Source organism: Actinomycetota bacterium, from assembly GCA_013152275.1.
Lineage (GTDB): Bacteria > Actinomycetota > Acidimicrobiia > Spongiisociales > UBA4744 > BMS3Bbin01.
Genome location: JAADGS010000081.1, coordinates 1 through 49871, shown reverse-complemented (window position 1 = coordinate 49871; position 49871 = coordinate 1). Strand labels below are relative to the sequence as shown.

The 49871-nt window shown below is 63.4% G+C and carries 43 protein-coding genes, 1 tRNA gene and 2 pseudogenes; 21 read left to right on the top strand and 25 right to left on the bottom strand.

Annotated elements, in window-relative coordinates; all coding sequences use genetic code 11:
• Window positions 1-113: 113 nt before the first annotated feature.
• Window positions 114-809 carry a hypothetical protein gene (locus GXP34_13120; protein ID NOY56906.1) on the bottom strand — a complete coding sequence of 232 codons (696 nt, stop codon included), beginning with the start codon at window positions 807-809 and terminating at the stop codon, window positions 114-116.
• Window positions 810-848: 39 nt separating this feature from the next.
• Between GXP34_13120 and GXP34_13115 the strand changes: the two genes are divergently transcribed.
• On the top strand, window positions 849-1607 hold the full coding sequence (locus GXP34_13115) for a sulfite exporter TauE/SafE family protein (protein NOY56905.1): 759 nt from the start codon (window positions 849-851) through the stop codon (window positions 1605-1607).
• A 92-nt stretch (window positions 1608-1699) separates the two neighbouring features.
• On the opposite strand, the gene GXP34_13110 is transcribed toward GXP34_13115, so the two are convergent.
• A complete protein-coding gene (locus GXP34_13110; protein NOY56904.1) occupies window positions 1700-2422 on the bottom strand; it encodes a hypothetical protein in 723 nt (240 codons plus the stop codon).
• A gap of 78 nt (window positions 2423-2500) precedes the next feature.
• On the opposite strand from GXP34_13110, the gene GXP34_13105 reads away from it, so the two are divergent.
• The 3 genes and pseudogenes from GXP34_13105 (at window position 2501) to GXP34_13095 (ending at window position 4030) form a co-directional block, all read left to right on the top strand.
• Window positions 2501-2577: transfer RNA gene (locus GXP34_13105), tRNA-Val, on the top strand.
• Window positions 2578-2702: 125 nt separating this feature from the next.
• A pseudogene (locus tag GXP34_13100) lies at window positions 2703-3605 on the top strand (sigma-70 family RNA polymerase sigma factor).
• 122 nt (window positions 3606-3727) lie between these two features.
• The gene (locus GXP34_13095; GenBank protein ID NOY56903.1) at window positions 3728-4030 is read left to right on the top strand and encodes a hypothetical protein; all 303 of its coding nucleotides are present in this window, start codon (window positions 3728-3730) and stop codon (window positions 4028-4030) included.
• Between the two features lie 226 nt (window positions 4031-4256).
• Here GXP34_13095 and GXP34_13090 read toward each other — a convergent pair whose 3' ends face one another.
• On the bottom strand, window positions 4257-4559 hold the full coding sequence (locus tag GXP34_13090) for a WhiB family transcriptional regulator (protein NOY56902.1): 303 nt from the start codon (window positions 4557-4559) through the stop codon (window positions 4257-4259).
• A gap of 259 nt (window positions 4560-4818) precedes the next feature.
• Here GXP34_13090 and GXP34_13085 point away from each other — a divergent pair, with 259 nt between their 5' ends.
• Window positions 4819-5277, top strand: a complete 459-nt coding sequence (locus GXP34_13085; GenBank protein NOY56901.1) for a YbaK/EbsC family protein — start codon at window positions 4819-4821, stop codon at window positions 5275-5277.
• 55 nt (window positions 5278-5332) lie between these two features.
• Here the strand turns inward: GXP34_13085 and zwf are convergent, their stop codons facing one another.
• From zwf to GXP34_13030, 11 genes are all read right to left on the bottom strand, one after another.
• Window positions 5333-6769 carry a glucose-6-phosphate dehydrogenase gene (gene zwf, locus GXP34_13080; GenBank protein ID NOY56900.1) on the bottom strand — a complete coding sequence of 479 codons (1437 nt, stop codon included), beginning with the start codon at window positions 6767-6769 and terminating at the stop codon, window positions 5333-5335.
• The gene (gnd, locus tag GXP34_13075) at window positions 6766-7677 is read right to left on the bottom strand and encodes a decarboxylating 6-phosphogluconate dehydrogenase (GenBank protein ID NOY56899.1); all 912 of its coding nucleotides are present in this window, start codon (window positions 7675-7677) and stop codon (window positions 6766-6768) included. Before gnd ends, zwf begins: the two co-directional genes overlap by 4 nt.
• Window positions 7678-7689: 12 nt before the next feature.
• Window positions 7690-8292, bottom strand: a complete 603-nt coding sequence (locus GXP34_13070) for an HAD-IA family hydrolase (GenBank protein NOY56898.1) — start codon at window positions 8290-8292, stop codon at window positions 7690-7692.
• A complete protein-coding gene (locus GXP34_13065; GenBank protein ID NOY56897.1) occupies window positions 8280-9893 on the bottom strand; it encodes a hypothetical protein in 1614 nt (537 codons plus the stop codon). The genes GXP34_13070 and GXP34_13065 overlap by 13 nt, the downstream gene beginning before the upstream one ends.
• A 91-nt stretch (window positions 9894-9984) precedes the next feature.
• The gene (fdhD, locus tag GXP34_13060; GenBank protein NOY56896.1) at window positions 9985-10758 is read right to left on the bottom strand and encodes a formate dehydrogenase accessory sulfurtransferase FdhD; all 774 of its coding nucleotides are present in this window, start codon (window positions 10756-10758) and stop codon (window positions 9985-9987) included.
• A 173-nt stretch (window positions 10759-10931) separates the two neighbouring features.
• Window positions 10932-11738: a 4Fe-4S dicluster domain-containing protein gene (locus GXP34_13055; GenBank protein NOY56895.1), complete on the bottom strand. Its 807-nt coding sequence runs from the start codon at window positions 11736-11738 to the stop codon at window positions 10932-10934.
• Window positions 11735-13495 (bottom strand): NADH-quinone oxidoreductase subunit E, encoded by a 1761-nt coding sequence (locus GXP34_13050; protein NOY56894.1) that lies wholly within the window; start codon window positions 13493-13495, stop codon window positions 11735-11737. The genes GXP34_13055 and GXP34_13050 overlap by 4 nt, the downstream gene beginning before the upstream one ends.
• Window positions 13492-15387: a formate dehydrogenase subunit alpha gene (gene fdhF, locus GXP34_13045; GenBank protein ID NOY56893.1), complete on the bottom strand. Its 1896-nt coding sequence runs from the start codon at window positions 15385-15387 to the stop codon at window positions 13492-13494. Before fdhF ends, GXP34_13050 begins: the two co-directional genes overlap by 4 nt.
• Before the next feature lie 71 nt (window positions 15388-15458).
• On the bottom strand, window positions 15459-16649 hold the full coding sequence (locus GXP34_13040) for an aminotransferase class V-fold PLP-dependent enzyme (GenBank protein ID NOY56892.1): 1191 nt from the start codon (window positions 16647-16649) through the stop codon (window positions 15459-15461).
• A 107-nt stretch (window positions 16650-16756) separates the two neighbouring features.
• Complete coding sequence (locus GXP34_13035; GenBank protein ID NOY56891.1) at window positions 16757-17701, bottom strand: threonine/serine dehydratase; 945 nt, start codon at window positions 17699-17701, stop codon at window positions 16757-16759.
• A 23-nt stretch (window positions 17702-17724) separates the two neighbouring features.
• Window positions 17725-19065, bottom strand: a complete 1341-nt coding sequence (locus GXP34_13030; protein NOY56890.1) for an FAD-dependent oxidoreductase — start codon at window positions 19063-19065, stop codon at window positions 17725-17727.
• Between the two features lie 99 nt (window positions 19066-19164).
• On the opposite strand from GXP34_13030, the gene aceE reads away from it, so the two are divergent.
• Both aceE and GXP34_13020 read left to right on the top strand, forming a co-directional pair.
• Window positions 19165-21882: a pyruvate dehydrogenase (acetyl-transferring), homodimeric type gene (gene aceE / locus GXP34_13025; protein ID NOY56889.1), complete on the top strand. Its 2718-nt coding sequence runs from the start codon at window positions 19165-19167 to the stop codon at window positions 21880-21882.
• A gap of 135 nt (window positions 21883-22017) precedes the next feature.
• A complete protein-coding gene (locus tag GXP34_13020; protein ID NOY56888.1) occupies window positions 22018-22644 on the top strand; it encodes a pyridoxamine 5'-phosphate oxidase family protein in 627 nt (208 codons plus the stop codon).
• On the opposite strand, the gene GXP34_13015 is transcribed toward GXP34_13020, so the two are convergent.
• Window positions 22597-23592: a hypothetical protein gene (locus tag GXP34_13015; protein ID NOY56887.1), complete on the bottom strand. Its 996-nt coding sequence runs from the start codon at window positions 23590-23592 to the stop codon at window positions 22597-22599. The genes GXP34_13020 and GXP34_13015 overlap by 48 nt on opposite strands.
• A gap of 91 nt (window positions 23593-23683) precedes the next feature.
• On the opposite strand from GXP34_13015, the gene GXP34_13010 reads away from it, so the two are divergent.
• From GXP34_13010 to GXP34_13000, 3 genes are all read left to right on the top strand, one after another.
• Window positions 23684-24085, top strand: coding sequence for a cytochrome c-type biogenesis protein CcmH (locus tag GXP34_13010; GenBank protein ID NOY56886.1), 402 nt, complete (start codon window positions 23684-23686; stop codon window positions 24083-24085).
• Window positions 24082-24882, top strand: a complete 801-nt coding sequence (locus tag GXP34_13005; protein NOY56885.1) for a tetratricopeptide repeat protein — start codon at window positions 24082-24084, stop codon at window positions 24880-24882. Before GXP34_13010 ends, GXP34_13005 begins: the two co-directional genes overlap by 4 nt.
• A gap of 90 nt (window positions 24883-24972) precedes the next feature.
• A complete protein-coding gene (locus tag GXP34_13000) occupies window positions 24973-26592 on the top strand; it encodes a long-chain fatty acid--CoA ligase (GenBank protein NOY56884.1) in 1620 nt (539 codons plus the stop codon).
• Window positions 26593-26633: 41 nt separating this feature from the next.
• On the opposite strand, the gene GXP34_12995 is transcribed toward GXP34_13000, so the two are convergent.
• The 6 genes from GXP34_12995 to GXP34_12970 form a co-directional block, all read right to left on the bottom strand.
• Window positions 26634-28313 (bottom strand): GMC family oxidoreductase, encoded by a 1680-nt coding sequence (locus tag GXP34_12995; GenBank protein ID NOY56883.1) that lies wholly within the window; start codon window positions 28311-28313, stop codon window positions 26634-26636.
• Between the two features lie 260 nt (window positions 28314-28573).
• Window positions 28574-29146, bottom strand: coding sequence for a septum formation inhibitor Maf (locus tag GXP34_12990; protein ID NOY56882.1), 573 nt, complete (start codon window positions 29144-29146; stop codon window positions 28574-28576).
• Window positions 29139-30203, bottom strand: a complete 1065-nt coding sequence (locus GXP34_12985) for a glycosyltransferase family 4 protein (protein NOY56881.1) — start codon at window positions 30201-30203, stop codon at window positions 29139-29141. Before GXP34_12985 ends, GXP34_12990 begins: the two co-directional genes overlap by 8 nt.
• A 103-nt stretch (window positions 30204-30306) precedes the next feature.
• Window positions 30307-32043: an aldehyde dehydrogenase gene (locus tag GXP34_12980; GenBank protein NOY56880.1), complete on the bottom strand. Its 1737-nt coding sequence runs from the start codon at window positions 32041-32043 to the stop codon at window positions 30307-30309.
• Between the two features lie 113 nt (window positions 32044-32156).
• Entirely contained in the window at window positions 32157-32516 is a 360-nt protein-coding gene (locus tag GXP34_12975) for a hypothetical protein (GenBank protein NOY56879.1), read from the bottom strand.
• Between the two features lie 34 nt (window positions 32517-32550).
• Window positions 32551-33033, bottom strand: coding sequence for a hypothetical protein (locus tag GXP34_12970; GenBank protein ID NOY56878.1), 483 nt, complete (start codon window positions 33031-33033; stop codon window positions 32551-32553).
• A gap of 442 nt (window positions 33034-33475) precedes the next feature.
• On the opposite strand from GXP34_12970, the gene GXP34_12965 reads away from it, so the two are divergent.
• The 11 genes from GXP34_12965 to GXP34_12915 all read left to right on the top strand — a co-directional run bounded on the left by GXP34_12965 (window position 33476) and on the right by GXP34_12915 (window position 44912).
• Window positions 33476-35806, top strand: coding sequence for a hypothetical protein (locus GXP34_12965; protein NOY56877.1), 2331 nt, complete (start codon window positions 33476-33478; stop codon window positions 35804-35806).
• A 275-nt stretch (window positions 35807-36081) separates the two neighbouring features.
• A complete protein-coding gene (locus tag GXP34_12960) occupies window positions 36082-36483 on the top strand; it encodes an Rrf2 family transcriptional regulator (GenBank protein NOY56876.1) in 402 nt (133 codons plus the stop codon).
• Window positions 36484-36489: 6 nt separating this feature from the next.
• Window positions 36490-37302 (top strand): hypothetical protein, encoded by an 813-nt coding sequence (locus GXP34_12955; GenBank protein ID NOY56875.1) that lies wholly within the window; start codon window positions 36490-36492, stop codon window positions 37300-37302.
• Window positions 37303-37308: 6 nt separating this feature from the next.
• A complete protein-coding gene (locus GXP34_12950) occupies window positions 37309-38112 on the top strand; it encodes a hypothetical protein (GenBank protein NOY56874.1) in 804 nt (267 codons plus the stop codon).
• Window positions 38109-38960, top strand: a complete 852-nt coding sequence (locus GXP34_12945) for a hypothetical protein (GenBank protein NOY56873.1) — start codon at window positions 38109-38111, stop codon at window positions 38958-38960. The genes GXP34_12950 and GXP34_12945 overlap by 4 nt, the downstream gene beginning before the upstream one ends.
• Complete coding sequence (locus GXP34_12940) at window positions 38957-39604, top strand: hypothetical protein (GenBank protein NOY56872.1); 648 nt, start codon at window positions 38957-38959, stop codon at window positions 39602-39604. Before GXP34_12945 ends, GXP34_12940 begins: the two co-directional genes overlap by 4 nt.
• Window positions 39604-40263: a tetratricopeptide repeat protein gene (locus GXP34_12935; protein NOY56871.1), complete on the top strand. Its 660-nt coding sequence runs from the start codon at window positions 39604-39606 to the stop codon at window positions 40261-40263. The genes GXP34_12940 and GXP34_12935 overlap by 1 nt, the downstream gene beginning before the upstream one ends.
• Window positions 40260-41414 (top strand): hypothetical protein, encoded by a 1155-nt coding sequence (locus GXP34_12930; GenBank protein NOY56870.1) that lies wholly within the window; start codon window positions 40260-40262, stop codon window positions 41412-41414. The genes GXP34_12935 and GXP34_12930 overlap by 4 nt, the downstream gene beginning before the upstream one ends.
• A 275-nt stretch (window positions 41415-41689) precedes the next feature.
• Entirely contained in the window at window positions 41690-42166 is a 477-nt protein-coding gene (locus GXP34_12925) for a Rieske 2Fe-2S domain-containing protein (protein ID NOY56869.1), read from the top strand.
• Window positions 42163-42822: a DUF4405 domain-containing protein gene (locus tag GXP34_12920; protein NOY56868.1), complete on the top strand. Its 660-nt coding sequence runs from the start codon at window positions 42163-42165 to the stop codon at window positions 42820-42822. Before GXP34_12925 ends, GXP34_12920 begins: the two co-directional genes overlap by 4 nt.
• Entirely contained in the window at window positions 42819-44912 is a 2094-nt protein-coding gene (locus GXP34_12915) for a c-type cytochrome (GenBank protein ID NOY56867.1), read from the top strand. The genes GXP34_12920 and GXP34_12915 overlap by 4 nt, the downstream gene beginning before the upstream one ends.
• 417 nt (window positions 44913-45329) lie before the next feature.
• Here GXP34_12915 and GXP34_12910 read toward each other — a convergent pair whose 3' ends face one another.
• The 4 genes and pseudogenes from GXP34_12910 to GXP34_12895 form a co-directional block, all read right to left on the bottom strand.
• A complete protein-coding gene (locus GXP34_12910; protein NOY56866.1) occupies window positions 45330-45875 on the bottom strand; it encodes a methyltransferase domain-containing protein in 546 nt (181 codons plus the stop codon).
• 164 nt (window positions 45876-46039) lie between these two features.
• Window positions 46040-46813, bottom strand: a complete 774-nt coding sequence (locus GXP34_12905) for a hypothetical protein (GenBank protein ID NOY56865.1) — start codon at window positions 46811-46813, stop codon at window positions 46040-46042.
• Entirely contained in the window at window positions 46810-47709 is a 900-nt protein-coding gene (locus GXP34_12900) for an ABC transporter ATP-binding protein (GenBank protein NOY56864.1), read from the bottom strand. Before GXP34_12900 ends, GXP34_12905 begins: the two co-directional genes overlap by 4 nt.
• Before the next feature lie 388 nt (window positions 47710-48097).
• A pseudogene (locus GXP34_12895) lies at window positions 48098-49528 on the bottom strand (IS1182 family transposase).
• Window positions 49529-49871: the final 343 nt, after the last annotated feature.

Genomic DNA, 49871 nt, shown 5'->3' with positions numbered 1-49871 from the left:
GAGTATCTCGCGTAGCCCGCCCGGATCGCTCACGGCGCCTTCACGCCTCGCCTCCTTTGAACCCAGGGCTCAGGGGGGTCGTGGCGACCCCCCTGAGCCCTGGGTTCAAAGTTTCAAGGGGTCGCTGCCCCCACATCACCCAGTAGCCCCCTGATCTGCTCGGCCACGCCCGGGGAGATCGGTCCGAGAGGTTGCTGCTGGAGCGCGGCAAGAAGGCTTGGCCTTTGAGCCGCGATCGCGCCCCTCACGACGCGAATGTCTGGATCATCAGGCTGCCTCGTAAGCCACAGACGCATGGGTAGAGCCACGGTCGGACCGAACGTGGCAAAGAGATCTATTCTCCACCGACCGTTCTCGTCCCGGTAGGCGATCCAGCGAGCCAGCCCGCTGTCCTTTCGCAGAGCCACTTCCACATTGGCGAACTCCACGCCATCTATGGTCACCCTCGGCCCCGCAGCCACCAACATGTCACCGAGTCCTTCCCGAACGTTCCGTCCGTACGTGTCCTGGAACGATGTCCAGAAAGCGGCCAGGGATGCTTCCGGAATCCCGTCCTCGATCATGCCCGTCGCCTCGGACAACGTGGCTCCGTCCAAGGCGATGAGAAGAGCTACCTGCTCATCGTCCGTCAGCTCACTCGCCCTGGCGAGATCGCCGTCGCCGATGGCGGACAAGAGATCGCGTAGCGCACCGTCGGGCGTCTCGGCACCGAGCACCGTGGTAGTGGTCGTTGTCGTCGACTCCCCGGACGGCGCCGAACAGCCAACCACGAGTGTTGCCACGACGACAAGGGCAAGGAGACGCGACATCAGGGTGACGATAGCGCGGGCTTCTACACTCAATGAACCATGTCGCAAACCCTCACGGCAGCCCTCATCGGAATCATGGCAGGAGTTGCCAGCGGGCTGTTCGGCATCGGCGGAGGTCTCATCTTTGTCCCTGGCCTCGTCCTCGTCCTTGGCTTCGAGCAACACCGCGCCCACGCGACATCGTCCGCTGCGGTCGTCGTGACGGCCGGCACGGGAGCGATTCTCTTCTTCGATGGAGGAGCGGCGGATCTGCGTTCAGGTGGGCTCCTTGCCGCCGGAGCGATTCTCGGAGCGTTCGCCGGCGCAACGGTCATGGGCAAGGTGCCGTCGAAATGGCTCAAGGCACTGTTCGTGCTGGTCGCCGTCATCGCAGCGATCAGGCTCGCGCTCGGCGGACTCGGAACGGTCGCCGGCCTCGAACGTGTCGAAGACACCGTCGGAACCATGATCGCGATCGTGTTCCTCGGCATGGCAACAGGCGCCTTGATGTCGATGCTCGGCCTCGGAGGAGGACTCGTCTACGTGCCGATCCTTGCCCTCGTCTTCGGCCTCGAGCAGCACATCGCACAAGGAACGTCGCTGGTGGCCATCGTTCCGACTGCAGCATCGGCTGCCATCGTCCATTACCGAGCCCACCGAGTGGACATCCCGATCGCTCTCGTCCTCGGTGCCGGCAGCATTGTCGGCGTGTTGCTCGGTGCGCTCCTGGCGTTCAGTCTCGCCGGCCCGACGCTCCAGTTGCTCTTCTCGGGACTCCTCGTCGTCGCCGCAGGCATGCAGTTGTTCAGGAAGAGCTGAGAGGCCGCCCCGCCCGCCCCGCAGTCTTGCGTCGATGCTGCGCCCCGATACGAAGTGCGAAATACGTAGCTACGGCGAGGAAAACGATCTGCCTACGGCACGAGGATACGACGGCAATGGATGCAGCGCGGCGGGTCCTCGGCAAGCGCTTGCCGCCGCTCGGCCGCCGAGAGCTTGAGATGACACCCACCACACACTCCGGTCTCATCGAGGCGTCCCACGGCCACGCCCTCCTTTCGCCCACGTAGCTGCTCATAGAGTTCCAACAGGTCCGGGGGGATCAAGGTGATCGCGGCCACTTTTCTTTCTTCTCGCACCGCCAGTGCTGCGTCTATGCCCTTCCAAGCTTCCTTGATGATCCCGCTCAGGTGCTGCTCCTCTGCCTCTGCTGCAGCGAGCTCATCGCGGATGACCGCAACTTCCTTCTCGAGCGTCTCTTTGAGTTCGAGGAGTTCGAGAACCCTGTCCTCGGTCTCGCGTACCCGGTTTCGCAGACTCTCCACATCGAGTCGCATGTTCTCGGTCTCTTTTGCGCTCATGCCTCCGGCGTACAGGCGCCGTTCCTGCTGACCCACCTTCGTCTCCGCCATCTCGAGCTCGCCGTAGGTTCGGTCGAGATCGAGGCTGAGCTCACGAAAGACGGTTTCCTTCTCGGACAGCTCCGTTCGGATCTCTTCCGTCTCGAGATGTGCGCTCCTGTAGCGCTCCAGTTCAGGCAAAGACGCACGCTGCTCCAGAAGACGATCGATTTCAGAATCGACCCGCTGAAGCTCCAACAGATCGGCCAGACTCTGGAATTCGCTCATGGCTCCCATGAGTGGAGATGGTAACAAGCCTGGCAGCGCCCGAAGGCGCCTCGCCATCGTCGATCTTGCACTAGTCTCCGTCAACCCGGGCGCTTAGCTCAGTCTGGCAGAGCACCTCGTTTACACCGAGGGGGTCGGCGGTTCAAACCCGTCAGCGCCCACCAATTCAAGCTCGGGCCTCTCGCGGCCGACGATCTATAAAGTACGCCAGAGCACAAACACTCAGGTGCCGGCACGTCGCACCGAGGAGGCACACGTGGCAGGCAGCAACCGCCTCGCCAACCGGGATGGTCACGAAGACACGATCCGTCGATACCTCGACGAGATCGGCACCTACCCTCTGCTCACCGCACAAGAAGAGGTCGATCTCGCCATGACGATGGAGTCGGGCAGAGAGGCCGCGAAAACCCTCGAAAACGGCCTCTCCGACCACGACCGCGAGAAGACCACCGCACTCGTTCAGCAAGGAGAACAGGCGCGCAAGCGGTTCATCAGCTCCAATCTTCGATTGGTCGTCTCCATAGCGAAGCGCTACACGAACACGGCCCTGGGGCTTCTCGACCTCATCCAGGAAGGCAACCTCGGGTTGATCCATGCTGTCGAGAAATTCGACTATCGCAAAGGATTCAAGTTCTCGACGTATGCGACCTGGTGGATACGACAGGCGATCACCAGGGCCATCGCCGACAAGGGCCGCACGATCCGGGTGCCCGTCCACATGATGGACACCATCTCCCAGGTCCGCCATGCGGAGAACCACCTCACGAAACGCCTGGGACAGGCTCCTACCCCCGATGAGATCGCGAACCACTCCGGACTCGAAGTCCGTAAGGTGATCGAGGCGATGAGGGTTGCCCCCGAGCCCGTCTCCATCTTCGAACCCGTCGGAGAGGACGAGGCCATTCTCGGAGATTTCATCGAAGACACCAACGCCACGGCACCGTTCGAACTCGTTGCCCTCGAGATGCGCAGACAGGACCTTGCCGTGGTCCTCGGCAGACTCCAAGAACGCGAGCGGATCATCTTGTCGATGCGGTACGGCCTGGAAGATGGTATTCCCCACACCCTCGACGAGGTCGGCAGATGTTTCGATCTGACCAGAGAGCGCATTCGTCAGATCGAAGCGAAAGCGCTGATGAAACTGCGCCACCCGGCCAATCCGACCGGGCTCCGTCGAATGCTCACCCCGTAGTCGCTGCGAGAGTCGGCCGGCAGTCGGTGCCCTGACCGAAACGGCGCTGTTCCGAGAACGGTACTAGCTTTCATTGCATGCAGTACATGCACGTAGCGGAGTTTCATATCCTCCCCGGAGCAATGGGACCATTCACCAGTGCCGTGCAGCGGTGGGAACGCGCCGCGCTCTCGGACCCGGATGGGCCCCTCGAGCATCAGGTGCTCGTGGATGCCGACAAGCCTTCGCGAGTGCTCGTGCTGACTCGCTTCGAAGACGAAGAGCACGCGCAACGGTTCGCGGTATCGAGCCTCCCGAACCGGTTGATGGCAGACGTCCTGTCGTGCTGCGACAGCACGATGTCGTCGCGCCGCTACTCCGTGTACTACGCAGCGAGCCGGGAAGGGCACACCACCGTTTTCGGCGCGGGGCCGAAGAGCGACTAGAAGTCTGCCGAGCGATACGGGTACCACGTAGTTCGTATCTCCTATCGCAACCTCAGGTCGACCAGAGACCGTGAGATGGACGTAGAGGCCGAATGCAGGCCTTCCCTCCCACGTGGTCCATCGAGAACGCGGCGGCCCTACCGCCGGGGTACGAGGGAGTGCGTGCCAAGTACCGCTCAGTCGACTCCCAGGACACGGGTCCCGGGCCCGTCGAATGCTCAACGGCTCATGCGGACGAAACGAGTTCCCACAACTCGCGGATGTCCGCCGTGAGCGGCCTGTCCTTGTCTTCTCGCCGTGGACGACCCCTGCCCCTGCGCCGGTAGTACGGATGGCCTTCCCAGAAGATCACCCCTCCCCAGACGCCCCACTCGACCTCTTCTTCGAGGGCGGATTGCAGACAGGTCAGCCGGACCGGGCAGCGGACGCAGACCGCCTGGGCGCGTTCCAGGTCGACGGGTCGCTCGGAGAAGAACAGATCATGCTTGCCGGACGCCACACACGCCCCACGCTGGTAGATATCGTTCACGGGTACTTCCTTTGCCTTCCGGAAACGTCCGGCGGCTCGGAAGGACTGTGAGGTCAGGGAACGAGTGGCCGCGGACGCGACGAACCAGGCCTGGACGGCCCGTATGTCGAGGTTCGCATCCGCATGACACCTCCCAGATGGCGTGGCCCAACCCTATCTGCTCGAGCGAACGTTCGTCAAGGTAATTTCGGGACCTACGGCCCTGGAAATCAGTCGATGGCTCGTGTAGTACTACAAGAAGGAGGACAGGGTGATGCCCATGACCAAAGTTGCAGCACGAGTCCGAAACTTCCTCACCAACAACGGCGTCGCATTCGATGTTGAACGGCACCGTCCCGCGTACACGGCACAGGAGATCGCTGCCATCGAGCACATCCCCGGTGACGAGTTCGCCAAGACGGTGATCGTGATGGCGGGATCGTCACCGATCATGGCCGTACTCTCGGCCAATCGGCACGTCCGATTGTCCAAGGTCGCCGCCGCGGTCGGCGCAGAAGTGCGTCTCGCCACGGAAGCCGAATTCAGCCCTCTGTGCCCGGATTGTGAACGCGGAGCAGAGCCACCGTTCGGCAACCTGTACGACATGCCCGTGTACCTGGACACGGGGTTCACGGCCGATGAGATGGTCTTCAACGCGGGAAACCACGTCGAGACGATCCGAATGGCGACCGAGGACTACATCGCGTTGGTGAAACCGATCAGAGCCGAGCTGTCGTAGGCGTCTGCTGCATATCGACGATTGCAGTGCTCGGCCAGATTCAACGCGGCCGTTCTCAGCGCACCACCCAGGCATTTCCGTCAAGAGCGAGGAGCCGTTCCGATGCTGCGGGACCCCACGAGCCTGCCGGATAAGGGGCCGGTTCCTCGGTTCGAGCAAGAAGAGGAGTGAACAGACGCCAGGATTCCTCGACTTCGTCGGCCCGGACGAACAGCGTCTGATCACCCAAGAGGAGGTCCACGATCAGGGTCGTGTACGCTGCGGGCAGAGGTCCGAACGCCTCCTCGTAGAAGAAGTCCAGGGGCAGCGTCATGAGCCGGAAGCGCTCTTCGGGTGCCTTCACATCGAAGAGCAGCTCGAATCCCTCGTGAGGCTGCAGCGTGATGACGAGCGTATTCGAGTGGACTTGACAGAACCCCTCACGGTCGAACAGACACACGGGCGGTTCGTGGAACTCGATGGCGATCTGGGTGAGTTGGCGAGGCAGGCGCTTGCCGGTGCGCAGGTAGAACGGTACGCCCTGCCAGCGCCAGTTGTCGATATCGATCCTCATCGCCACGAATGTGCCCGTGGTCGAGTCGCCGGCGACGCCATCCTCCTCCAGGTAGCCCACGACAGGAGAACCGTTGGATACGCCCGGGCCGTAACGCCCCACCACGACCTGCTCCGGGTCGATGCGCCGAATCGACTGGAGGACCTTCACTTTTTCGTTACGGATGGCGTCTGCTTCCAGCGAAGCGGGCGGCTCCATGGCCACCAAGGTCATGACCTGAGCGAGATGATTCTGAACCATGTCCCGCAGCGCTCCGGCATGCTCGTAGTACCCGGCTCTGTGTTCCACACCGAGTTCCTCGGCGACGCTGATCTGAACGGACTTCACGCGGTCCCGATTCCAGGAACTCTCGAACAGCGAGTTGGCGAAACGGAGGACGAGCAGGTTCTGGACGGTCTCTTTCCCGAGATAGTGATCGATGCGGTACACCTGCGATTCGTCGAAGTACTCATGCACCAGCTCGTTGAGATCACGGGCGCTCTCGAGATCCCTTCCGAACGGTTTTTCCACCACGAGACGGGTCCAGCCGGGACTCTTGGCCAGACCTGCATCGCCCAGGCCCTCGATCGCAGTGGGGAATACGCGAGGAGGTAGCGCCAGATAGAAGACCCGGTTGCCGGGCATCCCATACTCTTGTTCCAGCGCTTCGATGCGCTCCCTGAGCGCGTCATATCCTGGGCGGATGCACTGGTAGTGCACTGCCCTGTCGGACCAGGCTTCGAACTCTTCATCGTCGTGGCCGGCAGCTCGAAGCGCATCTCTGGTGCTTTCCCGAAACGCCTCGTCTGTGAGTTCAGATGTGGCAACACCGAGAATCCGACAGCGGTCCCCGAGTCCCCGGTCGGCAACCATCGCGTAGAGGGCCGGCAGCAGTTTCCGGCTCGTCAGGTCCCCGGTGGCTCCGATGATGACGAAGAGATGCGATTCGATGTGCTTCACGACGGATCCGGCTTGATGGCATGTCCGCCGAACGCGTTGCGCATCGCCGACAACATCCGATCGGCAAATCCCTCCTCGTCTCTGGACCGGAATCTGCGGAACAGGGAGCCCGCGATGATTGGTGTTGCGACGTCCAGATCGATTGCTTCGAACACGGTCCAACGGCCCTCGCCGGAGTCGGGTACGAACGGAGCGATGCCGTCCATGGTCGGGTTCTTTTCCAGAGCCGTCGCCGTCAGATCCAGGAGCCAGGAGCGAATGACCGAGCCGTACCGCCAGATCTCTGCGATCTGGTGCAGGTCCAGACCGAATTCCTTCTTGGCTTCGAGAACGGCAAACCCTTCCGCGTAGGCCTGCATGAGGCCGTATTCGATACCGTTGTGGATCATCTTGACGAAGTGCCCTGATCCGGCAGGGCCAACATGACCCCAGCCCAGTTCGGCGGTCGGCGCGAGCGCCTCGAATACGGGGCGTAGCCGCTCGACGGCCTCGACGGACCCGCCGACCATCATCGAATACCCCTCCGCCAGACCCCAAACGCCTCCGGACGTGCCGACGTCGACGAATTCGACGCCGGATTCGGCACAGCGTTCGGCTCGACGCATGGAATCCTTGTAGAACGAGTTTCCCCCATCGACGATCACCGCGCCGGCACCCACGTGGGGCAGAAGCGCGTCGATCGTAGCGTCGACCGGATGCCCGGCCGGAACCATCACCCACAGCGCCTGCGGAGCGGGAAGCGCGGCCGCGATGGCCTCGAGCGAGTCGGCACCTTCGCCTCCCCCTTCGACGAGAGCGGCCACCGCGTCCGTACTCAGGTCGAATCCGACAACCCGGTGTCCGTGCCGGATGAGACGTTCCGCCATATTGGCCCCCATCTTGCCGAGGCCGATCATTCCAATGTCCACTTCGATCTCCTATCAGTTGATGCCGAGTGCGGCCAATTCGCTTCTGAGTTGGCCGACGTTTTCAAAGGTGATTGTGTGCAAACCCAGGTCCCGGGCACATTCCATGTTGAGCGACCGATCGTCGATGAACGCGCTCTCTTCAGGCCGCCGATGGGTGATGTCGAGTGCAAGGCGGTAGATCGCCTCGTCGGGCTTCTTGACTCCAAGGTACGCGGACGTGAGGAACACCGAGAAGATCTCGTGCAGTCCGAAGGTCTCGATCCGGTACTCGTTGAGCTCCTTCGACTCATTGTTGAGCGTCGCGAGCAGATACCTATCCGACAGGCTGGACACAAACTCGAGTGCACCCGGCACCGGTTTGGACTGGGCCTGCATACCGCCGATGAACGCTTCTCGCGAAAAGCTCCTGTCGCGATAGAAAACGGTGCGATCGAGGTACTCGTCGATGGTCATGCGACCTGTTTCGAACGCATCCGCGACGAACTCATGCCGGTCCCGGAACTCCTCCCAGTCCAGACCGAAGCTCTCCACACAATGGAGACGGGAACGCCGATCCCAACCGTTGGTCAGCAGCACTCCCCCGACGTCGAAGAAGAGCGTCGTTACGTCGGCCATGCCTGCTCCATCTCGGCAAGTGTCCTCCTGCCCAGGTCGATGCGCAGCACCCGGCGACCACGGCCCCGCATCGCACGGTAGTCCCCGTCGGCCTGGGCCCGGATGATCTTCCCGAAGGAGTAGTCGACCTCGGGCACGGGCAAGTCTGAAGAAGGCTCGTCGACGATTTGGAAGAACACCCCATTGTTTGCTCCACCTTTGTGGAGTTGTCCGGTCGAGTGAAGGAAACGGGGGCCGAACCCGACCGTCGTCGCAGCGCCCGTTCTTGCGCGCAACCCCGTTCGGAGCCGCCGAAGCACACCCTCGTTCTCGGCGTTGCGCGGCACGTAGGCCTGAATGGCAATGTAGTCGCCGGTGTCCACGACATCGAGGAACGCAGCGACGGAATCGATGAAATCCGGTTCTGAGAGTCGGACCGCTTCGATCGGCTCCGCGGCACCCGCTTCTGCCTCCATCGCCTCGAGGGCGAGAGTCTTGGCAAGTTGGACGTCGGGTTGATTGAACGGGTGGATGCCGAGCACGGAACCTGCCGCTGCCGTAGCTATCTCTGCCCGGAACATCTCGGCCGACAGCTCATAGACGGTGGCAAGGGAAATCGTGATCACGGGATGTCCCGCAGCAACGATGCCATCGGTTCTGGGCGCAGGTTCTCCGTCGAGGTGATAGGAGATGAAGAGTCGATCCTGCCCGTACTCGCCAGGATCGGCCGGTGGCTCACCGGCGATGGGAACGATCCCCTTTCCATCCTTGCCGGTCGATTCGGCTACGAGTTGCTCCAACCAGTCGGGGAACGCCCTGAGCGTCGAGGAAACCAGGAAGGTCAGCTTGTCCCTCCCGGCGAGGGCCAACTCCCCCATCGCCGCCCCCAGCCGCAACCCGGGATTGGCGGACGCGGTCACGGCAGATCCGGACCGCCGGGCCATCGCTGCGGCAGCACCGAGCAGCCGTTCGAGGTCCACGCCGATCAAGGCGGCCGGGACGAGGCCGAACATCGTGAGAGCCGAATAGCGTCCTCCGACGTCCGCCGGAGCCGAGAACACGGCACGAAAGCCCCGGCTCCTCGCCAGGTCTTCGAGAGGGCTTCCCGGATCGGTGACCGCGACGAATCGGCGCTCCGGACGGTCGAGAATCCGGGACGTCTGTGACCAGAAATGCCGGAATCCCGAAAGCGTCTCCAACGTGGTACCCGACTTCGAAGAGACCACGAACATCGTTGCTGCAGGATCGATGGCGGCGTCGACCGCGCGCACCGCATCGGGGTGCGTCGAGTCGAGAACGACCAACGTCGGAAATCCCGACTTGCTGCCCAACGTCCGCTGGAACACCTCGGGGGCAAGGCTGGATCCGCCCATGCCGAGCAGTACGACATGACGGATGCCCTCGGATTGAGCCTCGGCTCCGAACGCCGCGAGTTCACGAGCATGCGGAGCCATGTCGTCTGCCAGCGTCAGCCAGCCAAGTCGATCGACGATCTCGGGCTTTTCCTGTTCGAACCACAGTGTGGGATCCTTCGCCCACAAACGGTGAGCAAAACCCGATGCGTCCCACGCGCGAAGGCGTTGTCGAACGGCGGTCTCATAAGCGCCTAACTGCATATCCATGATTCACTCCCTCGACAACCGCACATCACAGTCGTCTCCAATCGTTTCCGTATCCTGTGTCTTGGCTGTGTCCAGCGATTGCCGTCGGCCGTCAGCCCACCAAACCCGTGTAGAGGTTGAAGCCTCCCCCGCGCACGAATCCGACGACGGTTACTCCCAACTCTCGGGCGAGATCCACGGCCAGCGACGACGCTGCCGAAATCCCGGCGACGCAGGGAATCCCCACGACTGCGGCCTTTTGCACGATCTCGAAGGAAACCCTGCCCGACACGAACAGAACCATCGCGCCGAAGGGCCATGACCTGCGCGCAACTGCGCCAACGACTTTGTCGACGGCGTTGTGCCTTCCGATGTCCTCACGCGCTTCGACCAGTCTGCCCTCGAAGTCGAAGAGCGCAGCGGCGTGCAGCCCCCCGGTGTCCGAGAAGGTCTCCTGCTCGAACAGCAGCATGTGCGGCAACTCGCCCAGAACGTGCGCCGTGATCGGGGTTTCGGTCACCACCTCGGAAGCGGCGATGCGCACCGCATCGATGGATGCCTTGCCGCACACGCCGCACGAAGAGGTCGTGTACAGGTTCCGGCGGAATTGCTCGGGGTCGACCCGTACACCGTGAGCAAGATCCAATCGGAGGCGGTTCTCTCCGACCTCCGTCACGCCGGCGAGCTCGTCGGGTTCGAGGAGGACTCCTTCGGTGAGCGAGAACCCGAGGGCCAGGTCCGCATCGTCACCCGGTGTGCGCATCACCACGGCGATAGGCGTATCGACGATCCTCAACTCGAGCGGCTCTTCGGTGACGAGGTGGTCAACGGCTCGCCGAGGAGTCCCTTCCTGGAAACGAACGATGTCGCGCTGGGTCGATCTCACATCGCGCAGCCTACCGGAGCACCGGGTTCTAACCCTCGCCTTCTTTGCTTCCCCTCCCAGGACTCGGGACTTCCCCCTGAGGGGTCTGGCTCCGGCTACGCCAGTTCGGGAACACCCCCATCGCCTCGAAGACTCGGCACTTCCCCCTGAGGGGGAAGGAAGAAGCTGGCGGGTCACTCCACGTGCCGGTGTCCAAACCGTCCCTTGATACACAGGTTGCCGTTCGTGATGTCGTGATCCAGTGGAGACGTCACCTTGACGATCCGGTTGTCCTGAACATACAACTCGAGGTTGCAGCCAACCCCGCAGAACGGACACACCGTCAGCGTGACCTGTTGGAGTGCCTCGTCCCAGGTTCCCTCCCTGCGCAGCTCGAACTCGGCGAGCGGAATCAGCGCACCGGTCGGACAGATCGCAACACAGTTCCCACAGAACACGCAGGCGGAGTCGGACAACGGCACATCGAACTCCGTGGCAATGTGGGCAGTTGCCCCGCGCCCAGCGACGGTGATGGCAAACGTGTTCTGGGCTTGGTCGCCGCACACGTCGACGCAGCGACGACAGAGGATGCACCGGTCGAGATCTCGAACGTAGAGGCTGTTGTCGATTGCAGGCTCCCGACCGCATGTGGTGAGGTGCAGGCGCTCCGGTTCCGCTCCATACGACTCGATCATGCCGTCGAGGCCGGCGTTGGAAAGGTCCGAGGTCGCCGCGAGCAGCTCGAGCACCATGCGACGAGCATGCCGCACCCGGTGCGAATCCGTGTTGACGACCATCCCTTCAACCACCTCCCGGGAACACGAAGGAACGAGGGACGTCGAACCTTCGACCTCGACCACACAGAGCCGGCAGGCATTGGCAGGCTCGAGTGTCTCCAGGAAGCAGAGCGTCGGTACCGTAATGCGTTCGTCGCGACAAGCCTGGAGGATCGTCGTTCCGTCGGCAACGTCGAGCGGCCGGCCGTCGATCGTGATCCTCATGGCGCACCTCCGATCAGCCCCAGGCGCAGAGCCGATCGGATCGCCGATGCAGCGGTACGCCCCAGGCCGCAGATGGAGGCGTCCGTCATGACCCTGTCCACATCGGCGAGGATCTCGCGCCGACTGTCATCACCGTCCAGGAAACGACCGAGCGCCTCCTGCTGGGCAACGGTCCCGATCCGGCACGGCACGCACTGTCCGCATGATTCCCGGCGAAAGAAGTCGGCAATCCGCCGTACGACGGCATCCAGATTCGACGTTTCATCGAATACGACGATCGCACCGGACCCGTACGATTCACCAAGGGTCGCGAGGCGCTCGAACGACATGATATCGTCCAACCGGTCGGGGCCCATGAAGACTCCTGCGGCGCCCCCGACCAGAGCAGCACGAAACGTTCCGATCACTCCGCCGGCCATCTCGATGATCTCGCCGAGCGGGGTGGAGCACGGCGCTTCGTAGAGGCCGGGCATGGCAACGCTCCCGGAGACCGGGAACAGTTTCGTTCCCGTGGATCCATCACGCCCCGACGCGGCGTACGCCTTACCTCCCCCGGCGACGATCGACAAGATGTTGGCGAGTGTCTCGACGTTGTTGATCACCGTCGGTTTGCCGAAGAGTCCCGCGTCTGTCGGGAACGGAGGTTTCACTCGCGGCTCGCCGCGAAAACCTTCGATCGAATTGAAGAGCGCAGTCTCCTCTCCACACACATATGCGCCGGCACCGCTCCGCACATCGACATCGAACTCGAAGCCGGATCCCATTACCGAAGGCCCGAGCAGACCGGCTTCTCGTGCCACCGACACTGCGTTCTCGACACGCTCCGCGGCCAGCGGGTACTCGCCGCGCACGTAGACGAAGCCCTGCGAGGCGCCCACGGCAAGCCCTGCGATGGTGAGGGCTTCCACGATGGCGAACGGGTCGTTCTCCAGAATGACCCGGTCCTTGAACGTCCCCGGTTCGGACTCGTCGGCGTTGCAGACAACGTACTTGGGTGTCGACTCGGAACGCGCCGCCGCCGCCCATTTTCGACCCGTCGGGAACGAAGCGCCGCCCCTGCCCCGCAGGAGTGAGAGATCGATCTCCGCAATCACCGCGGCCGGACCCATCCTCAAGGCTTTCTCCAATGCCGCGTAGCCACCATGGCTGCGGTAGTCGTCGAGGCTGGACGGATCGACGACGCCGACTCTCGAGAGAAGAGCCAACCGTCCACCGATACGGTCGACCACGACAGGTGCCGTTTCACCCGCTATCGCAGCGTCGATGCCTTCGAGCGAAGCGGGGGCAACAGTCACGTCCTGCCGGCCGGCCACACGGACCAGCGCGGCAGAACCGTGGGCACAGTGCCCGAGGCATGACACCGGTTCGACGGTGGCAGCATCGCCGTGACGGGCTCTCGTGTCGGCAATGAGTTGGGCGCTGCCCGCGCAGGCGATGTCGTCGCACACCCTGATCGCCGTGTCGGGTCCTGGAGCGGTGTCCAGGAGGTCGTAGAACGTTGCGACCCCGAACGACTCGGCCGGCGACACTCCGAGCCGTTGGTCGAGATAGTCGAGAGCCTCGGGCGTGATCCATCCCATGGCTCGCTGCGCCGCCTGCAGCGCCGGCAGGAGCAAGTGGCGTCGAGCTTTCAGCGCGGCACCGCCTCGAGCGACACGACCACCGGTTGCCGTTCGCGCCGATGCATCCCAACCGAGTGTCGCCGGACCCAATACGGCGTCGATCGCCCTACGCTCCGCATCGCCGATCACGTTCATGAGGGCTCTCCAAGCCGTTCGATCCTGACCGCCGTCGCCTTGTATTCGGACGTTCCCGACTTGGGATCCCACGCATCCAACGTGAGCACGTTCGTGTCCACCTGATCGGGGAAATGGAACGTCAGGAACGCCAGGCCCGGTCTCAGGTTGGGATCGGTGCGTACGGGCGCCTCGACAGATCCACGTCTCGACGTGACACGCGCCAGATCGCCATTGGCAAGCCCGAGGGCGGCGGCGTCCTCCGGTGAGAGATCGATGCTCTCACCCCATCGCTTCGGCGACGAGTACCGTCCGGATTGCACACCGGTGTTGTAACTATCGAGTCGGCGTCCCGTGGTCAGCCTGATGGGAAACTCCTCGTCGAGCCGGTCGACGGGGGGACTCCACTCGACGGGCGTGAACGGTGCCTTGGGGCCGGTCACCGGATCGTCCCAGAGACGGCCGTGAAGGAACGGCCGACCGGGATCGTCCGTGTCGCGGCACGGCCATTGAAGACCGCCGTGAGATGCCAGACGCTCATAGCTCATTCCCGCATGGATCGAAGAGAGCCCCCGCAGTTCATCCCACACTTCCTCTGCAACCGGATGGCCCCAGTCACAGCCCATGCGTGCGGCAAGGTCGGCGATGATCACAAGGTCGTCTCTCGCCTCACCGGGCGGATCCAAAGCTCTTCGCACGAGCTGCACCCGACGTTCCGACGAGGTGAAGGTGCCGTCCGTCTCGGCCCAGCCTGCCGCCGCCGGCAGGACCACATCGGCAAGCTCTGCCGTCTTGGTGAGGAACATGTCTTGCACGACGAGATGATCGAGGCCGGCGAGAAGCTTGCGCACCCTCGTCGCATCGGCTTCGGACTGTGCCGGGTTCTCTCCAATGATGTACAGGGACCTGAGATCCTCACGTTCCATCGCGTCGAACATCTGCGAGATGTGCCATCCCGGTTCGGCCGGCAGCTTCGTACCGTACGCTGCTTCGAACCGGGCCCGCTCCGTATCGTCCGACACGTCCTTGAAGCCGGGGAGCTTGTTCGGAAGCGCACCCATGTCCGCTCCTCCCTGGACGTTGTTCTGGCCCCGCAAGGGAACCAGACCGGATCCCCACCGGCCGATGTGTCCGGTGAGCAATGCCAGGTTGATCAGTGAGAAGACGTTGTCGGTCCCACAGTGATGCTCGGTGATGCCGAGAGTCCAGCACAGTTGGGCCGTCGGCGCGAGCGCGTAGGCGTGGGCGAGCTCGGAGATCGCATCTGCAGGAACGCCGGTGACGTTCGCCGCCCGGTCCAGCGTCCACGCGTCCACGGCGGTCCGGTAATCATCGAAGCCGCTCGTGGCGCGTTCGATGAACTCGCGATCGTGCAAGCCGGCGGTGATGATCTCGCGCCCGACGGCGTTGGCAAGGGCGATGTCGGATCCAACGTCCAGACCGAGCCAGAGATCGGCGAACGTCGCGGACGAGCTGCGCCTGGGATCGATGACGATCAGCTTTGCACCGTGGCGGATCCCCTTGAGGACATGATGAAAGAAGATCGGGTGTGCGTCGCGCGCGTTGGAGCCCCACAGGACGATGAGGCCGGTGTCCTCGGCTTCCCTGTAGGAACTCGTTCCGCCACCTGCTCCGAACACTGTCGCCAGACCGACGACACTGGGAGCGTGTCAGGTACGGTTACACGAGTCGATCGTATTGGTGCCAACGGCCATACGGACGAACTTCTGTGCGAGGTAGTTCATCTCGTTGGTGCCTTTGGAACAGCTCATCACCCCGAACGCTCCCGGACCGTACCGACTGGTGACGGCCTGAATGCCGCCGGCTGCTCTGTCGAGCGCCTCGTCCCATGATGCCGGTCGAAGAACCCCATCTTCCCGGACGAGCGGGCGGGTGAGCCGATCTCGATGCATACGCACCTCCTTCTCGTGACAGTTTAGAGGTCCCCCACCATTCCATCCGTTCTCGTGACGGTTGGACCGGATTATCCCCGTGAAGCGTCACGAGAACGGGAAGACCACGGCTCGAGCGCGGCGATCAGTGTGTCGATCTCTGCACTCGTGTTGTAGTAGTGCACCGACGCGCGAACCATCTCCGGAAGGTGCCGGCGCCTGGCGTCGATGAGCGTGGATGTGGAATCGACGAGCGACGTGTTGATGGATTGCGCACGGAGCTCTCGCTTGACGGTTGCCGAATCCACTCCGGGCACCGAGAAGGTGACGATCCCCCCTTTCACCCGACCGAGGTCGTACGTGGGCACCCCGATCCCGGCGAGCTTGTCCCGCAGTTCTGCCGCAAGGGCGAAGACCCGCCCCGCGATCGACTCGAGTCCCACCGACATCGCATACTCGGCTGCGACTCCCAGCCCGGCTTTGATCGCGTGATTCGATTCCCACGTCTCATAACGGCGGGCGTCGGGACGCAGAACGTACCGGTCGGGCTCGACCCAGGAAGCACCGAAGTGATCGAGCATCAACGGTTCGTCGACCTCCAGGAACGACGATCGCGCGTACAGGAAACCGGTGCCCCGCGGCCCCCGCAGGTACTTGCGACCGGTCGCCGAGAGGAAGGTGCACCCGATGGCGTCAACATCGATCGGCATCTGGCCGACCGTTTGACACGCATCGAGGAGGAACGGAACGCCTGCTTTGCGGGCCAGCGCCCCGATCTCTGCTGCCGGGTTGACGAGCCCGCCGTTCGTCGGCATGTGTGACACGGCGAGCAGCCCGACGCGCCCATCGAGATGCTTCTCGAGTTCCTCGAGGGAGATCTGCCCAGACTCATCCGAGGGAACGACGACCGTGTTCACGTCGTCGCGCCGGGCAGCCTGCAGATAGGTGATGAAGTTCGCCCCGTAGTCGACCTCGGAGGTGAGCACCGTCTTGCCGTGCAGGTCGAGGCCGTGGAACGCCTGCCACCAGGCAGCGGTGGCGTTCTCCATCAGCGCGATCTCACTCGCTTCGGCACCGATCAATCGGGCAAGGGAGTGGTAGACACCGGCGACCTGCTCCTGGAGATCTTCCGCCATCTCGTACCCGCCGGTGACGGCCTCCCGACGGATCCAGGCAATCTGCGCGTCGATGACCGGCCGTGGAGGCAGCGAAGTGCCGGCATTGTTGAAGTGAACGACGTCGGAACATCCGGGGGTGTCGGCGCGAAGCGCATGTATGTCCATCGCGGCACCATAGTCCCCACGCAGCGAGGGCTCCCGACCGCCGCGCGGGCCCGGTCCCCTGAACCCAGGGCTCGTAGGGGTCGCCACGACCCCCCTGAGCCCTGGGTTCAACGGGGTAGCCAGGAGAAGTCGGTGTTGCCGCCTGAGATGATCACCCCGACCCGCAGGCCGGCGACGCGCTCTCCCATCGCCCGAACGCCCGCCAGGCTCGTCGCCCCCGACGGCTCGACCACCAGCTTCATCCTCTCCGCAAAGAACCTTGCCGCGGCGACGATCTGCTCTTCGGAAACCGTCACGATCTCGACCCTACGCTCCCGCAGGATCTCGAAGGCCAACTCTCCCATCCCCGTGATCAGGCCGTCCGCGATCGTCGCCGCGCGAGGCACCCTTGGCTGGAGAAACCCGCTGACCAGCGACCGGTACGCGTCATCGACCATCTCGGGTTCGGCCCCCACGACCACGGCCGACGGGAGGAGCGCTTCGGCCACCAGCGTCGTTCCCGACAGCAGACCTCCCCCTCCGATCGGCGCCACGAGGAGATCCAGACCCTCGACCTGGGCCACCAGCTCCAATGCGGCAGTGCCCTGACCGGCGATCACCACCGGGTCGTTGAACGGGTGAACGATCGTCGCTCCCCGTTCGGCGCACACCCGTTCCGCAGTGACCTCCCGCTCGGACTGCGCGCAGAACACCACGTCGGCCCCGTAGCCCCGCACCGCGTCGACCTTGATCCGTGGAGCCGTATCCGGCATGACGACGGCACAGGGGATCTTCCGGATCGACGCCGCATAGGCGAGCGCCTGCCCGTGGTTCCCCGACGAATGCGTCACGACTCCACGGGCGGCAGTGCCCTCTTCCAGGGAAAGGACCGCGTTCACGGCTCCTCTGGCTTTGAAGGCACCGATCTTCTGGAGGTTCTCACATTTGAAGAACACCGACGCGCCAAGATCACGGTCGAGTGTCGCGGAGGTCATGATCGGGGTGCGATGTACGAAGGCCGCGATCCGATCCGCGGCGGCCTGCACGTCCTCGAACACGGGAAGTCTGCCCATCGGGCGAGTGTACCGACCCTGCTTCAGCGCCCTGCACGCAGGGGACGCTCGTGGACCCAGTCCTCGCCCCGCAGATAGCCTCGGATGCCGGCCGAGAGGGCAAATCGGAGCGGTTCCGGAGGCCACGGAATCAGCCGACGTCCCACGAACCAGACGTTGGTCAGGTCGGTGTCACGCTCGAGCACCAGATCTGCAATCGTCTTTCCGTTGAGTTGAGACAGCGACACGCCGTGCCCGACACATCCGATCGAGTACACGACCCTCGGGTCCCCCAAGAAGCCGATGGCCGGCGCCATGTCGACCGGTACCGACACCGGCCCACCCCACCGATCCGTAAACCGCACTCCTGCAAGGGAAGGAAAGATCTCGACGACGTCGGCTTCGAGGTCTCGGAACACGCGCTCGTTGAGATCGCGACCCATGTCGGTCCCATACGTGAGCGACACGTCACTCCCTCCCATCGCCAAGCGGTTGTCGGCGGTGAGCCTGAAGTAGTGCACCAGGTTACGGGCATCCTCGATGCCCTGCCGGTTCGACCAACCGATGACCTCCAGTTGCTCATCGGAGAGCGGTTCGGTGACGACCATATGCGTGAAGACGGGCGCCTGGGAACGACGCAACCCCGGCAACAGATGCGAGTAGGCGTTGGTGGCCAGCACGATACGACCCGCAGTGACCGTCCCTCCCGGCGTCTGGAGTCTGAAACGATCACCGCGATCGATCTGTGAAACCGGACTGTGCTCATAGATCACAGCACCGGCCTCCTCGGCGATCCTCTTCAACTCCCTCACGTGCTTGGCCGGATTCAAGAGGCCCGAACGGGGCTCCCACCAGGCACCGAGGAACAAGGGGGAATCAACCTGCTCCCGCACCCGATCGGCGTCCCACCACTCGATGCCGGTGATACCCATGTCGGTGAGCAACTTCATGTCGTGCTGGATGCGTTTGCTGTAGGCGGGCGTGGTCGCCACCCGCAGAAAGCCGGGGAACCAGTAGTCGGATTGAAGGTTCCGGCTACGAACCAGGTCGTCGACATAGTCGACCGCCCGCTCCATGTATCGATGTGCCTCCACGGTCCGCTGGACCCCGAACCGGAACTTCGTGACTGCCGGTTCGAGACCGAACAGCGTCATGGAGAAGCCACCGTTGCGACCGCTGGCCCCGTAGCCGATCACCTCGGCTTCCAGGACCGCGACTCGCAGTGTCGGCTCGAGCAGGCACAGGTTGTAGGCGGTCGAAAGTCCGGTGAAGCCGCCACCGACTACGGCCACGTCGACATCCATCGATTCGCCCACCGGATCGTTTGGCGTATACGGACCGTAGGTGGCGAGCCAAAACGACTTGTCTACATAGGTGTCCTGCATGCCAATCGAGTCTACGCCCGGCCGAGTCACCGTGCCGCGCGACCCCGCTTAGGCCTCATGTTTCGATAGCCTCTGCCTCGACCGGCCAGAGAGGTCTTCGTGAATATCGACCGCTTCGTGCAGCAACTCCCCGACACCGACCCCACCGAGACCCAAGAATGGCTCGACTCCCTTGACCAACTCATCGCCATCGAAGGCAAGACCAGGGCGCGGTATCTGCTGTCTCGCATGTTGCTGCGCGCCAGGGAGCAGCAGGTGGGGATCCCCGCCACGATCAACACACCCTATGTCAATACGATCCCGGCCGAGGAACAGGCGTGGTTCCCGGGGGACGACGTGCTCGAGAAGCGCATCCGCAGGTTCATCCGCTGGAACGCCGCCGTCATGGTCGTGCGTGCCAACCATGCAGCGGAGGGAATCGGAGGGCACCTGTCCACATTCGCCTCGTCGGCTGCTCTCTACGAAGTCGGCTTCAACCATTTCTTCCGAGGGAAGGATGATGGGTCCTCCGGCGACCAGATCTTCTTCCAGGGTCATGCAGCTCCGGGCATCTATGCCCGTGCCTTTCTCGAACGCCGCCTGACCGAGGACCAACTCGACCATTTCAGGCTCGAGGTCGCCGGCCAGGGCATCTCCTCGTACCCGCACCCCCGGTTGATGCCGAACTTCTGGGAATACCCGACCGTCTCGATGGGACTGGGTCCGCTCAACTCCGTCTATCTGGCCCGTTTCAACCGGTACCTCCACAATCGCCATATCGACGACACCTCGCAGTCGCGTGTCTGGGCGTTCCTCGGCGATGGGGAGATGGACGAGCCCGAAGCGCTTGCCGGAGTGGGCATCGCGGCACGGGAAGGTCTCGACAACCTCACGTGGGTCATCAACGCCAATCTTCAGCGCCTCGACGGCCCTGTGCGGGGCAACGGAAAGATCATTCAGGAACTGGAAGCCATGCTTCGCGGCGCCGGCTGGAACGTCATCAAGGTGATCTGGGGATCCGGTTGGGACGGGTTGCTCGCGAGGGATGTCGACGGCGTGCTCGTCAACAAGATGAACAGCACCCTCGACGGCGAGTATCAGAAATACGCCGTCGAGTCCGGCGAGTACATCAGGGAGAACTTCTTCGGACCCGACTTGCGGCTGCGCAAACTCGTCGAGCATCTCAGTGACGACCAGCTACGCAAACTCCCTCGTGGCGGGCATGACTACCACAAGATCTATGCCGCCTACCGGGCCGCGGTCGAACACGAGGGCCGCCCGACGGCGATCATCGCCAAGACGATCAAGGGTTGGACCCTCGGTCCGTCGGTGGAGGCCCGCAATGCAACTCACCAGATCAAGAAGCTCACCGGACGTGAGCTGATCGGGCTTCGGGATCGCCTCCATCTGCAAGAAGAGATCCCCGACGAGATGCTGACCGAAGACAGGGAGCCGCCGTACTACAGGCCTGACGTGGGCACCCCCGAGTACGAGTATTTGATGGAGCGCCGAAAGACGCTCGGCGGTTCCGTCCCGAAACGAAGTGTGAGAATCCGCAGGCCGATCGAGCTGCCGGGACCGGACCCGTTCTCCGAATTCGATGCGGGTTCGAGCGCGCAGGAGTTCTCGACGACGATGGCGTTCACACGACTCCTCCGCAACCTGGCTCGCCACGAGACGTTCGGCCCCAGAGTCGTTCCGATCATCCCCGACGAAGGCCGCACATTCGGGATGGATTCGCTGTTCAAAGAGTTGAAGATCTACGCGCCGCACGGACAGCGCTACGTCCCCGTCGACGCAGGGCTCCTCCTTTCCTATGAAGAGGCAACCGACGGCCAGATCCTCGAAGAGGGAATCACCGAGGCGGGAGCGATTGCTTCCTGGACCGCTGCAGCAACGGCGTATGCACACCGCGGGGTGCCGATGGTGCCGTTCTACACCTTCTACTCCATGTTCGGCTTCCAACGTATCGGCGACTTCATGTGGGCAGCGGCCGATGCCCGCGCCCGGGGGTTCCTCATGGGAGCGACGGCCGGACGCACGACACTCCTCGGCGAAGGGCTCCAGCATCAGGATGGGCACAGCCTCCTGCTCGCCTCCACCATCCCATCCTGCGAAGCGTACGACCCGGCGTTCGCCTATGAACTGGCGACGATCATCCAACGGGGCATCGAGCGCATGTACGGCAGCGACGGAGAGGACGTCTTCTACTACATCACCATCTACAACGAGAATTACACCCAACCACCGAAGCCTGCAGATGTCGACCAGGGCATCATCGACGGTCTCTACCGATGGGCGCCGGCGCCAGAAGGGCCGTCACTTCAGGCAACCCTGCTTTTCTCGGGAACGGCCCACGCGGCAGCCCGGGAAGCCCGGCACCAACTCGCCGAGCACTACGACGTCGGTGTGGAACTGTGGAGCGCAACGTCCTACAAGCGCCTCCGTGAAGAATCCCTCTCCACCGAGCGCTGGAACCGCCTGCACCCGGGCGCTGAACCTCGGGTACCGCTTGTTACCCGTCTCCTCAACGGCGCCGCCGGTCCGATCGTCGCCGTGACCGACTTTCTGAAGGCGGTCCCCGATCAGATTGCCCGCTGGGTGCCTCGCCGTTTCATCCCGCTGGGCACGGACGGGTACGGACGTAGCGATACTCGTGAGGCGCTGCGCCACTTCTTCGAGACCGACACCGGGCACGTCGTCGTAGCGGTGCTGTCCTCCCTCGAGGCAGAGGGTGCGGTTCCCGCAGAAGTCGTCGCCGACGCCATCGCCAGATACGAGATCGATCCGGATTTGCCGGACCCGCGCATCTCCTGGCCTGACGTGAGTGAGGAGTGAGCGGTCCGCTGTCGTAGGCTCGCTTCGCGAGCGGTACCGGGTACGAGGTGCGAGGTACCAGGCACCTCGACGAGCCATGCACGGTCGTCGAGGTGCGTGCCATGCATTGCTCGGCGGGCTCCTAAGCTCCGGCGCATGTCTACCGACCGCACAACCTTTCAGCGTCATCCGGAACGCGGAACCTTCGACCCCGCCGACATCACAGCACTCCTGGACGAGGCGATGATCTGTCACGTGGGCTTTATCGACGATGGACCTGTGGTGATCCCTTCGACATACGCGCGTGTCGACGACCGGCTGTACCTCCACGGATCGCCGGCGAGCCGAATGATGAAAGCCCTGCAATCCGGTGTCGACGTGTCCATTTCGGTGGCCTTGCTCGACGGTCTGGTGCTCGAACCCTCTGCGTTCCATCACTCGCTCAACTACCGGTCGGTGGTCGTGTTCGGAAAGGCCACCAAGGTCACCGATCCGCAGGAGAAGCGAGCTGCACTCGACGCTATCGTCGAACACCTCATTCCCGGACGGCTCCCTCATCTGCGTCCGATGACCGACCAAGAAGTGGGCGCGACCGCGGTCGTTTCGATTCCGCTCAACGAAGCATCTCTGAAAGCCCGTTCGGGACCACCGACGTCGGTGGAAGCATGGCCGGTGTGGACGGGTGTCATCCCGACCCGGATAACTGCGGATCCTCCTGAATCCTCGAATCCCCGGCTAGCAATCCCCACTCACGTCGCCGAGTTCGTCCACCGTCTTGCGTGATTCCCGCAACGAGCGAAACGCTCGCTGCAACTCTTCATGCACGGTCCGAATCTCGTTTGAGGGCCATTCCGCCGGGTCGGCGCGCAAGAATGAGGTTCGGTCCACACGGTTGTCGAACCGCGTGGCGGGAAGGTGAAAGACGCGGCCGTGCGCATGCACCGTGACCGTGCCAGGAACGTCCGATGACTCGAGCAGCCACGCCATGTCATCGACGCCATACTCCGCCTCCATCACCGCCTCCGGGACTCCGTGGTGCAGGATCGAACCGTCGGCACCCGGACGTGCGCGTTCCCGGTTCTTGCGCCGGCTCTCCTCCGGACTGACCCACACGTAGAGAATCACCGCCCGAGAGAGTATCTCCGGCGACAACATCGATAGGGCATAACGATATCCGAAGGGCGGCGGAAGGGGCAGGGCCGACCCGCGAGGTCCGCCCCGGGCAAACTCCATGACGACCGTCTCACCCCCCTCGAGAGGCCCGGACGGGAGCCCTTCGACGAGTTCCGCCGCGTCCTTCGCGATGGCAGTCTCGAGCGCTGCTCGCGAGGCGAGACCGGCGAAAGGGACAGGCGCCCCTGCCGCTGCCCGGGCACGATCGAGGCGATCGAGGAGCCATCGTGCAGGATCCTGAATGCGCTCCGGCGTCTCTCGCCCGAGCGCGTGATAATCCTCGTCGAGAAGCACCGTGAGGGTCCCCCAATCCCGATCGTCGAGAAACGGCTCGGCATCGTCGGCAAAGAACGCGGGTGTCGAGCCGAGCCGAACCTGCTCTTGCGAGATCCGCCGCATGAGATGCACGTACGGGTAGTCATCGATCTGAATCGTGGGCCCGAGGTTGAAATCCGAGCGGGCAACCTCGGGCGGCAGCGACGCCAGGTAGCGGCGAATCTCGGACTTGCCGGACGCAGGAAGGGCCAGCAACAGAACGATGTCGAACGGGCGATCCACATCGCGCAGCGTAGACCCTTGGCCGCCACTCCCAGAATCCATTCACCCAGCCTCTGGTATCCTTGCTGTTTCCTCCGAGTGTGGAGCGTCCATGTCCGGCCGCACAAGACAGATCATCGCAGGCGTCATCACGTTGGTGCTCGCAGGGATCGTCGTTGCAGGTCTGATCGCCGGCGACGCGACACCCGAAGATCGTGTCAACAGTCTCGGTCAGCGCATCAAGTGTCCCGTCTGCCAGGGGGTTACGATCGCCGAGTCACCCTCCGAGACCGCCCAGACGATGATGGCGATCACTCGCGAGAAGGTTGCGGCCGGATGGACCGACGATCAGATCATCCAGTACTTCGAGGATCGTTACAATACGGCGATCCTTGTTGATCCACCCTTCTCGGGGAAGACTCTGCTCGTCTGGCTGCTGCCGGGCGTCGCGCTCATCGCAGGCGTAGCCCTCATCCTGTCGAAGATGCGTTCCCACCGGGGAGGAACGTCATGACTTCCCGTTCCGGCGAGATCAGAGCGCGTCTGACCGAACGTCGCGATCTCATCGCCCGAGACATCCAGGAGCTCGCGGAGCAGGTCGACGCGGGCGAGATCGACGAGGCGACCGCCCAGGACCTGCGCGCCCGCTACGAGCAGGACCTCGCGGAGGCGCAGGCGCAGCTGGACGAACTTCCGACAGAACCGAGCGTTGAGGAAGAGGCCCCTGTCGAAGCGCCGGTGCAGGGTCGATCCACCAAACGCATTCTCATCGGATCGGGGATCCTCGTCGCAGCATTCACCGTGGTGTTGGTGCTCGTCATCTCCTCGGCGCAAACGGCGCCACCGATTTCCGGCGCAGCGCCCCTGACCAATTCCGGCAACTCGGAGATCGAGCAGATGGAGGCCGCCGTGGCGGCCAACCCCGATGTCATCCAGATGCGGATCGCGCTGGCCGACCGGTACTTCGAAGCCAACGACTTCTCGAACGCCCTCGATCACTATCTCACGGTGTTGGATCAGAATCCGACGGACGAGGAGGCGAGCCACACGCTCGGCCGAGTCGGGTGGCTCGCCTATGTCACGGGCCAGAACGAGGCCGCCGTGAAGTATCTGGACGAGGCGCTACAAAAGGAACCGGACAACCTCGAAGCCACCTTGTTCCTGGGTATCGTCGATCTCTACGGGCTCGAAGACCCCGAGTCGGCAATCCCCCTGCTCGAAAAGGTTCTGACCGAGCCGAGCCTTCCGCCGCAGCTCCGCACCGACATCGAGTCGGCTCTCAAGGACGCCAAGGGGCAAGTCGGAAACTGATCGGTCGGTTTCTCAAAAAGAACCCGGTTCGCGAGTCCCAGAACGTGCTGGAGTACTAGCGTCGAAAGGTCGACGATGCAGGAGGGCTCCATGCCGCACATGATGGACGATTTTCCGCTCCTTCTTTCAACGCTCTACGACCATTCCGTAGCGCTGTTCCCGGACCAGCAGATCGTCTCCGTAGAAGCCGACCTCTCGATTCGGCGACACACGTACGCGGAAACGGATCTGAGGATCCGCAAGCTCGCAACTGCACTCGCGACCACACTCGGCCTCGGAGTCGGGGATGTCGCGGGAACGTTCGCCTGGAACAATCAGCGTCACCATGAGCTCTATTGGGCAACCGCCAATACCGGTCGGGTGGCGCATACGCTCAACATTCGCCTGTTCCCGGAACAGCTCGCGTTCATCGTCGGTCACGGTGGCGACAGGGTGATCTTCGTCGACCCGAACCTCGTGCCTCTCGTCGAGCGTTTCGCCGAGCACCTCGACAAGATCGAGCACTACATCATCATGGGCGATTCCGTCGGCGACACATCCCTTCCGAACGCGATCGCGTATGAAGACCTGATCGCGGACGCAGAGCCGTGGGGTATGTGGCCGATTCTCGATGAGCGCTCCCCCATGATGTACTGCTACTCGTCGGGCACGACGGGGAATCCGAAAGGTGTCGCCTACACGCAGCGGTCCACCTACCTGCATACGATCTCCAACGTCGCCAACTATCCCGTCGGAGCCGATGACAACATCCTTCCGGTCGTCCCGATGTTCCATGCGGCGGCATGGGGGTACCCGTACCAGGCGGTCATGTGCGGCTCCAAGATCACCTACCCCGGGCCCGATCTCTCGCCCAAAGGCATCGTGTCGCTCTTCGAAAACGAGAAGGTCACCTTCTCCGCCGGTGTCCCCACGGTCTGGGTCGGCATCCAGCAATACCTGATGGAACACCCGGAGGCCGACACCTCGAGCATCCGAGCATTCATCGTCGGCGGCTCTGCCGTTCCCAGGGCAATGATCAAGTGGTTTCACGAGGCCAGGGGAATCACCATCGTGCAAGGTTGGGGAATGACCGAGACCAATCCGATCGCCTCGGTGTCACAGCTCAAGCCGGGGATGGAAGATTGGGACTTCGAACGCCAGCTCGACTTTCTGGAGACCGCCGGGATGCTCGTTCCCGGATTGCAGGCCAAGATCGTCGACGACGAGGGGACATCACTCCCCCACGATGGCAAGGCATTCGGCGAGCTTCTCATCCGAGGACCGTGGATCGCCGCCGAGTACATTCGCGATCCGAGGAGTGAGGAGTCATTCGAGGACGGATGGCTTCGGACGGGCGACGTGTGCAAGATCGAGCCCGAGGGATACATTCGTATCACCGATCGCGCCAAGGATGTGATCAAGTCGGGCGGGGAATGGATCTCGTCACTCGATCTGGAACGTGCCCTCATGGCGCATCCGGCGGTCTCTGAAGCCGCCGTCGTCGGTGTGCGTCATGTCCGCTGGCAAGAGCGGCCACTCGCTGTCGTCGTCAAACGTCCGGGAGCCGAGGTCGATGCGAAAGAACTCACCGAGTTTCTGCACACCAAGGTCGCGAAGTGGTGGGTCCCGGACAGGATCGATTTCGTGGAGGAACTGCCGAAGACGGGGACCGGAAAGTTCGACAAGCGAAGCGTGCGGGCCCGCTACTCGGATGTCGTACTCGAAGACTGACCGTTCTCGTGACGCTTGATGCGGTTAATTCCCTTTGAGCGTCACGAGAACGGTTGGGAATAGAAGAGGGCGGCCGGTGCGTCGTGCGGAACACTCGGATCACGCGGAGCGACCGGCTCCAACCGCTCGTAGGGATCCCCCACGGCGGGCCGGGGATCCTCCTCTCCGCGGTTCGGCCAGAACGACATCGCTCGTTCGCTCATCGCCGTAATCGTCAGCGAAGGGTTGACACCCAGATTCGCCGTGATCGCAGCGCCGTCCACGATGTGCAGCCCATCGTGGCCGAACACCCGCTGGTACGGGTCGATGACGCCACGCTCCGGAGTGGCCCCGATGCAGGCTCCACCGATCGCGTGTGCCGTCAACGGGATATCCAAGAGCACCTCGTTGATGCTGCTGCCTGGATCACCGCCCATCACGTCGGCCGCGATCCGGGCCGCCTCGTTCGCCACCGGAATGAACGTCGGGTTCGGTTTTCCGCTCTCCTGATCGGTCGTGAGACGGCCGAATCGCCCACGACGTAGCCGCAGGCTGTTGTCGAAGCTCTGCATGACGAGCAGGATGATCGTCCGCTCCGACCAGTGGCGAACGGACAACGAACGAAGCAGTCGGATCGGGTGCAAGACGGCCGACCCGAGGAAACGCAGCCAACGCGGCACCCGCCCCCCACCGTCGACCATCATCGCCGACAGCAGCCCCATGGCGTTACTGCCCTTCTCATAGCGGACAGGCTCGATGTGCGTGTGTGCGTCCGGTTGGAACGACGAACTGATCGCCACGCCTTTCGAATAGTCCACGTCGACCGTACGGGCAGAGGCACCGACCAGAGCTTCCGAATTGGTACGCAGCTGTCGACCCAGGCGCGATGACAGCCGTTCGAGGTGTCCTTCGTCACGAAGCTTGAGCAGCAGCCGGGCAGTTCCCAGTGCTCCGGCGGAGAACACGACCTGCTCTGCCGTGTATGCACGGCGCCGGCGTCGCAGCCAGGCTCCCGGACGCTCGGTCACGACCCGGTATCCGCCGGCGTCGAGCGGCACGACGTCGACGACCTGATGCTCAGGGTGGATCTGCGCCCCGTTTCGTTCTGCGAGATAGAGATACGTCTTGTCGAGACGATTCTTTGCGTTGTGACGGCACCCTGTCATGCAGCCTCCGCACAGAATGCACCCGGTTCGATCGGGGCCAACACCGCCGAAGATGGGGTCGGGCACGGTAATGCCGCTCTCGCCGAAGTACACCGCCACCGGGGTCGGCTCGTAGGTATCTTCGACGCCGAGTCTCCGGGCGACCTCCTGTATGACCAGGTCTGCAGGCGTCTCGACCGGGTTGGTCTGCACGCCGAGCATGCGCCGTGCCTGGTCGTAGAAGGGAGCGAGCTCCTGCTTCCAGTCGGTGATCCCGTCCCATTGCGGGTCGGAGAAAGCCTCCTTGTGTGGCTCATAGGAGACATTGGCCCACACCAGTGAGCCCCCGCCGACACCCGCACCGGAGAGCGCCATGACGTCCCTGAGGAGCGTGATACGCTGGATTCCCTTCATCCCCAGACGTGGGAACCAGACAAAGCGACGCAGGTTCCAACTCGATTTCGGCAAGGTCGTCTCATCCCAGCGTCTCCCCGCCTCGAGAACGCCGACCCGATAGCCCTTCTCCGTCAACCGAAGAGCGCTCACGCTGCCGCCGAACCCGGAACCGATCACCAATACGTCGTAGTCAAAACTCACTGGACCCGATAGTACCCCCTCGGAACCGCCAGAGCCTCACCGGTCGGGACTCCAGGTACCTCGTGCCTCGACCAGCGGTGCCGCAGGACCACGGAGCCGGCGTGACGGCTCTCGTCATCGGATCCAAGGGGCCGGAGAACACCACGAGCCGATCGGTAGGCCCATCGAGGTGTGCCCATCGGGACCGCCTCCGCCCAAGACCCCCGAGGTCATCTTCGAGCGCTCCCCGACGCGGTCTGCCCGATCCTGCCTCGATGCGTTCACACGGCCCCGAACCCGACGGATCTCAGCATCTCGATCACCGCATCGAGGGGAAGCCCCATGACCGTGAAGAAGTCTCCGTCGACACGATCGACCAGAAGGGCTCCGACGCCCTGGACTGCGTAGGCACCGGCTTTGTCCATCGGCTCGCCGGTGGCCAGATAGGAGCGGACGATTTCCCGATCGAAGGGCCTCATCCACACGGAGGTGGTACTCGATCGCTCCTTGATCTCGGAACCGTGAACGAGCGCCACGGCCGTGATCACCTCGTGTCGTCTCCCGGCCAACGTCTCGAGCATCTCCTCGGCCTCGACGATGTCACGTGGCTTGCCGACGATATGGCCGTCGACAACGACCACCGTGTCCGCGCCGATCGTCCAGCACTCGGGATGGCGAGCAGCCACGGCACCGGCCTTGGCTCGGGCGAGACGAGCGACATAGATGTCGGGCAACTCACCAGGCAACGCAGTCTCATCGATCTCAGGTACATCCACGATGTGCGGGACACGGGCCAGCGCGAGCAACTCGTGTCGCCGCGGCGACCCCGACGCGAGCACGAAGGTCTCATGCATCCGGTGCCTTCGGTAGCTGTGCATCGACGCGGGCCACCACTGCGGGCCATGTGAACAGCTCGGCCACCCTGGCACGGCCGGCGGAACCCATGCGAGCTGCAAGATCGGGATCCTCCTGGAGCGTTCGCAGAGCCGACATCAGCTGTGGCTCGTCCGCCACGACGAAGCCGGTTCGCCCATCGTCCACGGTCTCGGGTGCTCCTCCGCTGCGACCGGCGATGACGGGAAGTCCACTTGCCGCCGCCTCCAGGTAGACGAGTCCGAGACCTTCCACTTCGAGGCCTGCCCAACGCGAGCGGGCCGGCATTGCAAAGACGTCCATTCTCCGATAGGCGTCGGCGAGCGCCGCTCGCGAGATTCCGACCATGAATTCGGTCGGGACCCGAGATCGGCGAGCGATGCGCCGTAGCCGTTTCTCTCTCGGTCCCCAGCCGACCATCATCGATCGTGCCGGTAGTCCTTGCGCTCGCAGCGAGGAGACTGCTCGCAGGACGTCGGCATGGCCCTTTCGCCGCACGAATCTCCCCACGCATCCGACCACAAAGCCTTCGTGCTCGACGGGTCCGGGCAAGAAGACGTCGATATCCACTCCCGCACCCGCCCAGACGACGGGTACGTGGAATCGCTCTTCCACTCTCCGCTTCGTGTAGCGACTCACCGCGAATCGTGCAGCGGCACCCCCCAGCGTGCTCGCATAGCGCCTCCGAAGCCCTGGCACCGCTGCAGGGACGGTGATCTCGGCTCCATGCAGAAACAGCGCGTATGGCATCCCGGTCTGCTCGGCAACGCTCGGCCCGAGCAGGGCAAGTGGAAGCGCCGCGTACAACACCATGTCACACCGGTGCTCGCGAGCCCGCCCGGCGATCCACGTTGCGGCCCTTCGTGTCGGTGTCAGAGCCCGGTCGTAGCGAGAAACCCGAGGGTCGGAGCAAGCCTCCGGATGAAACGGTGCGGCTACGTGCACGTCCCACGGAACGTGCCGCAGCAGGTCGCCGACATACCGTTGGATACCGCCTGGCGCCGGTGGATAATCGTTGCTGACGACGAGAACACGCATCACCGACAGGCTAATGGGAACCGGCGCGCCGCTGAACGAGTGGAGCACGCTTCGCTCTCGGTACGAGTCGGGGACTCAGGACCTTCCTGGATCCGCAGACGGCTCAGCCTCTCAGTGCAGCGCTGAAGATCCCCGGCAACCGCCAGAGCTTTCCGTCGGCGGCGTAGCGTGTGAGTCGTTCTCCGACGATGTGTGCGGTCTTGCTCGTGACGAACCACGGCGGACGGGGTGCAATGTGGAATTGGCCCTGCGTGATGGCCCTTGGGAATGGCTGGAACGGGCCACCGACCACGGTCTTCTGAGGCTTGTCGAACAGGAGCGCGTTGTGGACGAATCCGATGCCGCTCTGCACATCGTCGATCGTTGCTCCCGGGTACGCTCCCCACGGAGCCCTTCCCATCAGGAATCCGACTCCCGTCCACGTGTTGACGGCGACGGTGCCGTAGCGAAGGTCCGCGATGGCGGACTCCAGCCGGGGTCCGAGATCTTTGGCCGTTTTCGGATGAATGAGAATGTTGGCCCCCAGGGTTCCAATCAGCGTCTCGTTGGAGAACTCGACTGCGGCTCTCAGGAAGTCGTCCGGATCCGATTCCGGGAGCATCGTCGTCGCGTAGACGGGAGCAAAGAACTCCTCGTTGAAGCAGTACGCTCCCGCATCGCCTGGATCCACTCCGACGATCAGCGTCCTGGCGGCTCCCGCCCCGAGCCGCTCGGCGGCCGGATAATGCGAGATCGCGGCGTTCTGACGCTCGTCGGATCCGGGGTAGTACGCGGGCCTCTCTTCGACCTGGGCCAGAGTGCTCCGCAACGCGCCGATGAGCTTGTCGGTTCCAGACCACCCGCTCGGCAGCACCAGCACCTGAGAGGCGATGCAGTTGTACCCATCGTTGTGCAGCTTTTGAGATGCGAGATGTTCCGCCTGAAAGCCGATATCTGCTTCTGTCCACGGACCGGGAACCACGATCGTCGGGCTGACACCACCCAGCTCGGATGTGACCGGTTTGGTGAGCAATGGCCGACGCTCTGCCTTGCGTCGTGCGCCTTCGGCACCGGAACCGAACACGATGGCGTCGTGGGTTCGCGCACTGCCGGTGATATGAATGTCGTCGACGAGCTCGTGGCCGGTCAGATAGGCACCTTCGGGCGCTCCTCCACGCACGAACCGTGTGAAGCCTTCATCGATGAGCGGCGCAAAGATCCGCTCGAAGATGGGAACGAGGTATTCGTTCACAGGGTTGGTCTTGACGATCCCGACGTGACCCTGCGCGAAGAGCTTGTAGACGAGGTCGAGCGGCGGAATCGATGCGATGTTCCCGGCTCCGAGGATCAACGACACTGCACCTTCCGGATCTGACTCCCGATAGAACGCAGCCACGGTGTCGGGCAGAGAGTCGAGGGTTACCGACGGATCCATCCAGACATCGGCCGCGTACGCGTTGAGTAGCAGACGTTCCCACAGATCGGTCGGATAGACACGCACCACGACCTGGCCATCGGGCCTCGCCCACACCTTGAGGCCTTCGAGAGGGTCTCCGCCCCTCTCCACGGCCCTCAGGGTCGTGAGAGCCGCATTCAACCATCCGAGAAGCGCATACGGACCGGACATCCACTCCTCGCCGGCGAGCGGTGATGTGGGGCTCAGCCCTTTGGCGGTCAGCGCGGCCGCCACCCAGTCCGCCGCCGCGTCATTGGTCCGAAGTCGCAGCGTGTCGAGATAGCCGATCTTCTCTCGCACCGGCAGCCGGGCCCACCGCTGCTTGTTCTCCGCCAGAACCCCGAGCGCCCCATCGATGACCACCGTATCCACGAATCCTCCTCGACTGAGCCGACCCCCGCTCATCCTACCGACACCCATGGACTCCCTGTCGGGCTCCAACCGGGATGACGACGCGAAACGTGGGGCGGGAAACCTCCCGCCCCACGTTCTCTTCTCGTCTGTTCAGTCCGGGTCGGCTATGGCAAGCTGCCCGATGTATGACAGTTCAGACACAACCCGTCCGGATACTCCTTCAACAAGGTGTCGGCGGTGCTCGTATGCGGGAAGTCGTCCGAATTCACATCGTTGCTCGGATTCCCGTGACACGCGTAGCACGTCGTGTAGTGGTTGTGCGCCGTATCTACCTTGCTCGTATGGCAAGTCGCACACCAGTCATATACGTCGGTACCTTCGTTCACGGTCCTGAATGTCGCCTGTCCCGGGGAGTACTGATGGTTCGGACCGGCAGACAGCAGGTTGTACGCAAACAGTGACTTGGTCACGCCTGCGGCATCCAGCACCGTCGCCCACGACGAACCGCTGGTGCCTGCGCTCATGCAGGACTCGTTGCCGCCGGTTGCCGTGATGACGTCACCCGAGTTGGCGCAGAACGCCCACGCATCTCTCGTCGTAGTCGAGCCACTTGGTGGTCCAAATCAGCGGTGCCCCGCCGTTGTCGACCGAGATCGACGTGCCTTCATCGGCCGCCTTCGTCCAGTCGTTCACGACCTGGCCAAACGTACCGTGCGGCGTGTGACACGACGCACAGTAGAGACCACCGTCGGTGTCGCTCGTCGTTCCGATGCCTGCGGCAACCCCCGAGTTACCAGTCGGCGGCCCGGGATAGGACCATGCAGACTGGGTCAACGTATTGCCATCGATGTTATTCACACCCGGGGTGTGTTCGCTGCCACCCGTTTCCGTGTACACCGCTCGCGAGGACACGGTCCCCGTGATACCGCCGCCCGGACCACCGGTCGGCGCGGTCGTGCTGCCGGGCGCGTGACACGTGTTGCACACTGCGCTGACGCTCGCCTTTTCCATCAAGGCATACTGTCCGGCAGCGTCATGCACATCGTGGCACTGCAGACATTGGTTGGTCAACGACGAGTACCCCCCGTGAGGCGCCACGTTGGTTCCGACTGGGTCGGCTTGCTCCGGCTGTGCCGAAGCGGCTGATCCAAGCGCAAGGATGAATACGGCTCCCAGACATGCCAGCAGCCAGATTCTCCACTTCCCTCTCACAATGGCCTCCCGTCTCTCGGTGGCATACCGCCTGTCGGCAGCATACCCCAAATCCCTTCTCGGACCCTACCTCTTCGTAAATCCGACTTTTTCACTCCAAAATAACCCCATGGAATGGTGTCCTCTTATGGTGCAAATATAGCCTCTTCGCAGGGGGGGCGTCAACACGGAGGGTGGCAGCGAGAACACCGTGCAGGTACACTGCCCGCGGCCAGCAAGCCGAGGGGTTTCCGTGCATATGCGACCAAAATGGTCTGGAGTTCTGGGCCCTATGTTCTACCTGGCTATCGCTCTTGTTGCCACAGCCATGGTCACGGCTCCTGGAACCGTCCCGACGGTGTCCGCGCGCAACACCACGGTGGTCGCTCCGAGTCACGATTGGGCAACCGTCCGTGTACGGACGCAGGCCGCGATGCCGGTGACGTTTGCCGTGCGAGCCGAGGGCGGAACCCCCGTCTTCCAATGGGTCCATACGGTCGAGGGCAACTATGCGTTCACGTGGAGAGGACGCACCGCAACGGGGGCCGAGGTACCGGCGGGCCGTTACCAACTCTCGGTCAGCGCTCCCGACTACGAGAAGGTCTTCACCGTCCGTGTGGTATCACAGCGTCAGGGGAACGACGACGGGCCGCCGGCATCCCCGCAGGACGTGTCCGCCACGGCCGCACGGGACAACTGGGTGAGATGGTCTGAACCCGACGACCCCGACGTGGTGACCTGGCTCGTTCAGCGGTCGGCAGACGCACGCGGTCCGTGGACCGATCTCTCCACGACAGCCGTCCCCGAGCTGCGGGACGTGCCTCCGGCGCCGGGTATCTACTCCTACAGAGTCATCGCCATCGATCTTGCCGGCAATCGGAGCAATCCATCATCCGTGGTCTCGTCGGACAATGTCGCCATGGCACAGACGGTGGGACCCGAGGGCGGTGATCTGGTGCCGACGACAGGCACCGTGGCCCTCCACATTCCAGCCGGCGCAGTGGACTCGGACACCGTGTTCACGATCCGCCAGATCCCCCACCCGCCCGATGCGAACACGAACCGGACACTGGTCTCCCGTTCCTTCGAACTCGGTCCGTCCGGCACACGGTTCGACCCGTCGGCACCGGCCACCCTTGCCCTCGCCTTCGAGATTCCCCCCGAATACCCGCTGCCCTCCGGATACCCCGAAGACACGACCGTTGTCCAAGTGTGGTCCTCGGATCGGTGGGTCACCACCGGCGCCGCCAGTGTCGACGTGGCCGCCGGCACCGTGACCGTGCAGATGGCCCACTTGTCACTGTATGCAGCGGCGTCTGTGACCGACCCTCATGGGGGATACTCCGATTCGACCAATCTCTGCCAGAACTGCCACAGCGTCCACGGAGCCTCCGCACCGATCCACCTGTTCGCCCGGCCCACCGAGAAAGAAACCTGCTATCAGTGCCACGACGGCACCGGTGCTTCGACCGACATCAAGTCCGCATTCGGAGAGAGCGTCATCGGAGCGTCCACGAAGACGTCATACCATCCCGTACCCACAGCCACGGACGGCTACGAACTCACCTGCACCGACTGCCACACGCCACACAGGCTCCGATCCGAGATGACCGAGTTGCTCCGGGTGTGGAACGGCAGCACATGGCTCTACTCCCCCACGGCATCTCCCATCGGCAACACCTACTGCTACACGTGCCACGGGTCGGGAGCGCCCTACCCGGGTCTGAAGGGATGGGACTACAGCCCATTCGACGCCAGCGCCCACGGTTTGCTGATAGCGAAGGACCCGGCGAAGGCAGAGATCCAGTGCCTCGAGTGCCATCAACCCCATGGATCCGACTTCAACGCTCTCACCATCGCCGACGAGGAGCAGACCTGCTTCACCTGTCACACCTCCACCACGCCGAACACGTCCGGAGGCACCAATCCCTATGACGCATTCGCCGCCGCCGTCAACGACACGACAACGGCCGATGGGAATCCGATCAGGATCTACCACCATCCAATCGCGGCCGCCGACCAGGACGGGGGCACACGTCAGGTCGAGTGCGTCTCCTGCCATAACCCTCACCTCGCGGATCAAAACGATGGCGCCTCGACGTCCAAGCTGGTCGATCCCTCCGACATCACCACCAAGTGGATCGTCAACTGGGATACCGGATCGGCCGATCTCACCCGAGGTGACATCGCCTCGTTCTGCGAAAAGTGCCACATCGATCCCACGACGACCGCTCCGATCTCTGCAGGAGCGACCGTTCCGTACGACATCCGGCTCGTCGATGACACCGCGTCCACCGACGCCGACGGACGTCCGCACGACAGGTTCACCGCCGCGAACTGGAACAACAGTGCGAGGCACGGTCCCAACGGCTCCGGCAATCTCGCCTGCACCGCGTGCCATGACTTCCACGGTTCCTCCAACGCCTACATGCTGAAAGAGAACATGGTGAGTCCCAACGGTGCACGGACCGGAACGCTCACCAACTTCGACGCGCTATGGGTCTCGTGGTCCGACTTCGCGCAGAACTTCTGTTTCGTCTGTCATGGTGGCTTCCCCATGAGGCACTCGCGGAACCCCGGCGCGTGCACGAAGTGCCACTATCACGGGAGCAGCAACTTTTGAAGGCAACGGCCATCCAAGAGTGTGCCGGCCGGCGAAGGCCGGCATCGAACCGTCACGGTCGAGTCCTGGCATACTCGTGGCCGGAACCTCATGACCACCATCCGGTTCCCGGTCACCGGCTCCCGAACACACGGAGTGTTCAACGACATGGAAGGTCCGTTGATCCCACATCGGGGTCCTTCGGTCTTGCTCCGTCCGGAGCAGCCGACCTAGGCTCCCTGATGTCCGATACGCCGTCAGGACTGATATGCAGAGGTTGGAGACTCATCATGGTGATGACCCGCGAGGTTGATTACGCGCTGCGGTGCGTTTTGGAAATCGCCCGGCGCGGGCACGCAGGCACCGGCGAGATCGCGGAGGCACAAGGTGTGCCGACGGCGTTTCTCGGCAAGATCGTCTCCACCTTGGCTCGGGCGGGCATCGTCACCACTCGGCGTGGTGTCGGCGGTGGTGTGACACTGGCTCGCTCACCTGCTTCAATCACCGTCCTCGAAGTCATCGAGGCCATCCAAGGCCCTTTCACGGTCAACTACTGCGTCGGAGATCCGTGCAGCTGCGACCGGAGCGACGACTGTGCGCTCAAGCCCGTATGTGCTCGAGCCCAGCGTGCGATCATCGAAGCCTTCGATGTCAGCTTCGGCGACCTTCTGGACGGAAGCACAGGAATGGAGGCCTAGTCGACGATGGCGCGCAAGCTCACCGTCGCCGTGTTGATTCTCCTCGCTGCGGTTGGAGGATGGTTCCTCCTTCAGCGCCAGCAGGTGGAGACGGCTTCACCAACCTCGACGAGCCCTCCGGCCGCCGCAGATCTGCCGGCCTTCAAGGAGTGCTCTCAGTGCCACGAGAACCTCGACAAATCCCTGACGGCGGGCGACGTCGCCCCTCTCCCCACGTTCACCCACAAGGCGCATTTCGCGGTTTCGAATGCCAACTGCTCCCAGTGCCACGACCCTGCCGACCATGGGGTCACTCCCTCCATGGATCGCTGCTTCGCGTGTCATGGTCAGACGCCCGCCGCCTTCGCCCCCGGCCGCTGCACCTTATGCCATAGCCTCTCGTTCATCCCGTCTCCGCGCAGCCATGCGGACCGATGGGCGACCGAACACGGAGTGGGCCTTCAGGCGAACGCGGAGAGCTGCACGCTCTGCCACGACACGACACAATTCTGCACGGCCTGCCACGGGGTCGAGATACCTCATCCTGCAGACTGGGCCACCAGCACCCACCCGCTCGCGTTCTTCGAGGCGGGACCAGAAACCTGTGCCAAGTGCCATCAGCTGGAAGCATCGAGATCCCGGGACGATTGCGACGCCTGCCACCATCCCCAAGGCGGTGCAGACGTCTCCTGGAAGGCGACCCACCCGAGCGTCGTCCAGACTTCCGCCAACAACACCTGTTTTTCCTGTCACCAACCCGCCACCTGCGTACGCTGCCACACGACCGGGGAAGAGAATCTGGAGGCCGACCGGCCTCGCCACCCCCAGACCGACAAGTAGGTGGCCATGGCGCGCCGGTTCAAGATCAAGTGGTGGCTCCCCGTACTGGGCGGCGTCGTGGCAATCGTGCTGCTCTCGGGACTGACCAGGGCTCCGGCGTCACAGTCGTTCTGCGGCTCCTGCCACGAAACCGCGACGGCATCCGCCGCCGTGGCGGTGCACGATCAGGTGCCCTGCCTGGCCTGTCATACGCGCCCAGGGCTTCTGGGTGTCATCGAGTACCTGCCGACGCTGCCGCGCGAGCTGGCGGCCAAGGCGACAGGCCTGAACCTCGCCCAAGACGTGCTGGCCTCCGAACCCTGCACGACGTGTCACGATCTCGCCGAGATGGAGCACCATCCCAAAGCAGAAGCCGACTGCACCACGTGTCACGGCAACACCGCCCACCTGGAGGTCGACCTCCAGTCCGGACCACATCCAGACCAGTTCACCTTCACCCATGGGGCCGCGGCGCTCGATGCTCCCGATGAGTGCGCGGCGTGCCACGATACGCCGAAGTTCTGCACCGCGTGCCACGTTCGCGTCCAGATACCGCATCCCGCCGACTGGCAGACAACCCACGGATCCGTACAGCAGACCGTCGGAGTCGACGCGTGCGAACTCTGCCATCAGCCTTCGTATTGCGCGGGATGCCACGGCACAGACATCCCCCATGCCGACACGTGGCTTGCCGAGCACTATCGCAGCGTCGAGATCACAGGTACCGCAGCGTGTACGACGTGCCACGAACGGGTGGAATGTGAGGCGTGCCATGCGCGCCACGCCGTGCACCGTGAGCAGCGTCTCTTCCAGATGGGAGACAAGCCGTGACCTCACGAAGAGCACTCCTGGTTGCGCTTGCAGCCCTCATCCTCATTCTCATCGAGGGTGCCTTGATCATCGCGATCTCCGTGTCGCCCACGTTCCGCGACGACCTGGGGATAACCGTCGAGCGCGCGGCAGCGACATGGAGCGGAACGGACACCAGCTCCGGAATCCCCGAGCGGGCAATCTCGTGGAGCTCGTCGCTGTTCGACAACTGGGTGCAACCCTTGTGGAAACTCCGTCCGGCACCCTCGGCCGACCAGGACTTCGCTTCCTGCCTGGAGTGCCACGCCGACTACGCGCAGCAGCGCCGCTTCGGCGATCTCTTGTTGAACCATGCCGAGCACGCCTCATTGGGTGTCGCCTGTGCGACCTGCCATACCGACACGCTCCACCCCGAACCACTGCCTCCACCCGAAGACACCTGCGCCGATTGTCACGATGTGAAAGATCCATCACTCTGCGACACCTGTCACACACCCGGATCCGTGGGGCACTTCTTCCTGTTCGGCTACCCGAGACCGGCGACGCCCGACTGTGACACGTGCCATCTCCCAGGTACCATCGGGGATCATCACGGAGGCCTCGTCGATGCGGCACCGTTCGACGGCAGCGACCCGGGCGCCTGTGCCGCCTGTCACAAGCGGGCAACGTGCGAGGCCTGCCACGACGTCTCGCATCCCGAGGATTGGGTGGCGACGCACGGCACTTCGACTGTCCAACCTACCCAAGGTCCCTGCACGAGCTGTCACACGACCCGCTGGTGCTCGGACGCCTGCCATGCCGGCGGGAAGATCCCTCTCCGTGACCTGCCGGCTTTCCCGCGCAAATCAAAAACACAAGGAGAACCGTGAAACGCCGAACCATCCTGATCCTCTCGGCCGTTGCCGTCGCCATCGCGGTCGGGATCGCGTTTGCAGCCACCACGCTGCTGCGATCCGGTCCTGTTGTTGCCGAGGCCAACGGCGTGCCAATTCACCGCTCCGAGTTGGATCGGAGACTCTCGACCCTCACGTCGATGCACGGTGGAGCCGTCACGGATCCCCAACAGTGGCGTGAGATGGCCCTTCAATCGCTCGTGGACGACATCATCATCGAACAGGAGGCCGAACGGGTCGGCATCGACGTGTCCGCAAAAGACGTGGATGCGGAGTTCGACTCCATGCAGAGTAAGTTCGATTCACCCAAGGAGTTCAAAGCCTGGATGGAGAACCTCGGACTCGATCGGAGGGAGCTGAAGCGGCGCATCAGACTTCAGCTCGTGGGATCGCTCGTGTTCGCCGAAATCGTGAAGGATGTCTCGGTGTCCGACGACGAGATAGCCGCGTACTACGAGGCGCACAAAGGCGACTTCGGAGACCAGCCGTTGCTCGAAGTGAAGAATGACATTCGGGACCAGCTCGAAAAAGACAGGAAGGAGCAGGCCTACCGTTCCTGGCTGGAGGAGCAACGAGCCTCCGTGACGCTCGTCCGGCATGACGATGGAGCGCAGCCGTAATGGCGAGACCTTCGTCCGGATCCGTCCCTCAAGGGCTCCTGATCGCCGTCGTTGCGCTCACGCTCGTCGTTCTCGGCCTCGGTGCAGTCACGGTGGTACTCCAGCTTCGCCCGGAGAAACCGCCCGCCACCGCCGCGGCGAGAGACGCTGCCATTTGGCAGGCACGCATCGACGAGAAGCCATCGGCCTGGGCCCACACCGGACTTGGCCTCACCTATCTCGACGCAGGCGACGAAACCGCAGCCGCCAAGGCCTTCCATGATGCGCTCGAGTTGGATCCGAACGACTGGATGGCGCTGTTCCAGCTCGGTCTCCTCGCCAGAGACACCGATCCCGACACCGCCATCGACTACCTCAACCGGAGCGCCGATGCGGCCCCGCGTTCTCGCGCGTTCGCACCGCTGGTGGCCCTCGGGGATTTCCTGCTGGCACGCGGCGACGCGTCCGGAGCGAAGGTGGCATACGAGAACGCCATCTCCGACTTTCCATTCGACTTCAGTTCCCACTTCGGCCTCGGTCAGGCACTGGAGCAGCTTGGTGATACCGCCGGCGCCCTCGAACAGTACCGGCGCGCCGCAGACTTCAACCCTGATAGTGAAGAAGCCCTCGACGCCATAAGACGCCTCGGGGGCTCTCCTACGACAACGGAGGGATCATGAACGAATCGCCACAGCCCACAGCGGAGGATCCGGGCACACCGGATACTTCGACGGCCTCGCGGCGTCTGCTGTGGCTGCTTCTCGCCTTGCTCGGCGCCGCGGCGGTGGGTCTCGGCATTCTGATCCTGTTCCTTCTGCGGCCACCGGAGGCACCCCCTTCGAACACCTCGGCGCAGGCGGAGGGATGTCCGATGACCATCGAACGTTCCATCTACGGAATCGGAACGAAGCCGGAGGACCTACTGCTGCGTCCGATGGGTGTGACGGTCGGACCCGACGGCAGCGTATGGGTCGCCGATACCGGTCACGCCCGGCTCCTGGAATTCGATGAGAACGGCACCTTCGTCAGAGAAGCGGGCCAGGGACGCCTGACGAGCCCCTACGGGCTTACCTTCGATGAGACGGGCAGCCGCTTGTACGTCGCGGACTGGAACGCACACCAGGTGTTCGTGTTCTCCGGCGATGGCCGGTACATCGAGTCCTATCCGGCGGCCGATCAGGATCCTTCCGTCTTCGGCCAGGATGGATTCACACCGTTCGAAGTTCGCGTGTGGGGAGCTTTCATCGTGGTCTCGAGCAATGACGGTCTGTACTTCTTCGACCGAGACGGGAAGGTCGTCGACTACTGGGGAACCGGAAAGAAGTCTCGCGAGGTTGGCGGCTTCAGCTTCCCGGACGCCTTCGACATCGACCGGAACCTGGACCGGTTCTATGTGGCAGACACGCTGAATCGGCGCGTCGTGGCCCTCGACAAGACAGGCACGGTGCTGTGGGTTTCGGGCCAACCCGATGAGAAGAATCAAATCGTCGGCTTCTGGCAGCTACCCCGCTCGGTTGCCGTCGGCCCCGACGGCAACGTATATGTCGTCGACACGTTCCGGTTCCAGAACAAATGCACCGGCCAGGGCCACATCGTCGTCCTCTCTCCCGACGGGGACCTCATCGGCGAGTTCGGAGCAGGAGGGCCCGGCGAGGACACGTTCAACTTCCCCGAAAAGCTGGCGATCGGCCCCGACGGAATCTTCGCGATCGCCGATCGCGAAAACGGGCGAATTGCATTGTTCCGCCTGGACGGGCTCCCCCAGGTGGACAAGAGCGAGGCAAACTTGTATGCCAAATCGTTCGTTCGATTCGCAGACACCACACCCTGAACGTGCCCGTTCGCACCAAGCCCGGCCGTACGGAGTTCCTTCGCACGAGTACCACGACTGTGCGGCGGAGGACGGACTTGCACCCGGAACAAATCCCGGGTCCTCGAGACACCCCACGACGGCATCGCCGGCAGCGGCGCCGTATAACCCGGCCTTGGCAAGCCAGGGAACGCCGCCATGAGGAGTCCCATCGGACCCCTCACCGCGTTATAGACCGCCATTTGGCCTCCTGATGTCCCAAGCCGTACACTCTGGGCCGCGGAGGGGAAACCACAGTGACTGATGATCTAAGTCGCCGCACACTTCTTTCGAAGATGGTTGCGGCCATCGGCGGGCTTATCGCCGCCGGCTTCGGCGTTCCCGCGATCGCCTACGTGGTCGCTCCGGCCTCCAAGGACGGCCTCGAGGACGTCTGGGTCCCGATCGGTTCGACTCGACAGGTCGAGATGGGCACCCCGACTCTCTTCAAGGCACAGATCGATCGCACCACCGGCTGGGTCACCCAGACGGAGGAGACGGGTGTCTACGTTCTCACGGACAATGGCCGCGACTACCTCGCACTCTCGAACGTCTGCACCCATCTCGGCTGCCGGGTTCGGTGGGTCGAAAAAGAGCAGTCGTTCTTCTGCCCTTGCCACAACGGTGTATTCTCCAAAACCGGCCAGGTGCTCGATGGACCACCGCCAAAACCACTCGAATCCTTCGATGTGCGCGTCGAAGGTGAACAACTCGAGGTGCACTGGGACGTATGACACTCGCAGACTGGATCGACGACCGCACCGGCTGGCGCCGGATCTGGGAAACTCTCTTCCTGCGCAAGATTCCGAAGGTGAACTGGCTGTACACCCTCGGGTCGGCGACGCTGTTCGTGGCCATCAACCAGATCGTCACCGGCATTCTGCTGTCCATCTACTACGTGCCGAGTCCCCAGGACGCCTACGCCAGTGTCCAATACATCACCACGGGGGTGTCGGCGGGCTGGCTCATCCGGGGACTGCACCACTGGGGTGCCAGCGCGATGGTGCTGCTCGCCGTCCTGCACATGCTCAGGGTCATCTTCCACGGTGCCTACAAATACCCGCGGGAGATCACGTGGTTCACCGGTGTCTTGCTCCTGCTCATCGTGTTTGGTTTCGGATTCACCGGCTACCTCCTCCCCTGGGACCAGAAGGCCTACTGGGCGACCACGGTCGGTACTCGCATCATCGCCGTCGTCCCCGGCATCGGAGAGTGGCTCCTTCGCGTCGCTCGCGGCGGTGACGAGCTCTCCGCGGTAACCCTGACCCGCTTCTTCGGCACCCACGTTTGGGTGCTGCCGGCCGCGCTGCTCGTGCTGCTCGGCATCCACCTGTTCCTCGTCGTTCGCATCAGCATCAGTGCGCCCCCGAAGCGACAACGATCGAAATGAACGAAGAAGAACGACGCCGATACCTCGCCGAATACGAGGAAGAGAAGAAGAAGAAGGGCATCTCCTTCTTCCCTGAAGCGATCTTCAAAGACGCCGTCGTCATGTTCATCGTGTTCATCGCTCTGGTTGCCCTTGCCTACTTCTTCGGCTCGCCGCTCGAAGCAAGGGCCAACCCGGCAGACGCGACATACATGCCACGACCGGAGTGGTACTTCCTGTTCGTCTTCCAGCTCCTCAAGTATTTCCCAGGCAATCTCGAGGTGATCGGCGTGATCGTCATCCCGGCGATCGCCGTCGGCCTGCTCTTCGCGCTGCCCCTTCTCGACCGATCTCCTCGACGCCACTACCGCGACCGCCTCGGCATCACCGGCGTGACGGCTCTGGTGCTGGTGGGAGTCGTCGCACTGACCGTGCAAGCACTCCGTCAACAGGCACCACTGGCCGGCGAGGAGCAGCCCGACAAGGTCGCCGCCCTCTACGCCGCCAACTGCGCCGCATGCCATGGCCCCTCCCTGGCGGTTCCTCCGGGGACCGACCTGCACGCAGTCATCGCACAAGGCAGCCACGAAGGCATGCCAGCGTGGGGTGCCGACCTCTCCGTCGACGAGATCGACGCCCTCGTCGGTTTCATCACCACACCAAACGGCTGGGCTGTCTTCCGGGACGAATGTGCCGAGTGCCATCAAGCCACAGACCTCGCAGAGTCGGATCCGTTCCGGCTTCGCGATGCCCTCGAGGCCGGCTTCGCGCCGCACGAGGGTCTCGATGTTCCCAACTGGAGCGTCAAACTCGACCCTTCGGCCGTAACGGCCCTCGTCAACTTCCTCATCGCTCCTGACGGCCAACGCCTTTTCGCGGCAAACTGCGCGACCTGTCACGGCACAGGAGTCAGTGTCTCCGACGAGACCGAAGTTCGCTCGATCATCATGAAAGGCGGCCGACATCGGACGATGCCGTCCTGGTCGGGCCAGCTTCCCGACGAGGACATCGTGACCCTGGCCCGGTATGTTGTCGACCCGGCGTCGGCTCCGGGAGGAGACAAGCTCTTCGCACAACACTGCTCATCCTGTCACGGGAAACGGGTACCCGCGGCCGCGACGGTGGATGCGGCGTACAAGGCGATCTCCGAGGGTACCGAGCATGAAACGATGCCCATCTGGGGAGACGTCCTCACGAACGAGCAGATCGATGCCCTGGTGGCCTACACGGTCAAGGTGGCGAAGGGAGCCCCGGAAGTCGTGGGTCAGCGGATCTTCTCCCAGAACTGCTCGATGTGTCACGGCGAATTTGGAGAAGGCGGCCCACTCCCCTCCAACCCGACGAGAGTCATCGTTCCCATCAGCGCCAGCCAGTATCTCGGCACCCACGACAACGCAACGATCAAAGCGATCATAACGAAAGGCCAGCCGGATCTGGGAATGTCGCCGTTCGGCGTTGCCTCGGGCGGCCCGCTCAGCGAAGACCAGATCGACGCAGTCGTCGCGTTCCTGCGGTCATGGGAGAAGAACCCGCCGGTCGAGCTGCCTCCCGAGATCGCGCCTCAGCAGGTGGCAGGAAGCTCGCAGCAGATTTGGGACGAGTTCTGTTCGCAATGCCATGCAGCCGACGGGTCCGGCGGGATCGGCCCATCGCTCATCGACCCGGCGTTCCAGGACGCGAACAGCGACTCCGAGATCATCACCACGATCCAGCTCGGCCACCCCGCCACGGCAATGATCGCCTGGGGGCAGGTTCTGACGACCCATCAGATCGAAGACCTGGTTGGATTCATTCGCACCCTCGCCGGCGGGCCCACAACTGCCACGGAGGAACCGACCTTCGTCGCCGACATCAAGCCTCTCTTCGACGCCGACTGCTCGATGTGTCACGGTTCTCTCGGAGGATGGGATGCCTCCAGCTACCAGTCGGTGATGACCAGTGGCGACAATGCTCCCGTCATCGTGCCGGGTGACCCCGATGCCAGTATCGTGCTCCAAAAGCTCCTGGGCTCCCAGGACTTCGGCGGCCCGATGCCACCGTCGGGAAGCCTTTCCGATGCACAGATCCAGATGATCGAAGACTGGATCTCCAACGGTGCTCCCGAATCCTGAGTCGTCCCGTCTCGGAGGCATCCCCGATGGTCCGTTGTTGTTCTCGGAGTGGATACCGCGTCCGACAGTCACGATACGCACTCGCAACAGCGTGAGATCCATGGAACTTCGACTCTGAGCGCCACCTTCGAATCGGCCACCACACCCGTACCCTCACCCGGCGCCCAGGGTTCCCTCACAGACAGCCCTTCTCCCTTCGGCCATCAAGCTGCTGAGCCTTCGTGATGCAACGAGGCGCCGGAGGACAGACCGTTCGGAACGGCTCGAAGCGGCGTCGGCGTCCAGCTCCCTGCCTTGGCGGTACAGCGTGCCGGCGAGCCGAAAGCTACCGTCCCGCCGGTTTCCCCACATCCACCTGCCGCAAGCAGTCCCAACGTGAATGCCCTGGCCGGGCCTGTCCGAGCACGGGGCGGCGGTTCATGAGGCAGGTGATGCACCGCGCGCGAAACAAACCTTGTCCACCAACTCCCGTGGTGGTGGCTTTTGCCAGGTCATCTCCAGATCACCGACGGACGCGCCAAGCTTTGTCACCCGAATGAATGCCGAGAATGCTCGTTCCTTGTCCGGAAGTACGGTCGTGCATTCCGCCACGACGATATCGAAGACGCCATCTTCAAATGGCAGCTTGTGTGCATCTGCTCTTCTGAAACTCGCCGTCGCATCTGGTGCCTTGGCCGGTAACGTTCGGGGTGTCGATGCCGAGGCAGGAACGCCTGGTCGACACGGATCGACCCGGCCCTTTCGTTCGAGTCGAGTTGTCGGGTCGATCCGATATCGATGGCAAGACCCGCACAACGAAGGCCCCCCGGCAGGTGCGTCGAGGCGGAGAACGCAGCAAGCGGCGTTCCCGGCCCACAGAACGCCGCAAAGGTTGCCGGTCAAGGTACCAGTCCCCTTCTCTTTGCCATCTCGCTCGCATACTCGATCATGTTCTCCGACATGTGCCGATGACGCGACAGCCATAGTTTTCGGCCAGATGGCAGGCTGCAACTCCCCTGCCGGACCCCATGTCCAAGACCTCCCTGGCAGTTCCTATTCTGCACATTCTTGCCATGTGTGCCCGGCATCGCGCGTCATCTCGACTTAGTCGGACGGGTCGCCCGCCGGCACCGGCCCGGTCGGTTGGGTCACGGGTCCCGATACCGAAGACCGGCCCATGCTCCCACCAGCATCACCGCCGCCCATCCGACCAGTACGACCACGGCATGGAACTGCGACATCCCCGCCCCCAGCAGACTCCTATACGGAGCGGACCCTGCTGCGCCGAACCCTCCGAGCAATGATGTCGAGGCTTTTGACAGCGAGATCGGCCGATACACAGACCAAAACGTCAGGAGTCCCTCGATGAACGAGAAGGCCAAGGCCACACCGATGGCGATACCGGTGGAACGAAACACCGCGATGGCGAACAACCCGATCGCCACCCATGCCAGCTCGATCAGCGCCGCCTTCCAGACGAGTGCGAGCCATCCGGCCACCCCCAGCCCGACGGGGCCGCCGATCAGGATGGACGCCGCGACCGTCCACACGAGCACCAACACGAGTGAGGTGAGCAACACCGCCGGCCAGAACACCAGAAGCCGTGCGATCAGATGCGCCCATCTCCGCGCGTCGCGCGTCAGTGAGGATGCCCAGATGGTTCGGCTCACATCGGTGCCGAGTGCCACGACGGCGAGAATGAGCGGAAACCAGGACTGTCCGAGGATCTGCTGCGCCCCCAACGTGATCACATCGGACACCGCCGGCAGCGTGAGCCCCTGCACGTCTTGGGGCACCAGCTTGGGCAGCACCAGCATCACGAACACCAACAGCCCTACGAGAGCCAACAGCACGATCGACAGGACCCAGTAGAGCTTGCGATGGATGAGTTTGATGATCTCGGCGCGGATCAGCCCACTCATGGCGCCTCACCCTCGGTCAGTTCGAGGAAGCGCTGCTCGAGGTTGGAACGGTTGGGCGTGATCCGCTCCGGGTAGAGATCCGCGACCGCCAGGGCACGGGACACCGCCGGGCCGTCGACGCCTTGGCCGACCACCTCCAGACTCCTCTCCCCCACATGCACCTCGAACCCGGCGGAACGCAGCACCGCGGCGGCATTTTCCGAATCGGCGATCTCCACCATCACTCCCTGGGCGGGCCCGACGATGTCTTCGAGCGTGCCCGCCGCAACGAGCCGCCCCCGGCTGATGATCACCACGTGATCGGCGAGTTGTTCGACCTCCGCCAGGTTGTGACTCGACACCACCACCGATGCGCGTCCCTGATCGACCAGCCCACGTAGCAGGCGTTTGAATTTGGCCTGGCCGGCGGGATCGAGCCCGTCGAGCGGTTCGTCCAGCAGCAGCACATCGGGATCCCCCAGGAGCGCCATCCCCAACGCCAGCCGCTGGCGCATGCCCTTCGAATACCCCTTCACCTTGCGACCGGCGTCCTCGCTCAATTCGACGAACTCCAACAACTTCGGGATCTGATCGTCACCCACTCCCAGCTCGCGTGCCGCGACGCGCAGGTTGTCCCTGCCGTTCAGCGTCTCCTGGACCCCGGGCTCCTCCACCACCGCCCCCACCCTCTTCACGATCGCCGGCGTGTCGGGACCAACCTGCATGCCCAGCACCTCGATCGTGCCCGACGTCAGCCGGGTGAGACCGAGGATCGAGCGGAACGTGGTGGTCTTCCCGGCGCCGTTGGGCCCGAGGAAGCCGGTGAGCGCTCCCGCTGGGATGGTCGTCGTCAGACCGGCGACGGCGGTCACCGAGCCATAGCGCTTGGTGACGTCTCGCAGCGTGATCGCATTCATCGTGGGAATCCTACTCGACAACGTGTCGGAATCATGGAGGGCGCATGTCGTGACAGCCGGCCGACATCGACGGCGTTTCCCTGCGGGAGCGCTGCCACCAGGATGATCCGAAGGGCGGCGGATACGGCTCGACCGGTGGTTTCCCATCGAGGTGGACGGCATCGGCGCACATCGAAGCCGCCTCTCCCCTCTGTGGCCGTGTGCAGGAGGGTGACGGCGCCTCGAGTCCGGCCCGTCTTCTCCCTGCAATCTCGACCTCCTGGTCTCCTAGGAGCATGGGTCGGTATTAGTTGACGGATCTTTGCTGGTTCGTGTCCGGTCCAGCTTTTGACTCTCGCTTGTCGCGATGTTCTCCGCACGCGACGCTGGGTGTTGACGGGGCGGCGGGTCAGGTAGCTGCGACCGGTGCCGGGTTGGCGGCGTTGGCGAGTTTGCGCAGGTTGTGGCAGATGACATGCAGTGTCCATTCGCCTTGCGCTCCGGCGATTCCTCGTAGCCGGAGATGTCCGGCGTGTTGGCGGACTTTCATCTGTCCGAATGCTGGTTCGACGATGGCTTTGCGTCTGGCGTAGTCGGCCCGCCCGGTCTTGGTACGCAGCCGGCGTGCCATCCGTTCGCGCCGGGTCGCGTCTTTCGGGATCGGCCCTCTCGGCGTGTCGGGTACCCGCTCGTTACGTCTGATCCGCCCCGTGGCTATCAAAGCGTTGACCTTCGTATCCGAGATCTGTTCCAGGTTGTCTTGGGAGCAGTAGCCCGCATCGGCGAGAAACATGTTCGGGACAGCTTCGATACCGGCATCGGCGAGACTGGCGGTCGCAGCGTCGATCATGGGGATGAGCTGCGCGACGTCGCCTGCCTGATCGGTGACGTTCGCCGCTATGACGACTTGGGAGTATTCGTCGACGACGGCCTAGGCGTTATAGGCGTAATGGAAACCGTCAACAGTTTTCATCATCCTGGCTTGCGGATCCGTGAAACTCCGTTGCGCCCGATCAGCGGGGGTCGCCCCAGCAGCCGCTGTCGCCGCCGCCTCGCTGATCCCGGTCTCGTCGGCGCCGTCCTTTGCGGCCTTGCCGGCCGCCTTGCCGGCTGCCTTGTCTGCGGCCTCGGCCTCGATGGCTTCTTTCGCTGCACGCAGCTTGGCGAGACGGGACTCCCGACGGGCAAGCTCTGGGGGGACCTCATCACCACGCCGGTCCTCGCCAAACTCTTCGTCTTCTGCACGGTCGACGGCTTCAGCGTCGGCAAGGATCGCCGCCACCTCGGCCTCAAGCTGGCCGATCCTGGGTCCGAGACGCCCATAGCTCATCGCCTTATGCCGAGAAGCAGACGCCCGCAGCTTCGTGCCGTCCAAAGCGACCCGACCCAACGTGACGAGTCCTGCTTCTAAGCACAGGACAAGCACCTGGGTGAACAAGTCGTCCAACGCCACCAGGTGACGGCGACGGAACCGGGCGATCGACCGGTAATCCGGAGCGGCATTCGCCGACAGCCAACGGAACGCCACATCGACGTGACAGCGGCGTTCCATCTCCCGAGACGACGTCACCCCCGTCGAATACGCATACAACAGGAGCTTCAACATCATTGCGGGGTCATACGGCGGCGCACCAGACGCTGAAACATACGAGTCGTAGACCACCGACAGGTCCAACAACCCGTCAACCACCTCCCCAACGAACCGGGCCGTATGCTCCTGCGGGAGCCAATCATCAAGAGACGGCGGCATCAGGAACGACTGGTCCGGATCGTAACGACGGAACACCTTCGACCTCCCCGCAGGAACCCTCCCCACCACAGGGACACCGTCGTCGGCCACCTCGAAAAGTGTCTCATCACCACAGTTGTTTCCCATACCCACGATTCTCGTCGAACCCAACCACAAACGCGAGGACCAACCGGCCTCTTCACCAGCAGATACTGACCCACGCTCCTAGCACCCTCTTCTTTGTCCAACCTCGACACTCGGTTCACAAACCGACGGGTCCGACGAGACCGGGCAACACAGCTACCGGAAACAACGACCGCCACAAGCGATCCCCCTCTTGCGGGCAGTACACCCCGTGTGTCCGGATCCGACGGAACGTAGCGGGCACACGACGGGAATCGTCCTGCTTAGGGGACTCGGAGGATGGGGACGGGGTCGCGCCAGGCGGCGACCA

What these genes read in the sequence shown, in the direction of transcription:
- GXP34_13070 (NOY56898.1), bottom strand. Translation starts at nt 8,292, where the DNA reads ATGGCCGACGTAACGACGCTCTTCTTCGACGTCGGGGGAGTGCTGCTG.
- GXP34_13035 (NOY56891.1), bottom strand. Translation starts at nt 17,701, where the DNA reads ATGGGCAGACTTCCCGTGTTCGAGGACGTGCAGGCCGCCGCGGATCGG.
- GXP34_13065 (NOY56897.1), bottom strand. Translation starts at nt 9,893, where the DNA reads ATGGATATGCAGTTAGGCGCTTATGAGACCGCCGTTCGACAACGCCTT.
- GXP34_12990 (NOY56882.1), bottom strand. Translation starts at nt 29,146, where the DNA reads ATGCATGAGACCTTCGTGCTCGCGTCGGGGTCGCCGCGGCGACACGAG.
- GXP34_12920 (NOY56868.1), top strand. Translation starts at nt 42,163, where the DNA reads ATGACACTCGCAGACTGGATCGACGACCGCACCGGCTGGCGCCGGATC.
- GXP34_12975 (NOY56879.1), bottom strand. Translation starts at nt 32,516, where the DNA reads ATGAGCGCAGGCACCAGCGGTTCGTCGTGGGCGACGGTGCTGGATGCC.
- GXP34_13050 (NOY56894.1), bottom strand. Translation starts at nt 13,495, where the DNA reads ATGAACGTGATCGGCGATGCGGAGCGTAGGGCGATCGACGCCGTATTG.
- GXP34_12955 (NOY56875.1), top strand. Translation starts at nt 36,490, where the DNA reads ATGGCGCGCAAGCTCACCGTCGCCGTGTTGATTCTCCTCGCTGCGGTT.
- GXP34_13120 (NOY56906.1), bottom strand. Translation starts at nt 809, where the DNA reads ATGTCGCGTCTCCTTGCCCTTGTCGTCGTGGCAACACTCGTGGTTGGC.
- GXP34_13030 (NOY56890.1), bottom strand. Translation starts at nt 19,065, where the DNA reads ATGCAGGACACCTATGTAGACAAGTCGTTTTGGCTCGCCACCTACGGT.
- GXP34_13085 (NOY56901.1), top strand. Translation starts at nt 4,819, where the DNA reads ATGACCAAAGTTGCAGCACGAGTCCGAAACTTCCTCACCAACAACGGC.
- GXP34_13020 (NOY56888.1), top strand. Translation starts at nt 22,018, where the DNA reads ATGTCTACCGACCGCACAACCTTTCAGCGTCATCCGGAACGCGGAACC.
- GXP34_13010 (NOY56886.1), top strand. Translation starts at nt 23,684, where the DNA reads ATGTCCGGCCGCACAAGACAGATCATCGCAGGCGTCATCACGTTGGTG.
- GXP34_12985 (NOY56881.1), bottom strand. Translation starts at nt 30,203, where the DNA reads ATGCGTGTTCTCGTCGTCAGCAACGATTATCCACCGGCGCCAGGCGGT.
- GXP34_12930 (NOY56870.1), top strand. Translation starts at nt 40,260, where the DNA reads ATGAACGAATCGCCACAGCCCACAGCGGAGGATCCGGGCACACCGGAT.
- GXP34_13110 (NOY56904.1), bottom strand. Translation starts at nt 2,422, where the DNA reads ATGGGAGCCATGAGCGAATTCCAGAGTCTGGCCGATCTGTTGGAGCTT.
- GXP34_12900 (NOY56864.1), bottom strand. Translation starts at nt 47,709, where the DNA reads ATGAATGCGATCACGCTGCGAGACGTCACCAAGCGCTATGGCTCGGTG.
- GXP34_12950 (NOY56874.1), top strand. Translation starts at nt 37,309, where the DNA reads ATGGCGCGCCGGTTCAAGATCAAGTGGTGGCTCCCCGTACTGGGCGGC.
- GXP34_13000 (NOY56884.1), top strand. Translation starts at nt 24,973, where the DNA reads ATGCCGCACATGATGGACGATTTTCCGCTCCTTCTTTCAACGCTCTAC.
- GXP34_13005 (NOY56885.1), top strand. Translation starts at nt 24,082, where the DNA reads ATGACTTCCCGTTCCGGCGAGATCAGAGCGCGTCTGACCGAACGTCGC.
- GXP34_12960 (NOY56876.1), top strand. Translation starts at nt 36,082, where the DNA reads ATGACCCGCGAGGTTGATTACGCGCTGCGGTGCGTTTTGGAAATCGCC.
- GXP34_12980 (NOY56880.1), bottom strand. Translation starts at nt 32,043, where the DNA reads ATGAGCGGGGGTCGGCTCAGTCGAGGAGGATTCGTGGATACGGTGGTC.
- GXP34_13040 (NOY56892.1), bottom strand. Translation starts at nt 16,649, where the DNA reads ATGGACATACATGCGCTTCGCGCCGACACCCCCGGATGTTCCGACGTC.
- GXP34_12905 (NOY56865.1), bottom strand. Translation starts at nt 46,813, where the DNA reads ATGAGTGGGCTGATCCGCGCCGAGATCATCAAACTCATCCATCGCAAG.
- GXP34_12910 (NOY56866.1), bottom strand. Translation starts at nt 45,875, where the DNA reads ATGGCTGTCGCGTCATCGGCACATGTCGGAGAACATGATCGAGTATGC.
- GXP34_12965 (NOY56877.1), top strand. Translation starts at nt 33,476, where the DNA reads ATGTTCTACCTGGCTATCGCTCTTGTTGCCACAGCCATGGTCACGGCT.
- GXP34_13055 (NOY56895.1), bottom strand. Translation starts at nt 11,738, where the DNA reads ATGAGGATCACGATCGACGGCCGGCCGCTCGACGTTGCCGACGGAACG.
- GXP34_13095 (NOY56903.1), top strand. Translation starts at nt 3,728, where the DNA reads ATGGGACCATTCACCAGTGCCGTGCAGCGGTGGGAACGCGCCGCGCTC.
- GXP34_12935 (NOY56871.1), top strand. Translation starts at nt 39,604, where the DNA reads ATGGCGAGACCTTCGTCCGGATCCGTCCCTCAAGGGCTCCTGATCGCC.
- GXP34_13115 (NOY56905.1), top strand. Translation starts at nt 849, where the DNA reads ATGTCGCAAACCCTCACGGCAGCCCTCATCGGAATCATGGCAGGAGTT.
- GXP34_12915 (NOY56867.1), top strand. Translation starts at nt 42,819, where the DNA reads ATGAACGAAGAAGAACGACGCCGATACCTCGCCGAATACGAGGAAGAG.